Below are 57671 nucleotides of genomic sequence, written 5' to 3'. Positions count from 1 at the left end.
ATATGTAAAGAATAGCAAATTGGAAGTGAAATCATTACAGCAGATACAAAATGTTTAAATATCAAGACTATAATAAATTATTACTTATTTCAAAATGAGGATCGTGTAAGCTAAGGCGAGAGAAATTTAATTAAAGGATTTTTGTGTCAGTATCAATATATATAGCACTTCTCATAATAGTCCAAAAAAGGTAAGATATGGATTTATAGTAGTGATGGTAAGCATGCCAGCAGCATATAGTTATGACTTAAGGAAAAAGGTAATGGAAGCATTGGATGAAGGAGAGAGTGGAGAAACTGTTGCCAAGAGATTTAAGATTGGAGAAACAACTTTATATGAGTGGAAGAAAAGACGTGAGAAAACGGGAGATTTTCAATCAAAAAAGCTTGGAAGCGTGGCATAAAATTACCGACTGGAATGCATTTGCCGAATTTGCAAATGAGCAAGGTGGCAAAACTCAGTCAGAGATGCTGGGGCAATATTAGTAGACAAACAATTCATCGAGCACTTAAAAATATAGGATTCACAAGAAAAAAAAGACCTACGGATATAAAGAAAGAAATGAAGAAAAGCGAGCTCAATTTTCAAAGGTTATAGCAACAAAAGAACCTAAAGAATTAGTGTATATAGATGAGTCTGGCATTGATAACACTGAACCTATGGGTATTGCCAGAAAGGACAGCGGTTTTATGCCCTAAAATCTGGAAAGAAAACTCAACGAATTAGCATGGTTGCAGCCTTAAGTGGAAGAAAAATAATTGCTCCGTTAACCTTTAAAGGCCACTGCAATATGGATATCTTTAATAAATGGTTTGAGCAGTTTCTGACACCGATTTTGGAACCTGGACAAACTGTTATCCTTGATAATGCTACTTTTCATAAGTCTAATAACCTCAGTTATGGATTAGCCGATAAAGAAAGGCATAGAAATAGAAGGCTTTTTGGACTGCATGGAGTAGGAAATCAGAACAGAAAAAACATGAATTAGGAAATTTGTTGGCGATCTATGTCTTGTATGCTCAATCTCAAATTTGTTTTTCAAGGAATCAAAAACAGTCTCAATAATCGACCTTTTCCTTAATAAAATCTTCTCTTTAAGTGAAATTAGTGCGTTTTTCATACCTTTTTTTACTTTAGTGACTAACTTTAGGCCTCTATCGAAGAGTTTCTCAAAAAGCTCTTTCTTTATATAGCCCTTATCTCCAAACAAAAGTCCGGTCAGTCTTTTAGTGAGAGTTGGTAAAGGTTTTCTGTCATCAACGTTACCTTTGGTTAGGGTAAGTGCTTGAATTTCACCAATTTCGTTAATCACTAAGTGCAACTTGAAGCCAAAAAACCAACCATACGTACTCTTACTAATTTCTGCTAGATGATTAAAAACTTTATTCCTAGAGATCCTTTTTTTGTGGCAAACGGCAATCGTAGAGGTGTCGATGTAGGAAGTGCCGGTCATTTTCGCTTGTTCACAGAACCATTGCAAAAGTAATGCTAAATACCACAAAACTCGCGGCTTTAAGGCAATAAATCTGTGATATGAAGGCAGCTTTGAAAACTCTGATCTATAGAATAACTGAAGATAACAAAGATAAAAAGCCTTGAAGTTTTTACATGGTGATTTATGGTATAACAGGATTATGGTTAGAATTTCTGAGTGCGCTATTTCTGGTACTCTGGTTGGTTTTTTGCCGTTTGATAAGAACCTATTTGCAAAATTATCATCTACCGCACGACAAAAATCCTCGACGCAACAGTACAGTTCTGTAATATCTTTCTTCATGGGTAACCTCTTATTATTACTAAAATACTCGAGTTTACCCTGTTTCCCTCTTCTTAGTTATACTTTTATCTATTTTCTAATCCATAACTGAGGTTATAACTGCCTTGAGCGTTTGTTGAAAGGCTTTGTACTAATTTTCTTGATTCAAACAATATGCTAGACTTTAACTTAAAAATCTTTGTAAGTGATCACGACTGAAAGGTATTTTCATGCATTTTTTACCTGAGTGCAATAAGTGTAATTCATTGAGTTTCCAAAATTGATAATGAAGAAAAGCATTACTCGTCTAATAAAAGCAATTCAATACTCCTGTGAAGGAATAAAATCAGCTTTTGTATCAGAAGTTGCGTTTAGACAGGAGTTACTGCTTTTTATAATATGTGTTTCAACTTTGTTTGTTTTAGATGTAAGTAATTTAGAACGTGCAGTAATGGTAAGTAGCCTATTTTTGGTGTTAATTGTAGAAATTATTAACACTGCTTTTGAAACAACAATTGAGCGTATTTCCAGTGAACAACATATACTTTCAAAAAAAGTGAAAGATCTAGGTAGTGCAGCAGTTTTTCTCTCATTAATTAATTTCTTGATAACATGGATGATAATATTGATATGAATGTTGTTAAGATATATTTTCAAATTCACCGATTAAGACTTGCATGTCTTGTGGTAAATCAGAAACAAATTCTATATATTCTTTACTTTTTGGATGATATAAGCCTAGCGTGTGAGCATGTAGTGCCTGTCTATTGAAATTACGGATAAAGTCAGAGTTTTTAGCATGTTTTTCACTTTTACTACTATTTTTTCCGTAAACTTGATCACCAACTACAGAATGTCCTATGTGGCTCATGTGTACTCGAATTTGGTGTGTTCTGCCTGTCTCTAAAGTACATTTAACCAGGCTTGCTTGCCCTATAATTTTCTTCACTGAATAATGAGTGATTGCTAATTTACCTGCTGTTTTTGTGACACACATCATTTCTTTATTACTGCGTTTTGGAGCAATATGGGTTTTTACTGTTCCTTGCAGATTAGGTAATGCTCCCCAAATTACTGCTAAGTATTCCCGTTTTATTTTACGATTTGATAGCAGTTCAGACAAGAAGCTGTGGGATTGTTCATTTTTTGCAATTACCATGAGTCCACTAGTATCTTTATCAAGCCTGTGAACAATTCCTGGTCTTGTATTTGTATATGGAATTTTGCCAAGGTGAGCGATCACTGCATTCAGGAGTGTATCATTGTTTGTTCCAGCACCTGGGTGTACTGTTAATCTACTTTGTTTACTCAGAACTATAATGTCATCATCTTCATAGACGATATCAAGTTTTATGTCATAATTAGGCTCAATTGATGTGGATATGTCAGGTTGAATGAGATGCACCACATACTCTTCACCTGGTTTTACTATGTGATCATTATTAATTATCGGTATACCAAGTAATTTCACCTGCTCATTCTGTATCAATCTTTGCGCTTTACTGCGAGATATGTTGCATTTTTTAGCTACATAAGTATCTAATCTTAATTTTTTCTCTTCACTACTAATATTTAAAGTCCTGAACATGCTACTTCAAATGCTGCATGAACATCTGGATTCACAAAATCAACTTTTGTACTAGGTTGAATTTGAAGGCCGTCTTGTTTTTTAATGTGGCAAATTGTTTGAGAGCCATCTTTCCAGTAAATTATTATTTTATTATCAAAATTCCGTAGCGTTAACTCCCTCTTTTCTTCTTTTTTATCTTTTTCTTCTAGCTTAATAGACTCTAATAAATAATATAGAAAGCCACTTGCTTTACCGTTAACTTTTTTTCTCCATTCATCCATTTTTTCTTGTTCAGATAATTCTTTTTCCAATTTTGCATTTTCTTGCTCCAGCTCTTTCATCCTTTTTTTTGATTTTAATAATCTATTTTTTTCTATTGCTTTTTTCTCTTCATCTCGCTGTTTTTCAAGAGAAGTAGCAGTAATACTGCCTTCACTGCTATTAGGTTCGGTTGATTGAGTTTGTTTATTCTTTAATTCTTCTAGTTCATCTTTTACGTTTTTTAGCTCTTCCTCTAATTTCTTCCTTATCTTTTCCGCCTCTTTTTTTTGCTTTTCCAACATATCTATAAACAAAGGATCATCACTAACTGTGCTTTCCCCAGATTTAAAAAAGCCAACAAATCTGCTTGGTTCAAATCGCTCAACCTTATCTTCAGCGATTTTAATAGCATTATCTAAACTAGAAAAAATACTTTCAATGTTTAGTGAACTTGCTCTTTTTACCAGCCCTTTAGCTTCACTTAAAATGGGCGAGATTTCCTTGTGCAACTCATCCAAATCTTCTTTGATGTCTTCTCTGACTCTTCGTAGATGAACAAGTGTTTCTTTAATTTCATCATTTGCAGGCTTTAGAAGCTTATTATCGAGTAGACCTTTAACTTCATCTAACTGCTTATCAAGTGAGTCAACAATTTTATCTGTAAAATCAGTCAAGTGCTTATCAAGTAATTTTATCAATCGAGATGTAGAATCATTTTCTTCTTCATCTTTTGTCTTTTTTTCCATTACTGATACAACCCCACCTCTTCTGAATGGAAAGAGAATATCCAAATTGTTAAACTTTTTAACAATATTATGATTATTGTTTATCTCGTTGTTTTTTAGCTTGCTGAATGTTATACATATCCCAACAATAGCAATGATACTAGCCAGTGCAACTATGGCCCATTCCAAATCCTGAATATTGGCAAAGCTCAGTCTATTTTGTATTAACGCACCAACTATAATTACAGCACTAATTACATATGGTATGGTAAGAAAAATTGCCTTATTCTTATTCTCTTGTCTTTGATCATCTAATATTTTTTTTTGATTTTCAGAGATTGGCAAAATTATTGAAAAGCTTGCTTTTTTGTGACTTGTAAAACTTAAATTTGGTTTTATCTCTATTTTTAGAGCATTTTCAGCGATTTCACTCATCTCGTTGTCTTTGCCACCTCTAATTTTATTATTTATTAATTCCTCTATCAACTTTTCTCCTTCTTTTATCTCCTGCTTATGCATATATCTCATAGCAGAAGAGGCTACAAAAGTTGTTAAAAGAATAATAGAAACCAAAGTGTAAATTGGCATGAATGTTGGGTTAAAAATATCTGTAATAAACCTTAGATCATTATGGGTTATTATTATTGCAGCTACATAAGCCAAAGAAAATTGAAGCCAAATATTTACAGTCGCTATGGGTAGAGTGTTACTTACAGAATATTTCTTTGTTGCACGCCATAACCTAGGAAAAAAACCAATAGCATCATCTATTTTGGCAAAATTATGATCTACTTTAACATTGAAAGGATTTGTTGTATCTAAAGGCATAAATTTCCTCACATCCTAATTAAGTAATTATATATAAATGATACTTTAAAAACAAGTTTTTGGCTTATGCCAAGGACGATTAGAACGCACTTTACTAACCTTTATACCACTATCTGTTAGCCAAACAGAGTGTGTGCCATATGCCTCTAAGTCAGCGTATTTGATGATTTTAGTATTGCAAGCTGGATAGTTAAACTTGCTTAACTGAATTACTAGATCGACATTGTTACAATTTTCTAAAATATCTTCTCTTTTGTGAGCTAGCAACACTGACTTATTATTTCCTTTATTATATATACAGCCATAATCATTACATTTTAGCCTTTTGTTTGAATTACTGAATTTAGTATGATTCACAATTTGATTCTGCCCGTTTTGCTTTGCCCACGTTTTGACAACAAAATTTCTGTTTTTTCTAGTAAGGGAATATAGTAAATTGTCATCTTCTTTTACAGCAAGATTATCAGCACTGACTAGAATGTCAGGAGTTGTATACATAGCGCTAGAGAAAATACCTAGCACAATAAAGAAAATTCCAAAGAAACGCCAATTCCTTTCCCACAAGCATAGCCACAATAACCCAAGTGTTATTATAATAATTGATGAGCCAGGAAAAGTGCGAGTGGGAATAACCAAATACTGAAGACTAGCGATTGCATTTGTTATACACAAGATACTGTCAATTGGGCGCTCTATAAATGGCGCTATAATCCATTCAATACCTAAAGGAATCAATAAAACATAAATTATTCCAAGTGGAATAATAATGAGTGTAACTATTGGTATAGCAATCAAATTTGTGATAATGCCACTGATTGAAAAATAGTTAAAATTGTATATTGTGTACGGAACAGTTGCTAAACTTGCTATGACTGAGCTGATCATTATCGACACAAAATATTTTATTATTTTTATTTTGAATAACTTATTAGCATTGATCTGATAGCTGGCAACTAGTGCCAAAACAGCAGAAAATGACATTTGAAAACCTGGCTTTAAGATTGCTTCTGGCTCCACTATGAGTATCACCGAAGCAGCAAACGCAATTGCTATTAATCCTCGATATTTCCTTTCTATGATTATTGCAACAAGTACCAAGATCACCATGATGTAGGCACGCTGAGCAGAAATTTGCATACCGGTAATCAACAAATAAAAGGTAGTTGGCAAGATAGTAAAGAATGCAGATATTTTTTTAGTGTTATATTTAAGAGTCAAAGTTTCAGATATTGCAAATAAATTACGGAATACTATAAAAAATAGACCAGCAACAAACGATAAATGTAAACCAGATATAGCGAATAAATGTGCTATACCTGAATCTCGTATCGCATTCATAGTTTTTTGATCTATCCCGTCTTTTTTGCCAATTAATAATGCAGAGATTATGTCCGCGTGTGGCTTTTTGGTATTTTGCTGTAGGTTTTCATAGATATATTGACGGAAAGATTCTATATACTCTTGAAATTTTCTTGCTTCAGCCTTTTTGTACAGGACTATTTTGCTTGTTGCAAAGCCTGTTGCACTTATTTTCTGATAATATGCTATTCTTGCAAAATCATATGCATATTCCGAAGGCGCAATTTTTGGAGGAAAGAGTTTTGCTGATAATTTTACTTGATCCCCTATTTTAATGCCTTCTTCCGCTTTTGTTTTAACTGATATTCTGATGTTATCCAGCTTGAACTTCGTGTTTTTTATTTCATAAAGCAAAAATTGTTTATATGAGCCCCTATCGTTAATATCCTTCACTGTAGCAACAATATCTTTCACATACCTTTCCTTATCAAGAATATGAGTATTAACTGAATCTGTTCTGAATTTGCTGGCTGTAAATCCTATGAGCACTGCAATTAAAGAAATGCATAATATTGCGTATTTCCTGTATAATATTGCAATCAGAATTAGTATAGGTGAAAGCAAGAGAAAAATAGATATAGTGAAAGCACAGCTTGGTTCAAAATTTAATGAGAAATAGGTTAAAATTCCTGCACACTGAAAAATAGGGAACCACAATATCAAGTTACATTTTTCATTGCACAGATTGTTATGTATATAATTTACTATCATGTTAAGAAAGGTTAATAGATATATAAATATATGTAATAGTGTGATTTTATTCTTTTATTTATTATTATTACGCATATAATAATAAATAAGCAACGACGCGGGATGGAGCAGCTCGGTAGCTCGTCAGGCTCATAACCTGAAGGTCGTAGGTTCAAATCCTACTCCCGCAACCATCTTTCAATTGTACAAATATTGCGATTTCTTTTATTATAATAGCAATGTTATTTCTAACTCAAAGCTTGTTTTTGACCTGTAGGCTCAATCGTAACATTCAGTAAAAAACTCAGGGTATTTATTGACAAAATTATAGCGGCTGCATGCCTTTTTTCTTTTTTCTTATTACATCAATAATTTCACTATACACTTTATTGTTGTCTTTATCTGCAATTCCAGTAATAACATTACATCTATTAGATTCTTTTATAGCTATTTCTTGAAATCCTTTTCGAATTTTATGATAGAAATCAATGCTCATTTCTTCATACTTATTTTTATCCTTTGCTCTGCTGAGTCCAACTTGAACATCAATATCTAAAATAAATGTGATATCTGGATATTTAATTTCCACTAATTTGTGTAAGTCTCTTATTAGACTCAAGTCAACACCTAGTCCATACCCTTGATACGCAATAGTTGAATCGATAAATCGATCACAAATAACTGTCTTTCCCTCTTTAAGAGCTGGTAGTATTAATTCTTTCATATGTTCATATCTCATTGAGGTAAATAATAAAAGTTCAGAGATGGGATCAATATTATCCTTAAGTAGTGATCCTCTTATTTTTTCTGCAAAATCAGTACCACCTGGTTCTCTAGTCAATACGACATTATTTTCACCGTGAATTTGCTTGAAATAATTTGCAAGTAACTCAGACTGTGTTGTTTTACCAGAACCATCTATTCCTTCGAAGGTTATGAACATAAATTTTATAATTACAATGCTAAATGCAAATAGTGTACATAGAAACCATTTGACATTTAAGCAATAAGATCATAAATTATATACGGTATACAATTCTCTATGAGCTATGGTTACGCTAGACACTCCTAAGATAGATTTAGACTTTACTGCAAAGAATTTCAATCTCTTGGGAGTGGATAACAAATATTATACATTAAGTGACTGCTATGGGGAAAATGGTCTTATTGTAATGTTTATATGCAATCACTGTCCTTACGTTCAATCAATTATTAGCAATCTAGTAAGCGATGTTAATTTGTTGAAAAAAGATTATCAGGTAAACACCGTTGCAATCATGCCAAATGATGTGAATAAGTACCCAGAAGACTCCTTTGAAAACATGATTAATTTTGCAGAGAAAAATAAGTTTACATTTCCATATTTAATTGACAGTAACCAAGAAGTAGCTAAAGAGTATGGTGCTGTTTGTACCCCTGATTTCTTTGGGTTTAACGCTGATTTAAAACTTCGTTATCGTGGACGTTTTAACAATGCAAAAAAAGAGAAAGTTCAAAATTATGAAATAGGAAGTAGTGATTTATTTCAAGCGATGAAATTTATTGCAAAAACTAGCAATCTTCCAATTGACCAAAAATCAAGTATTGGTTGTTCAATAAAATGGTCTAATTCTACAGGTTAAATATTATGCACAGCGGCTCTCAGCATTTGTTTGATATTATAATCTTACTTTCCGCTGCTGTGTTTATAGTCATAGCGTTTTGGAAAATGAATATTAGTCCAGTGCTTGGTTACTTTGTTGCAGGTGCATTGATTGGTTCTCATGGATTTAATCTGATACATTCAGTTGAAGTAATGGATAACTTTGCAGAGTTTGGCGTAGTTTTCCTATTGTTCATTATAGGTCTTGAATTGACATTTGAACGACTTATCGCTATGCGTAGGCATGTGTTTGGGTTTGGTTCCCTTCAAGTTATAGTTACCATGATAGCAATATGGTGCATTGCTCTTGCCTTTGGAGTAAATACAAACATGGCAGCAGTTATTGGTGGTGGACTTGCACTATCCTCAACAGCAATAGTGTTGCAGGTTCTGCAAGAAAAGGGTTCTCAAGCAAGCCAAGTTGGTAGATTGTCAATAGCAGTGCTACTAATGCAGGACTTTGCAGTGGTACCTCTAATAGTACTAGTGCCCCTGCTTACTGGCAATTCTGAACACAGCTTAATAAGCTCGTTGGCAGGCTCATTAGTGCAAGCAGCTATTGCATTGGTGTTGATATTTGTAACTGGTAGGTTATTACTGAGGCCATTGTTTTCGGTTATTGCCAAAATGGAGAGTAATGAAATCTTTATATCAACAACACTTCTGATAATATTAGGATCAGCATTTATTACTGAACAATTTCATTTATCAATGGCATTAGGCGCATTTGTTGCTGGGTTACTAGTTGCAGAAACAGAACACAGGAATTCGGTAGAACATGCAGTATTGCCATTTAAAGACTTATTTCTTGGTTTATTCTTTATGACTGTTGGCATGTCTATTGATATTGACCTTTTACTCAATAAGTTACCACTCGTTACTTTATTATCAATTATCCTTATCGTTTTAAAGACGTCCATTATATATACATTGTGTAGATTTTTTGGATTTAGAAGTGCACCTGCAATACAAGCTGGATTACTGCTTGCACAAGGCGGTGAATTTGCATTTATTTTATTCCGTTTAGCAGATGAATTAGATGTACTATCAAGTGAAATCGCTCAAGTGCTTATGATGGTAACTACAGTAACTATGGCTTTTACTCCTCTTTTATCGGGAATTGGAGACTGGATAGCAAATTCATTTAGCACTGAAAAAATAATACTAGACGATGAAGCAATCGAAACAGACACACAAGATCTTTATAACCACGTAATAGTTGCCGGGTTTGGTAGAGTGGGATATATGATAACGAAAATGCTTACTGCAGAGCATTTAAGTTATGTTGTTGTAGATATTCAATCAAAAATAGTGAAAGAAGGAAAAAATGACAGTTTCCCTATATATCTTGGAGATGCTACAAGATATGAAATTTTAAAATCAGTAGGAATAGAAAGAGCTCAAGCTCTTGTGGTTTCAATAAAGAACGAAGTCACTATAAAGAAAATAGTTTCTCTAGTTGCAACAAACTTCCCACATGTAAATATTATAATACGTTTACCAGATTTGAATAATGTGGAGGTTTATAAAGATCTAGGGGCTAGTAAAATTATTCCCGAGACGTCTGAGATTGGATTGCAGCTAGGTGGAGCAGCATTAAGCTTAAGTGGAATTAGCGAAAGCGGAGTTACATCTTTAAAAGGTAAATTTAGAAAAGGCAACTACAGTATGTTAAAAGACCTTGGTAGTGATAAAGATGAATAATCCTCTATCACTTTAATTAGTGATCAGAAAAACACATTTAATTAAGCAACTATACTCTCTAGAAAGGTGAAATTGACCTTATTGTAACTATGAACAAAATAATAATAAAAAAATTTGGTGGTACTTCGCTAACTGACTTAAATCGAGTTGCAAATCTAATAAAAAACGATATTGAAAAAGGTTATAATGTAATTGCTGTTGTATCTGCTGCTGCAGGATTCACTGACCAAATGGCTTTTCAAGCCAGGCAAATTTCAAATTTAAATTGTAGACAAGAGTTATCAGAGTATGATGTCCTGCTTTCAGCAGGAGAACAAATCTCTTGCGGGTTATTAGCTATCACTCTTCTGTCTGTTGGAGTTAATGCTAAATCATGGCTCGCCTGGCAGTTACCAATTGTAACGGATAATTTTTATTCTGAGTCTAAAATAAAAAAGATAAAAATTGACCATGTAAAAAGATCTTTTGCTGAGGGTTATACTGCTGCAATCATTGCTGGTTTTCAGGGTATACACGATGATAGAATCACTACTTTTGGTAGAGGAGGATCTGATATCTCAGCAATTGCCTTTGCTGTAGTCTTTGGTATTAGGACTTGTGAAATTTTTACTGATATTGACGGAATATATACAGCAGACCCAAAAATTGTTCCAAGGGCACGCAAGCTTAAATCTATCTCTTACAATGAAATATTGGAGATGTCGTCATCTGGTGCTAAAATATTGCATAATCGTTCAGTACAACTTGCAATGAAGCATAATATTAAGGTGCAAGTGTTATCCACTTTTGAGGAAGTAGAAGGCACTACAGTACTACACGAAAAAGATGTACTGGAAAGATACTTAATTACTGGAATAACTTATAGCACTCACGAAGCTCTTGTAACTTTTACTAACTTTGCAAATACTCTGGATACTTTAAGAGATATAGCAGGAGCAAACGTTAAAGTTGACATGATACATGGGTCAAGCTTTTTGATTTCTAAATTTGATGTTGATTTAATGACAAAGTTATTGAACAAAAATGAAAATTATGTCGTAAACAATAATATAGCTAAAATTTCAATAATTGGTATTGGTGTTATGTCTAACACTGAAGTGATGTATCGCACACTCAAGGTTTTAAGCGAAAAAAAGATAGAAATACTTGCTGTCACAATGTCCGAAATCAAGATCAGTATAGTTGTTCAAAAAAAACACGCTGAGGCTTTAATTAGAGATTTACATACCGAATATGAGCTTGATGTATGACAGCACGCTTGAAATTTATTTACTTGATAATTCAAAAAACTTGAAAGAGCAAAGATAGTTATTGAAATTATCTTGATTTACATCGGTTATCCAAGTTTGACATTGAATGCTTAACACCTCCTCCATTAACACCTTTCTGTAATCTTTATCCAGATGCGACATTATATCGTCAAGCAGAAGAAGAGGTGCTTTATTGTAATGAATACACCTTGCTTTTACACTAGATAAGATGATAGAAAGCAGTAATAGCTTTTGCTCTCCAGTAGAACAAAGATTTATTGGCATGTCCCCTTTTTGGCAAAAAACCCAAAAATTATCATTATGTACAGAAAAGGTTACTCTACCAGTTAATGAGTCTTTTTCTCTGTTTTCCTTTAGACGATTCTGAAAATATTCTGCAGTATCGTTCAAAGTTAGCTGACTGCTAAATTTCAAACTTGCCTTTGGAAAAAACTCACAAGAATGGTTATCAATTGTGTCTTGTAATATCTTTAAAACAGATGATCGCATACGTAAAATATCAATTGCATTGGTAGCCATGACGTTTTCAAGACTAGAGAGCCAACTTTCGTCCAAAATATTCTCTCTAAGCAATTTACTTCGCTCATGCTTAGCTTTTCTATATTTCATGTAGCAATAGGTGTAATTTTCTTCAAATAGTGAAACTATACGGTCTAAAAATTTTAACCTGTCACTTGGAGAATTAAGAAGAATATAGTCCATTTGTGGAATTAGCCATATTACATTAGATATTCTATACAAAGATGAGTAGCTTGACTGCGTTTTCCCATCAATTTGTATTAATTTCTTATTAAGATTCTTTCCTATACCAATTGAGTTAAGCTCTGCTCCATTGAAAAAATCATAATACACTACCCAACTTTCATTACTGCGCCTATTTTGCATCTCATTGATTTTTGCTTTTTTCATTCCGTTGCTTTTAGCAAGCAATGAGATTGCTTCAAGTATATTAGTTTTTCCAATACCATTTTTGCCAGTTACTACAACTGGTCTATCATCTAAATCCAGTTCAAAGTTTGAATGACTACGAAAGTTATATAATTTCAGTTTTTTTATATAGCAATGGGTAGTCATTCTTTAATTTATATTCTCCTTACTTCTTCTAGAACCTCATCAACATGTCCACTAACTTTTACGTTTTTCCAGATCTTCACTACTTTACCTTTTTTATCTATTAAAAAAGTAGTGCGCTCTATTCCCATATACTTTTTGCCAAACATACTTTTCTCTACCCAAACACCATACTTTTCCAACATTTCAGCATTTTCATCAGAAACTAAAGAAAATGGCAGAGAATATTTTGCTTTGAAGTTAGCGTGGCACTTAACGCTATCTTTTGATACACCAATTATCACTGTGTCAAAAGAAGAGAAATTTTCTATATTGTCTCTAAAGCCTTTTGCCTCCATTGTGCAGCCCGGAGTATCGTCTTTAGGATAAAAATAAAGGACTACATTTTTTTTATCAAAAAATTCACTCAGCGATAAAATTTCGCCAGAATCTGTTGGCAAACTAAAATCAGGTGCATTATTTCCTACTGTTAATTCCATACTTTGCTCCATTATTAACACTTTTATGGTACTATAGTATATTGTAATAGGAAGGGAGGATAAATGAAAGTAGCTTTTCAAATGGATGAAAATATAAATTTTGAAACTGATACTACATTTGCATTAATAAAAGAAGCGCAGAGGAGAAAGCACGAAATTTTTGTCTATGTTCCTAATAATCTAGCACTCAAGTTAAATCAGTCAATTGCTCTTGCTCAGAAAGTCAGCGTTGATGATTTTGGTTTTACTTCTAAAGAAGATGTAACTATAGATTTGAATGAAATGGATATCATACTTATCAGGCAGGACCCACCTTTTGATATGCGGTACATTACAACAACCTATATCTTAGAAAAGACTACTGCGTTAGTAATAAATAATCCAACAGAAATAAGAAACTGTCCTGAAAAATTAATTACTTCACTATTTCTAGAGCTAATTCCTCCAACTTTGATCACTGAAAATATATCGATGATTAGAAATTTTTGTCACGACTATCAAGATATCATCTTGAAACCACTATATAGCTATGGAGGAAATGACGTAATAAGAATACAAGACCAAAATAGCATTCAAGTGGTAGTCGATCTCATGATTGCAAAATATGAATGTCCTGTAATTGCACAAGCATTTTGTAAAAAGATAAATACAGATAAAAGAATACTGCTACTGGATGGAAAGCCAATAGGAGTAATGAAGCGAGTTCCAAAGTCTAGCGGAGAAATCAGAACAAATATGAGGCTTGGAGCAAGTTTTGAATCTATTGAAATGAATGATAGAGACACTGAAATATGTAATAAAATCGGTCCTGAGCTAAAGAAAAGAGGGCTAATATTTGTTGGTATTGATATTATAGATGACTTCCTTCTTGAAATTAACACAACTTCGCCTACGGGAGTAGTTTATATCAATAAGTTGTATAGTAAATCACTAGAAAAAGAACTATGGGATGCATTTGAAGAAAAAGCAATTCGTCAACTAAGTTCTTGAGCTATTGCCTTAATAAATTCAGTAACTCCATTCCTTATTCTTGTTTTCTTAGTATTATTAGCCATATCACGCAATTTTTGACAATTTTGCAATAAATCAACTAGCAACTCTCCTAGATTCTTTTTCGCGTTACTATTTTGCTCAACCATTACAGCTGCTCCCGAATCTTCAATATGTTTTGCATTATAAAATTGATGGTTATCTTTTGAGTGAGGATAAGGAATATATACAGCAGGACGCTCAGCAAGAGTAATCTCTGCTATTGAAGTTGCCCCCGCTCTGCTAATTACCAAATGAGCATTGGCCAGTTTATTTTCCATATCATCGAAAAACTCACTTAACTCACAATCAATTCCTTCACTTTTGTATAGACTCTTGACCTTGTTTATATTTTTCTTCGTACATTGCTGCGTTACTCTAATCCTCTCTTTTACTTCAACAGGTAGATCACAAATTACGCTGCTCACTACATCATCAAAAAAATTTGCACCCTGACTGCCTGCTATTATTAACACGTTTAAAACTGTTTCAGCTCTAGAATAGCCTTGTGCTTCTATATCGACAAAATTTCCTGTAAAAACGCATTTACTACCTTCTGCATACTTAGTCTCCGGAAAGCTAGTTGCAATTAATTTTGCACTCTTGAAAAAGAATCTATTTACTCTCCCTAAAACTGTGTTTTGTTCATGTAAAACTATAGGTATAGAAAGAATCTTTGCTGCAAGAAGAGTTGGAAAAGAAGCGTAGCTACCAAAACCAATGATTAGCTTTGGTTTTAATTTTCTCGTTTGATACAGTGCTAATACACAACTATACATTAACAAAAAGAGAAACTTCAATTTGTTGCCACTTGGCTTGCACAATGGTAAAATATAACTTTCTATATTGATGGTTTTTTGATCAGTGAATAATATACAATTGTGCCCTTGTACCTTTAGTGCTTTTGCTAAGGTTATAGCTGGAAAAACATGCCCACCTGTACCGCCTGTTGCTAGAATAATAGTCATCTGTAAGTAGTAATTTGATAATAGATTGTTAATTATTTTTTAATACTTTGCATGTAAAATTTTATCAAGCTTTATGATAGTTGAGTTAAAAATGCCTAAAAGTAGTGACAGTAAAAAAGAATCTAACGTAAAAAATAAGCCTCAAGAGCAAAGCAGAAGCGGAGGTTTATTAAAAAACATAATAAAAGCTCTCTTCAATTCGGTTGTTGATCTACCTCAACAAGAACAACTCAATAAAAATATTGATAGACAACAAGGTTTAGATAGTAAAAGAAAAAGCCCAGAGGATCTTAATCGGGAAAAAAAGCTTGAAGTGAAAGAAGCAGCTGAAGGGTTAAAAGAAAAGTTAGAAAAATCTGATATTGGTAATCAATCTATTAGAATTGAATCGCCTAATCAGGATACTTGTAGCTCCAAAACGATAGAACGTTAGTTCAACTATTCAGCGATTCACCATCTGCAGCAAGTACTGACTCATGTATCATCTCTGAAATGGTTGGATGAGGAAAAATCGTAGATTTTATGTCGAAGTCTGTTCCTTCTAGTTGCTTTGCAAGAGCAAAATTGCTAATTAACTCTGTTACTTCCGCACCTATCATGTGGCTACCCAGAAGTTCGCCTGTTTTTTTGTCTATAATTGTTTTCACTAAACCTTCAGTTTCACTTAGTGCAATAGATTTACCATTAAAGTTGGAGTGAAATTTTCCTACTTTTATATCGTATCCACTTTTTATTGCCTGTTCCTCAGTAAGGCCAACGCTTGCTACTTGCGGATGAGAGTAAGTGCAATTTGGTATGCACTCTTTTTTTAACTTATGAGCATTTTTACCGGCAATTTTCTCAACACAGATTACAGCTTCATGACTTGCTTTATGCGCTAAACATGGGGGACCAGCTACATCACCTATTGCATACACACTTGATTCACTTGTTTCATACCACTCATTCGTTTCAATGAAACCAGAAGAACTCAACTTAATTTTTGTATTTTCTAAACCTATATTTTCAGTGTTTGCTTGAACGCCAACTGCAACAATCACCCTATCAAATTCTTTGCTCTCACCACTACTTAGTAACACTTGAGCAAAGTCTTTATTTTTAGTCAAAGCTTTTACGCTACTGTTTGTATATATTTTTATCCTTTGTTTTGTGAATATTTCTTGTGCTAAATTTGAAATATCTTTATCTTCCAGCGGCAAAATAGTGTCTTTTACTTCTATAATTGTTACATCAACTCCCAAAGTACTATAAAAACTTGCAAACTCTATTCCTATCGCACCAGAACCTATGATTAGTAGAGATTTTGGTAACTTCTTTGGAGTCATAGCGTGCTGCGCATTCCATATTAAATCTCCATCTACTTCGATTCCAGGAAGATTTCTTGCCCTTACACCTGTTGCTAAAATGATATGCTTGGAAGAAATTTCCTCCTCCTTTTTGTCATTAAGAATTTTTATAGTACGATTACCTGCAAGTTTACCGAAGCCTTGATGGACTTTGATGTTATTTTTTTTCATCAAATACTCAACACCACTTGATAGCTTGCCAACAACGTTCCTTGAATATTTCACCATTGATTGTATATTAAAACTTGCATCCTTTACTTTTATGCCAAATTCTTCTGATCTTCTTATTAATCTATAAACTTCAGACGCTCTAAGTAGCGATTTTGTTGGTATACATCCCCAATTTAAGCATATACCACCCAAATTTTCCTCCTTTTCAACAATTGCAGTTTTAAACCCAAGCTGCGCCGCCCTAATTGCTGCTATATAACCACCAGGACCGCTGCCTATAACTGTAATATCATACTCATTCATCAGTTTTCTTCGTATGCAAAAGACTATATATAACAGATGGAACCCGTATGATCAATGCTCAGGTGTATAGAAGCGACTTGACAAACCTTCCCACGTTCCTTATCATATCAATAGGAGTATTTATCCTTGTTTTTAATCTCTGCAGATTTAACAACAAAATTCAGTAAAAAACTCAGATATTTATTGGCAAATTACAAAAAATTATAGCGGCTGCATGTCTTTTTTTATTTTTTCTACATTCAGCCAAAACGCGCTTTAAATAAGCGTTAGCACATTATTACAACGCCAATTTACATTATTATAGGGTCAAAACTCACTACTGGGGGATTCTTTTGCCTTTTTTCTATTTGGTAAATTTCTTAATATTTGTAGCTAAAATTTCAGGATGTCATTCCAGCACTTCTTATTACCTGTTCTGGATCCCAGTATCTGGGCACTGGGATGACAAAAACATAAGATGACACCGAAGGGGCTACTCGCATCTTTTTAGCCCAAATCACAATGTTCGTACAGCTGTGACTAGTATGACACCTTCCTTATACAAAAAATTTTTTGATAAAAAAACTGGATTTCAATACTGAGATTACATCCTTTCTAGTGGAGATTGCTCTCAAATCACAATGTTCATACAAATATACTTTATGAATTGCGTTTATAATCTCTAAACACTTCATTAATAGTGTGCCAAGCTTCGACAGCGTTCGTGTTTGTGGTAATATCAGCAAGAGCCTTCCATAAAGCCCAGGCACGGCCACGAGTCCAAGTGCTAGCATCCAACGGAAGCATTGCACGGAAGATTTTTCGGCTTTCTCCTCTAAGCAGCGTCCAAGCAATCATTAGATCGCAAGCGGGATCGCCGATCCCCAATCCTCCAAAATCAATGACGGCACTCAATTTTCCTTCTTGCACCAATAGGTTGCCAGCGCTAACGTCACCATGGACCCACACTGGCAAACCTTTCCAAGCGCTTGCTAGCGCTGCTTCCCAGAGCTCGATTGCAGCATTGGCATCTATTCTATCTTTTAGAACGGCAATTGCTTGCTTTGTCTCAGCATTATAGGTTGTTAGTACCCCTCCACGATAGAAATTATGTGGTCCGGGAAGAGGCCCATCTGTAGTATCTATGCGTTGTAAAGCAGCGAGAAATTGAGCAAGGCTGGTTGCAAAGTTATTCAGATCTGCTATGTGCACAGATGCAGCGGTGTTGCCATCAATCCATTGGTAAATAGACCATTGCCATGGGTAACCCTCACACGACTCTCCCATTGCCAAAGGCTTTGGAATTGAAAGTGGCAGTAAAGGTGCCAACCTGGGTAACCACTTTTGTTCCTTTTCCACCTGCATTGCATACTTTGCAGCGCTTGGCATACGCACAAGCATGTGATCACCCAGACGAAATGTTCTATTGTCCCATCCACCGGGCACGATTTGGCAGATAGACAGATCTTTAAATTGCGGAAACTGGGTGACAACTAAGCGGTGTACAAATGCAGCATCTACTCTTGCTACTTTTTGCACCAATTGTGCCTTAAATTTCTTTCTTTACAATATATCCTACCTGATACAAACAGGGCTACTATAAGATAAATAAGATTCCATGTTGCTAATGAAACACCAAAAATATAATGAGGCCTGTCACAAGACGGAGAGTAATTGGGGTTTAATAGATTATTTCTCAACTCTTCTATGCTAACGTTACCACTTGCTTGCTCTGTACAGCCTAAAACATCATGAAATAAGTGGAGTTCAAGACCTACATGATAAAAAGATATTATTGCACCAATGAGATAGCTGCAAAACATCGCATAGATTAGGATTTTGTTGTCTTTGAACATGTACGCAACTGCAAGTAGCCCTGTAACATAGTAAACTACTCGCTCGTATATGCATAACTTGCATGGTAGCATATTGAAGAAATACTCTAGCACATATGCAAAAATCAGAGCAGCGGCACTTGACAGCAAAAAGATTGTAGAACTGTTATTTATATCTGACATAATTAACGAATTACCACAACAACCGAAAAAGTCAACTTTTGTTTAATAATGTTCTATATAATTATAAAGCGACACATATCACTCTATAACTTTTTTATCTAGCCTCTATGTATGTATTCATAGCTAGATACTGATTTAGTTTGCATACTAGTTACAACCCTAGTATCACTATCTATTTTTGCAATTTCTTCTTTGGTATACAATTCATCCTTGTTTTTCGTCCAGCTATTGTCATATTGAGTATCAACTTCTCCTCCATTGGTTTTAAACCCAAATGTTTCTTGCATAAGCAATCTTGCTTCTTCCAAACGTCTGTTGTAACGTTTGTTAGAATCTTGATAGCTAGATATAAGAAGAAGAACGTCATTAGAAAGAGTGAAATATACTATCTCTTCCATAATTTTGTAAATCTCATGTTCTGATAACTTAAACAAAGGATAATCTTTTTGAAACTTATTCTTTACTTCATTGTAAATTTCCATAATTTTTACTCTACCATCATAGCTTAGAGCAATGATAGCATTTTCAATACTTGCTATACCATCATAGTCATAACCTTTTCTGTCATTTTCAGCAACCAAAAAGCCATGCACAGCCTGAATCTCACCAACTTTCTTATCTTCTTTAGGTAAGATATCAAAATCAAAATAGATCATAGGAGATTTCAATACCAACAACATAAATATACGCATACTGTCTATCTCAACACCAAAATTTTACTTTCTGGAATAGAGTATAGATCTTTGAAATATTGAGATACAGTGTATAAAGGACATTTAGATAGTTCTGTTTTCTTATCTGTTTGTAAGTGAAAGCTAAATTCATACTCTCCTAAATCCAGCTCATTAAAGTCTATAAGCTCTATGTTTTTGTTTGGGTTAAACTCTCTGTTTGATATTTTATTCTCCAACTCTTTACGTTGCGTAGGAGTAAAACCAGATCCATTTATTACTAATTTCACTACACGCGTATCTTCCCTTTTTGCCCAATTGCTCAATCTTTCCAAATATTTTTCTGGAATCGGGTATCCATATCTTTTTGGAAGCTACTGAAATACTAAAGGTGTATCAACCGTGAAAGTATGTGGAGATCCAGGCCTTAAATCTTGTCCTTTATAATTCATAGCAAAAGTACTAAACAAGTTAATACTTTACTATATAATATTAATTTATCAACTACTTATTTAAGTAATATTATTTACTTATTAATAATATTACTAAGATAAAAAAGTATATTATTAGTAAAACAAGATTATCTACTTTACATAGGGGTTTTTATTCTTTTTCAAAAGCAATCTAACTGGTACACCTTCAACAAAGAAGTTTTTTCTAAGACCATTAGTCAAATAACGTTTATAACTCTCATCAACACTTTCCGGGACGTTGCATACCAAAGAAAAAGCTGGAGGTTTGGTGCCAATTTGAGCAATATACTTCATTTTAATCTCTCTACCTTTTATAAGTGGGTGAGAATGTTTTTCCACAGCATCTATTAGCCAATTATTCAGTTTTGCAGTGCTGATCTTCTTGTTTAAGGATTCACTCACTTCAAGACACTTATCTATCACATCACCACAGCGCATACCTTTCAATGCAGAAATTGTTACAGTTGGCACTTCCAAAAATAACCGAGTCACTTCCTGTTGTTTGACAAATTTTATTAACTTACTTCTGTCATCCTTACCTATTAAATCCCACTTATTTAAAACAATGATAATTCCCTTCCCCCCTTTAATTGCAGCTTCAGCAATTGATAAATCCTGCTGCTCAATGCCAAGCAAGGAATCTAACATTAAAATCACTACATGAGAGCGCTTTATTGACTCTATACTTTTTTCAACAAATCTTGATTCTAAGTTATCAACAACATTTGCCTTTCTGCGGATTCCCGCAGTGTCGATGAGAGTGATTAATTTCCCATTATGGTCGTATGAAATATCCACAGAGTCACGCGTGGTACCGGGTTCTGAGCTTACTATTAGTCTATTTTCTGCAAGTAAACTGTTTAAAAAAGTTGATTTTCCAACGTTTGGGCGACCGATGATTGCAATCCTCAGTCTAATGGACTCACTTTCAGGCAGCTCAGTGCCTTCGCTAAGACCTTCAATCACACCAGCTAATGCATCATAAAGATCAACCATGCCAAGATTATGTTCGGCTGAGATGTATACCGGACCTATGAAATTGAAAAACTGCAAATAATCAACATTTTCCGATTTATGACTTTCACATTTGTTTGCTATTAGTATTACAGGTTTATTTGTTTTTCTCTTCAGCCACTTTGCAAACTCTTTGTTCTGCTCGTTTTGCACTTTTGCATCAACAAGAAAGAAAACTACATCTGCACTCGACAAAGAAAACTCTATTTGTTCAATAACTTGTAGTGAAAAACTGGTTTGGTCATTCCATCCTCCTGTATCTATAACTTTAAACTCTAAATCACTAATTCTTCCAATTCCTTCACGCCTATCTCTCGTTACTCCTGGAATGTCACTAACTACCGCTGCTTTTCTTCCCACCAGCCTATTAAATAGAGTTGACTTGCCTGCATTTGGAAGGCCTATTATGACTATTTTCAGCATAGTTTAAGAGCGTATTTTATAAATAGTAAATTATAATCAAAATTTTTTAATTTAACTATTGACTTGATAGATTATATACCTATCCTAAAATTAGGATATTTTATCTTAAGTTTATTATGTAGAATTGGAGGCGCTATGCATAATGCAAATGAAACTTTAATAATGAATTGCGGTCAAGTTGCTCAATTAACTCCTCAAATTTATAAATTAGGGACACCTTATAACAAAAGGACACGTATATATAACTATATAACTTTAGCTAAAGCATTGGAGAATCTCAATGATCCATCCCGGTCACATGAAAATAAGGAGCTTTTTTTGAGTGACAATGATGAAGAAACTAAGAAATTTCTGAGTGTAATTCGAAAAGGAATTGCTGAATATACAGGTAATGATTCTATAGATGTGAGGTTGAGAGGAAAAGAAGATAAATCATTTACTGCATGGGTATCGTTAAAAGAAGGCAGAGGTGAGTTAAAATTTGATAACTCATTTCCTGGTAAAGCCTTAAAGGATAGTAATCCAAAAATTGGAGCTTTTAAATTGGTATCTCCAGAAGATAAAAGGTTGGTGCGTGTTTCACAAAGTGATGATGGTGTAAGGCTTTATCAAATACTAAATGAGTCTTGTATAATTAAATTTAACTGGAAAGTGGGTGATAGAGATTGCAGTATTGCTTTAAATATTAGTGGAAATGGTAACGTATTTTGTACTGATTTAAGTGATAATATAAGTCCTGAGGACTTCGAGGAAAACAAAGCTGTAAAAATAAAAATTGGCTATTATGAGAATAAGAAGATGGATAAATATAATGACATGACTCTAGCAAAATTGGTCTCATTGGCTTCAAACTTACAAGGAATTGAAAGAGAAGTTATAACAATTAATCCATCAACAGGTGTAACAAGTGCAAGTGCACAGAATGTTAGTGAGTCTCAGCATTCTCAAAATATTAAATAGAAATTGCTAGCGCATTAATTATCGTACACATACACCGTTGCATGCAGTAACGGTGTATGTGTATAATCAATAGGATTTGTAAGCTCAATAAAGTTTACAACCAATTTGAAAGTTATTTTACTACATGCAAGACTCTGAAATACTAGAAACTCTAAAGATCAAAACATTAGAAGCCGAAAAAGGAGGAGGTCCTGATAGAGTTAACAAGCAACATGAAAAAGGAAAGCTAACCGCTAGAGAAAGGCTGAGTATATTGCTCGATGAAAATTCATTTCAAGAGTATGATAAGTTTGTGAAGCATCACGCAACTGATTTTGGCATGCAAAATGCTGATTTTTTAGGTGATGGAGTTGTAATTGGCCATGGTACTATTCATGGCAGAAAAGTTTTTGTTTATTCTCAGGATTTCACTGTCTTTGGTGGATCACTTGGTGCATCACATGCAAAAAAAATATGCAAAATTATGGATATGGCAATTAATGCCAGGATTCCAATTATCGGACTAAACGACTCTGGTGGAGCTAGAATTCAAGAGGGAGTAAATTCCCTTGCTGGTTACGGAGAAATTTTTCAAAGGAATGTAAATGCATCAGGCGTTATACCACAAATCTCTCTAATCATGGGCCCATGTGCTGGCGGTGCAGTTTACTCTCCAGCGCTAACCGATTTTATTTTCATGGTAAAAAATAGCTCATACATGTTTATAACCGGACCAGATGTAGTGAAAAAAGTTACCTATGAAGATGTAAGCCACGAAGATCTTGGTGGAGCAAAAATTCATACAAGCAAAACAGGAGTAGCAGATTTTGCGTTCAATAACGATGTTGAAATGCTGCTGAGAATCCGTGAATTCCTTACCTTTTTACCAGTAAATAATCAAGAGTCAACGAAATCTGTACCAATCTGCAACTTAATTGATGATGTTGATGAATCTTTGAACACTCTAGTTCCTAGTAATCCTAATACTCCTTATGATATGTATGAACTTATTGAAAAGGTGTGTGATGAAAGGAAATTTTTTGCACTAAAACCCGATTTTGCCCGTAACATCATAATTGGCTTTGGCAGAATTGGAGGAAATACTATTGGTGTTGTTGCAAATCAACCTATGCACCTTGCAGGATGCTTGGATATTGACTCTTCAAGAAAAGCTGCGAGGTTTGTAAGATTTTGTGACGCATTTAACATTCCCATCATCACACTTATTGATGTTCCAGGTTTCCTGCCAGGTACAAATCAAGAATACAATAATATAATACAACACGGAGCGAAACTGCTTTACGCTTATGCTGAAGCGACCGTGCCGAAAATTAGCCTTATCACTAGAAAAGCGTATGGTGGTGCATATATTGTTATGAACTCAAAGCATTTAAAAGGTGATATAAATTATGCTTGGCCAACTGCTGAAATAGCTGTAATGGGCCCTGAAAGTGCAGTTGAAATTATATTTAGGCATGAAAAAGACCAGCAAACGTTAATCAAAGAATATAAAGAGAAATTTGCTAATCCATTTTTTGCTGCATCACATGGATACATTGATGACATTATAGTGCCAAGTAAAACAAGGCATCACTTTCACAAAGCACTAGAGCTACTTAAAAACAAGAAAGTAGAAAGAATATGGAAGAAGCATGATAATCTTCCTTTGTAACTTTCCTCTCAGTCTTTATTGTAAGGTCTACAGTGCCGTTACACCAAGTTGGATTACCAATAACGCTAACTTTTGGGTTCCTTTTTTCTATAATATATTCTTATAGCTAAAAAATTACTTCCGCATATTCTAAATCTGATTATAATGACAATTAGAGATACTTTTAGAGCTCAAAAATTTATCTTTGTCTGCAGACTTTTTTTTATTAAACAATCAAACTCATAAAAAAATGTAGTGTATCCTCTTCAGCGTATGTGGGTGCATACACACATACTTAATTTCTGTCGTATGTGCATTGCATTTTTTTCTAATCTTTTTTTTCAAAGGAGGATTTTATGTCCAGAATTCCAGATATTTGACGTTTACTTTAGCTAATAAAAACCAACTGGTACCTACGGTTTTTATAGCCTCAAAATTTCAATCAAAATTCAACTATCATTCAAAGAAACTTATAGTTATTCTTAGTGTTATTACTGTAGTAACAGCGCTATGATGATAAGAATATACAATCCTTTGTAACTTTCTTCTCAGTCTTTATTATAAGGTGTTCAATAATATGGGAAGAGTAAAGTTTTAAAGAGATAATTAAAATTATCCTTATCACCTACTTAGCAATAAATTATATTTGCTTAATCGTAATTACTTACACTTCTCAATGTCCTGTTTTATTTATGGCAAACATTAAGCTTAAAAATGTACACAGTCTATTAAATTATATTATTTGTTTTTTCCTTATATACATTCAGTATATGCATTCTGCTATTGCTTTAGATAACTCTTCATCACATTTAAAAAACTCACCTGATTTTTTACCTTTTAACCTCAGTTATGGATTAGAAAATAGATAAAAGTATAACTAAGAAGAGGGAAACAGGGTAAACTCGAGTATTTTAGTAATAATAAGAGGTTACCCATGAAGAAAGATATTACAGAACTGTACTGTTGCGTCGAGGATTTTTGTCGTGCGGTAGATGATAATTTTGCAAATAGGTTCTTATCAAACGGCAAAAAACCAACCAGAGTACCAGAAATAGCGCACTCAGAAATTCTAACCATAATCCTGTTATACCATAAATCACCATGTAAAAACTTCAAGGCTTTTTATCTTTGTTATCTTCAGTTATTCTATAGATCAGAGTTTTCAAAGCTGCCTTCATATCACAGATTTATTGCCTTAAAGCCGCGAGTTTTGTGGTATTTAGCATTACTTTTGCAATGGTTCTGTGAACAAGCGAAAATGACCGGCACTTCCTACATCGACACCTCTACGATTGCCGTTTGCCACAAAAAAAGGATCTCTAGGAATAAAGTTTTTAATCATCTAGCAGAAATTAGTAAGAGTACGTATGGTTGGTTTTTTGGCTTCAAGTTGCACTTAGTGATTAACGAAATTGGTGAAATTCAAGCACTTACCCTAACCAAAGGTAACGTTGATGACAGAAAACCTTTACCAACTCTCACTAAAAGACTGACCGGACTTTTGTTTGGAGATAAGGGCTATATAAAGAAAGAGCTTTTTGAGAAACTCTTCGATAGAGGCCTAAAGTTAGTCACTAAAGTAAAAAAAGGTATGAAAAACGCACTAATTTCACTTAAAGAGAAGATTTTATTAAGGAAAAGGTCGATTATTGAGACTGTTTTTGATTCCTTGAAAAACAAATTTGAGATTGAGCATACAAGACATAGATCGCCAACAAATTTCCTAATTCATGTTTTTTCTGTTCTGATTTCCTACTCCATGCAGTCCAAAAAGCCTTCTATTTCTATGCCTTTCTTTATCGGCTAATCCATAACTGAGGTTTTTAGAAAACCTTTTGATAATATAGAAAAAATTATTAGAACTGACAATTTTAGAAGTTTTGATCTTGATAAAAGAAATAAGCTTTATACCAATGCTCATAATAGTATCAGTCTTGTAAATATTATTAATAAAATTATCTTAGCTCAAGATAACTTATTCATACTAGAAAGTAAGCCGTATAATATAGTACTTGTTGATAATCCCAATCTTAGTAGAACTACAGGTGCTGCAGGAAAGGACTATGTAATTATTGAGGGAAGCTTAAAAAAAAATATCAAAGATTATACTAGAGTGATATCACATGAATTAATTCACAGATATATAGGACATATAATAGAGCAAGACAACGATAAGAAAAATGAAATAAAATATAAGTGGTTTTTTGAAGGATTTACGGAATTTTATGGAGTGAAAACCTTACTTGACACGAAACTTATTGATAAAGATGAGTACTTAAAAATAATTAATATTACTTTAAAAGAGTATTTTAATTCTTTAATACCTAATATTGATTTCGAAAAAACAAATCAAAAGCATTTACTTGATCAAAACATAAGCATGTTGAGTTATAACAAAGGTTTTATTCTTGCAATGATAATAGATGAGAAATTAAATGAGGTTAGTAATGGAAGGTATAACTTATTGACTACTATAAATAATATAATAAGTGAAATAACTTCAAAGAAAGTTAATTTTAATGTTGACTTATTTGCAAGTCATTTAAAACATTACTTATCAGAGTCCTTTATAAAAGATATCATAGCCTCTATAAGAGATTCTAGCATACTTCTCAGTTTGTTACCTAGTAGATTACTCAATAAAAATTTAACTTTCCAAGATACTGATAAGTATAGTGATATATGCTTTAACTTAACCAGAAGTCTAGAGCTACAAAAGATACGTGGGGTTAAATTAGGTAGTGATTGCCATAATATGGGACTCAAGGATGGTCAAGAACTAAAGTGTTATAGTATTGACTTTAATAGTGGTAATATTAAGTTAAAAGTCCTTGAAAACAAGATACCGAAAGTTATACATTTGAAAGCAAATAAAATGACGAGTAGCATTCCAATATATAAATAGCTCAGATAAATGCTTGACAAAAGCTATAGTAAACCTAGACTTTGCTATTTTAAGGCAAAATAATTATGGTAAACAATAAAGAAAAACAAGTGGATTTATTATTAACCTCAGTTATGGATTAGCCGATAAAGAAAGGCATAGAAATAGAAGGCTTTTTGGACTGCATGGAGTAGGAAATCAGAACAGAAAAAGGGAGTGTTAAATAAACTGTGTCAAACCGCATTTTTAGTTCAACTCAATTTTCAATCTGCCAGGAAAGAAAACATCAAGTTGAGAGATAGTTAATGCCCAATCATGTACAGGCATCGTCGACTTTTCCTCTACCTTCTTTATAGCACAATATACCTGCTTATACAAGGCATTTATGCTGGTAAATGAGCCTTTGGTCTTAGTGAATTTCCTAATTTGCCTATGTAGCCCCTCTATGGGATTGGTGGTGTAGATTATCCTCCTAACTGGACCAGAATACTTAAAATAACCAGACAAGTTTTCCCAATTATTCTGCCAAGATTTTATAACCATAGGGTACTTTGTGCCCCATTTTTCATCCAATTCCAACAGATAATTCTCGGCAATTTCCTTGCTTGAAGCTTGATATACCTTCTTTAAATCGCTCAAAAAACTCTTCGCATCTTTACTGGCCACATACTTCAGTGAGTTGCGTATCTGATGCACTATACACATCTGCACTTCCGCATTAGGAAAGACACTGTTTATAGCTGCAGGAAAGCTTTTCAGCCCATCAACGCAGGCAATAAGGATATCTTCTACTCCTCTTTCTTTGAGGTCATTTAGCACTCCCAACCAGAAGTTAGCTCCTTCACTTTCAGCCAAATAAAAACCTAATACTTCTTTTTTGCCATTTTGATCTATGCCTAATATGTTATACATGCATTTACTTACGCAATGCCCGTCCTCTTTGACTTTAAAAAACATGCCATCCATGAAAACTATCGGATATACAGACTGCAGCGGGCGACTACGCCATTCGTTGATTACTGGTAGCAATTTGTCAGTAATACTTGATATCTCTGCCGCCGATATTTTGTGATCATAAATTTCCTCAACATGTGACACTATATCTCTATAGCCCATACCACTGGCAAATGTGCTCAAAATCTTCGTTTCAAGCTCTGGATGTAAGTTTGTTTGCCTTTTTTTGACTATTTGTGGTTCGAAACTTCCTTCCCTATCTCTTGGCGTCAAAAGCTCAAATTACCCTGCGCTTGTACGTAAAGTCTTTGCATTCCTCCCATTTCTTCGATTATTCTCTTCGCTTTCGGCCGACAAGTGGTTTTCTATTTCACCTTCCAGGCTTACCTCCAGCAACTTTTTTATAAACGGTGTTAATGCTCCATCTCTTCCTGTCAACGGTCTTCCTTCTCGTATAGACGACAGGATATTTGTTTCTAATTCTTTATAATCTACCAAACCGGTAGTTCTGTTTACTACTTTCTGACTCATTGTCAAACCTCCATTTTTTTATATCAATTTATTACTTTTTTTTCGGTTTGACACAGTTTATTTAACACTCCCTATGTCTTGTATGCTCAATCTCAAATTTGTTTTTCAAGGAATCAAAAACAGTCTCAATAATCGACCTTTTCCTTAATAAAATCTTCTCTTTAAGTGAAATTAGTGCGTTTTTCATACCTTTTTTTACTTTAGTGACTAACTTTAGGCCTCTATCGAAGAGTTTCTCAAAAAGCTCTTTCTTTATATAGCCCTTATCTCCAAACAAAAGTCCGGTCAGTCTTTTAGTGAGAGTTGGTAAAGGTTTTCTGTCATCAACGTTACCTTTGGTTAGGGTAAGTGCTTGAATTTCACCAATTTCGTTAATCACTAAGTGCAACTTGAAGCCAAAAAACCAACCATACGTACTCTTACTAATTTCTGCTAGATGATTAAAAACTTTATTCCTAGAGATCCTTTTTTTGTGGCAAACGGCAATCGTAGAGGTGTCGATGTAGGAAGTGCCGGTCATTTTCGCTTGTTCACAGAACCATTGCAAAAGTAATGCTAAATACCACAAAACTCGCGGCTTTAAGGCAATAAATCTGTGATATGAAGGCAGCTTTGAAAACTCTGATCTATAGAATAACTGAAGATAACAAAGATAAAAAGCCTTGAAGTTTTTACATGGTGATTTATGGTATAACAGGATTATGGTTAGAATTTCTGAGTGCGCTATTTCTGGTACTCTGGTTGGTTTTTTGCCGTTTGATAAGAACCTATTTGCAAAATTATCATCTACCGCACGACAAAAATCCTCGACGCAACAGTACAGTTCTGTAATATCTTTCTTCATGGGTAACCTCTTATTATTACTAAAATACTCGAGTTTACCCTGTTTCCCTCTTCTTAGTTATACTTTTATCTATTTTCTAATCCATAACTGAGGTTATTAGAGCTTCTTAGCGCTAATATCGGTCAAGTTAGTAGTAGTGTCATACTTAAAAGAATAGAAAAGCTTTCAGATAATTTTCATGGTAGAAATAATCACAATAGCCATTGTCAGTTTGATAGAGATGGTGGAGGGCATGGTAATATATGCTGGGCAGATAAGATAAAAGAAGACCTGACTGAGAACTATCATAAAAAGGATAGAGAAATTTCTATATAACTTTTCATTAGAGCTATTTTACGGTAATTATTCAAGAGTTGAAGGATTTGGCAAAAGAAGTCCTTTTGTATTACCGTTAATATGTGTTTCCAATAATGGTGATCTCGGTCCACTAGATGATTTGAGAACATGTGTCCCTCATAAGTTTGTTGAATATAACATAAGCAATACTAGTTGGGCTAAGTTCTTATCAGATAAATTTTTTAATAACTTTTTGAGTGATATGGAAAACAGGCCTGATGATTGTAAGCAGTGTTGTTATGAAAATATTTGTGGTGGGGGAAGTTATGGTAACAGGTTTAACCCTGCCAACGTAAATTTTAATAATCCTTCAGTATATTGTGAGGGATTTTTGGCAAAGGATTATACAATTTCTTTTAATGCATGGATTTTCTAAAGAAAAATTACGGCAGGTATTATTGAATAGTAATACTGAAAAAGCAGCTTAATGGTAGTGTATAAAAGGTATTTACTAGACGTTTTTCTATAATCTAATTAGCATCTAGAGGATTGACTTTATGAATATCGTCCTCTAAACTGCCGTTACCAAGATTCGAACTTGGGACCTCGTCATTACCAATGACGTACTCTACCACCTGAGCTACAACGGCAAGTTCACGTATTATGATAATGAATAACATGAAAAAAAATAAGGAAAAAGAAGAAGAGAGAAAAAGATTGGCAAAAGCTTTAAAGCAAAATATTCTAAAAAGAAAAAAACAGCAACAGAGTAGACAAGATGCCAGAACTCCCAGAAGTGGAAGTCATTTCTAACTTCTTATTTGATAAAATCAAAAATAAGAAAATAAGCAATGTTACAGTCAATAATTGGAATTTGCGTGTACCAATAACAAAAAATATTGATGATTTGCTAAAGGGCAAAGTTATAAATGATATCAAGCGTAGAGGTAAATATATAATCTCGAATATAGATGCTAGTATGGCTGTAATCATACACCTTGGCATGAGCGGAAAGCTTATATATGTTGAAGACAATCAAGCACAGAACAAACATGATCATGTGATATTCTTATTTTCTGACAACACTTCACTAATCTTTAATGACCCAAGAAGGTTTGGATTAGTGATTGTTTTAAACAGAGAGCAAGAACTAAATTTTTTTAATAACCTAGGAATAGAACCCCTCACAGATGAATTTGACGGACATTATTTACAGAAGTTGCTAAAGAACAGAAAAGCAAATATCAAATCAGTATTAATGAATAATAAGCTAATAGTTGGCGTAGGTAACATATATGCTTCTGAGAGCTTATTTAGAGCTCGCATATCACCACTTAGGCTAGCACAAGATTTAACATATATAGAGTGCGAAAAACTTGCTATCGAAATAAAAAATACTCTGAGTGATGCAATTGCTGCTGGTGGTTCAACACTGAAAGATTATGCACAACCATCTGGATCTGCTGGATACTTTCAAAATAACTTTTACGTATATGGTAAAGTGCAAAAACCTTGCAGAATCTGCAACAATATCATAACACTTATACGACAAAATGGTCGTAGCACTTATTTTTGCAATGCATGTCAGAATTAAATTTTATTTTTGCATATGACACTCTTACCTGAAAAAGATCCTTTTGATTTGTTCTCAAAGTGGTATCAAGAAGTACTTAATTTTCCGTGTAAAGAGTCAACTGCAATGACGCTAGCAACGTGTAGCAAAGACTGCATTCCATCTGCAAGAGTGGTATTACTAAAGGAGTATAGTAAAGAAGGTTTTGTGTTCTTTACTAACGTAAACAGTAGAAAAGGAAAAGAATTGACTGAGAACCCCAAAGCTGCACTCGTATTTCATTGGACAGAATTTTCTAGACAAGTACGAATTGAAGGAGAAGTTAGGCTTCTAAGCGGCAAAAAGGCTGACGAATATTTCTCTTCTCGAGCACGTGATAGTCAAATTAGCGCGTGGTGCTCAAAACAATCAAGAGTTCTGAAAAATTGGCAAGATTTTGAGCAGGCTATAGAATTGAAAGAGAAAGAATTTCACAATACACAAGTTTCTCGTCCTGACTTTTGGGTGGGATTTTGCGTAATCCCAAAGGTAATTGAATTTTGGCAAGAAGGTGAATATAGGAGACACACTAGATTTAGATATACTCTTGTTGAGAAAAGCAATTGGAAAGTGGAACAATTATATCCCTAACGTTAGAGAAAGCTACTCTGCAGATCAAAGATAAGGATTTATTGTCATAACAAGGAAAGTAACTTTTTATGGCTTGTTGTATGTAACGTTACGCAAAATATTTTAGTGCATTCTCAAATATGAGCATTCCATCACCATATTTTGGCATAGCCACTCCTGAACGTTTACATTTTTCTTTTTCAAGAGGCCAGTTGTCCTGCTGAGTAAAAAATATTCCTCTCTCTGGGTGAGGCATTAAAGCTAAAACTCTACCACTTTTGTCTGACAAAGCTGCCAGGTCGTATATAGATCCGTTTGGATTGTAAGGAAATTGTAAATTTGCATAGTCACCATTTTTATCAACGTAACGCAGTGCAACGGAATTATTTTCAATCAATTGATTTAAAATATCTTGATCCATAAAAAACCTGCCTTCTCCATGAGCAACAGGAAGATATAGCTCACTCAGGCCCCGTAGCCAAACAGAACTACTCTGCGGATTAACTCTCACTCTAATCCAACGACATTGGTAATTACCTATATCATTAGAGGTTAAAGCTAGATTAGAGAATTCTGGAACTAATTTTACTAATATCTGGCAACCATTACATATCCCTATAATAAGCTTATCCTGAGATAAGAAATTTTGAAATTCGTCTAACAAGTTGTTTTTTATACGTAAAGCAAATGCATTACCAGCACCAGTATCATCACCATAGGAAAAACCTCCTGGAATTGCAAGTATATTGCTTAATTTCAGTTCACTTGGATTATCTATAATATCATTAATGTGAACGATTTTTACTTCAATATTATTAATACCAAGCTTTCTGCTGCATTCCATAAATGCAAATGCAGTTTCTTTTTCGCAATTTAAGCCATAACCAGATAGGATTGTAATTTTCATGAATCAAAAAACTCGAACTTTCTTTTTACAAAATTTGCTATTAAATTCAAAGCAAATAGCATTAACAATAAAGCTATAATTGCAATGGCAGCAAGCTCAATAAATGCAATTTCAGGACTACTTGACCATATGTATATTTGTACAGGTAAAACAGTTGCCGGATCGAAGAAGGATGTAGGTGTATCAGCAATAAATGCTACCATGCCTATCATAAGTAAAGGGGAAGATTCGCCTAAAATCCTTGCAATTGCAAGCACTGCACCATGTATTATCCGTGGCAACGCAATCGGTAAAGAGTGATCCAATATCACCTTGATGTGAGGTGCACCTAGCGCAAACGCTGCATCTTTTATTGCAATAGGAACGTTTGTAAAGGCATTTTTTGTTGCAATAATAATATTAGGCAGCATCATAAATGAAAGAGTCATCCCGCCAACAAGCGGTGAAGAACGGGGTAAACCAAATATGCCCAAGTAGAGAGTCAGTCCTACCACACCAAATATTATCGAAGGCACTGCAGCAAGGTTATTCATGCTAATTTCTACAATACTGGTTATTAGCCTATTTCTAGGCATAAATTCATAAAGACAGATACCTGACATAATTCCTATTGGCAATGCCAACGCTAAGCATACTATAATTGTCATTAATGAACCGATAAATGCCCCTAAAATCCCTGCATTCTCAGGCTCACAAGAATCAGACTTAAGAAACAGAGACTTATTAAAAAATTTTCTTACTCTTCCCTTCTCTTTTAACCAATCAAGTAATTTAGCATAATGATCATTCAAATGTTTATATTTATTTATTGAATTAATTATACTTGACGCGGTAAACCAGATCTCATATTCACCACTATCTTTTACTTTCTTATGAAAAAATTTCTCTAGTTCTTTGTAAGAATTACGACTTAAAATTTCGTCACCGTCTTTAAAATCAGTTCCTTCAAACACCTTACGTAAAGAATTGTTGAGTAAGCCAATGGACTTATATCGTAAATCACCAGGATTATTAGTTAAAATAAGATCAGCATTTATTTCAACTGGTAATAAAATTTTCGTTACTGTTAAAGCACTGTAAGAGTTAACTAATATACTTAGTAATATACATATAGGACACCCAATTGAGACAATCAGTGCTGTAAAAGAGCAAAAGCATAAAATGTTGTTCTTTTTATTTTTTCTTTTTACACGAGCATGTACGCGCTTAGATTGAAGTAACTTAAGAAAGTTTTTCTTTATTATACCCATTTACTTTTCTTTACATGAGGATTTGAAAAGACTTTCCCCTTTTTCCAGTGCTTGAACTGAGATCTAACAGGCTTTGCCTGCAAATAATTTTTATATTTTCCATGAAAGCACAAACCAAAAGGAGAATCTGGATCCCAGTGTCAAACATTGGGATGACACCACAGCAGGAGGGAAAGTACAGTTGTGCGCCACACACTGGGATAATAAGAGAGAGTTTTGAGATGATACAATTGACATCACTCCCTATTGTATCTACTTAGATTTTTTTTTAACATAAGTAGTACGTTCTTTGATCCTTGCAGCTTTCCCAAATAGCTTGCACAGATAATATAATTTTGCTCTACGGACCTTTCCCTTTCTCATCACTTGTACTGAAATTAATGCAGGAGAGTAAACAAAAAATTGTGATACTATACTTTCTCCATGACTTACCTTTCTAACTGAAAAAGAAGAGTGTAATCCACGATTTCTTTTTGATATACATACGCCCTCAAATATCTGTATACGCTCACCCGTACTATCAACTACCTTAAAAGTGACCTTCAAATCATCGCCAGGACAAAAAGCTGGCATCTCTTTGGCTAACCTTTGTATTTGTTGTTCGTTAAATTTTTCAAGTAAGTTTGTCATTTATCATCTCCATTCAACAATTCAGGTCGACGTTCCTTTGTTCTAACATATGACTGTTCCCTTCTCCAATCACTTATTTTTCTGTGATTGCCAGACAACAGAACCTCAGGAACTTTGTACCTACTCCACTGCTCAGGTCTAGTATATTGAGGATATTCAAGTATACCACCACTATAACTAAAACTTTCTTCAGCAACGCTATCGAAATTATTTACTACACCTGGAAGAAGCCTAATACATGCATCAAGAACCACCATCGCAGCTGGCTCACCTCCCGAAAGTATATAATCTCCAATACTTAACTCATAAGGAGTATACACATCAATTACTCTTTGGTCAACACCTTCAAATCGACCACACAATATTGTTACATGAGGAATTTCTGTTAACTCCTTCGCAATTCTCTGATTAAATTTTGTACCAGATGGAGTCATATAAATAAATCTAGTATTTTTATGAGCAGAAAGCACATTATCAACTGCATTACCAATCACATCTGGGCGCATAACCATCCCTGCTCCACCTCCATATGGAACATCATCCACAGTTGAATGTTTATCTTTAGCAAAAGAACGAATATTTACTATTTCAAGATTCCATATTTTTTTTTCCAACGCTTTTCCGGCAAGAGAATAGTTCAAAAACCCGGGGAACATTTCTGGAAATATGGTTAATATTGTAACACTAAACGTCATTAGCAAATTTGTAGTAAACTAAGCAGCAATTTGATATTATCTTATAGTATACAGCTAAATTAATCATGTCACTGAATAAAACAATATACGAAGGTAAAGCCAAAGTCATTATTGAAACTGAAGACTCATCAACTGTTATACAGTACTTTAAAGATGATGTTACAGCGTTCAACAAGGAAAAATATGAAATTATTGAGGGCAAAGGAATAATTAATAATCATGTTAGTGCTTTTATCATGGAAAAGCTTGAAGAAGCAGGAATTAGCACGCACTTTATAAACACTCTAAACGAAAGAGAACAGCTAGTCAAAAAGCTCAAGATAATACCTCTTGAGGTAGTGGTTAGAAACATTGCAGCTGGCAGCTTTTGCAAACGTTTTAATATCAAAGAAGGTGAGGCACTTACATCTCCTATAATCGAGTTTTTTTACAAAAATGATGACCTAGCCGACCCAATGGTGAATGAAAATCACATATTATATTTTGGTTGGTTATCCCATAAAGAAATGGAAGAAGTTAAAACTACAACTTTAAAGATCAACAAAATCTTAGTCGACCTATTTTCAAATGCAAATATATATTTAGTTGATCTCAAGTTAGAATTTGGCAAATTGATAAACAACAGCACTAAAATCATTTTAGCCGATGAAATCAGCCCTGATAATTGTAGGCTATGGGATAAAAATACTCATAAAAAGCTAGACAAAGATGTTTTCCGTTTAAATCTAGGAAACTTAAAGGAAGCATACTCAGAAGTTGCAAAAAGACTGTCGGTAAAGTTAGACTAACTAAATACTACTCTATCAAGTGGAGGCTGACATGCTTCATCAAGTTTTCCAATAATCTCAATTTTTTCTCCACGCTTTTGGAAATGGCTTTCCACATCCTTCATATTATCGGGATCTACAATCAGTACTATACCTATGCCGCAATTAAATGTTTTTAACATTTCTCTCTTTTCTATTTTGCCTTCTTCTTTCAGCCATAAAAATATATCTGGCCATTTCCAAGAATTAATATTTATGTCTACAAATAAATTTCCTGAGAGAATTCTTGGAATATTGTCTATTAACCCGCCACCTGTTATATGCGCAATGCCTTTTACCTTTGGCATAATAGGCAACAAAGAATCAACATATATCTTTGTTGGCTTAAGTAATATTTCACCCCAAGATTTATTATTCCATGGAGATATATCATTATAATTTATATCTAAGCTTTTAAAAATATGGCGCACCAAAGAAAATCCATTTGAGTGAATTCCATTTGATTCTAAACCAACTACACAGTCACCTGCTTTCATTATACTACAATTTGGGAGAATTTGCTTTCGATCAACAACACCAACCACAAACCCTGCAAGGTCATAGTGATTGTTACCATACATTCCAGGCATTTCTGCAGTTTCTCCACCAACTAATGCTATTTTAGATTCCTTGCACCCTTCTGCAATGCCCTGGATTACAGACAATAAAACGTTTTTGTTTAAAACGCCTGTTGCAAAGTAATCAAGGAAAAATAAAGGTGTTGCTCCTTGTGCAAGTAGATCATTTACACACATTGCAACTAAGTCTATACCTATAGTATCATGCTTATTCACCTCTTGAGCTATTAATAGTTTTGTGCCCACTCCATCAGTTGAGGAAACAAGTACTGGATGGTCGTATTTCTTACTCAGCGAAGAAAAGTCAAACAATGCAGAAAATGATCCTACTTCACTAATTACTTCTTCTCCTTTAGTCTTTTCAATAATAGGTTTAACTTTTTTTATTAGTTCATTATATAGTTTAAGGTCTATTCCAGATTTAGCATAAGTATTCATAACGCCTTCACAAATCTTATAATTATTAATACTACATTAATGCTTTGACACAAAAAGCGCAACGAAACTTTCTCTTAAATTGACTACTACATGCCTACCAATATAGGGTTAACTTAAATCATTTATACTTTTATCCGATGAATAAAAACATAATGTTAATAACAGAGTGCCTATCAGGACGAATTCTTCATGATTTTGCTAGTTCTATGCAAGGAATAGTGGGTGGATTGGAAGAGCTTGAAGAAAACAACCCTAATATGCAAAACGAAGCATTGTCATTGCTTAAAGAAAGCTCCGATGATTTAATATATAAATATAAAGTTATGAAGCAAGCGTATTCTCATTCATCAGATAATTGCAGCTTTGTTAAGACTAAGTCCAATATAGAAAATTATTTATTAAAAAAAAAGTAAAGCTTCAGTGGAGAGTAAGTGAATGTCCTACAGAAAACTTAATTGAAAAAATAAATAAGATAATTTCCAATATGGTGATAACTATAATCAGTGCAGTGGCACAAATTGAATTAGTGTCTATTTTACTGACTAAAACAGAAGATAAAACACTACTCACTATAAAAGTAGTAAATGAACATAAATCAATAAGTACATTATTAGTGAGCAAATTAACAAAAAAAAATGATATTCGTTTGGATACAAAAGACATTATTATCTATATGACTTCTTTACTGTTAGAACAGTATAACACTAAAATCAATTGCACTTGTGAAAGTAATTCACTGAATATAGGCTTAACTATAACTTGAGATGGCTTCATATTTCATAAAAGGGAATCGATACTATAAATTTGAATCTTGGATAAGGAAAGGAAAAATTTTGTGGAGTAACTTAAACATAAAATCTGTAGTTAATTTCTTTGCAGGGAGTGTTAAATAAACTGTGTCAAACCGAGAAGTAAAAATAAAATAGAAACAAAAAATGGAGGTTTGACACAGTTTATTTAACACTCCCCTTTTTCCTGCAGTAATGAATTATTATGAAGCTTGCATTTTCTGTCGCTTACTACTGGGATAGCTTAACAGTTGCAGTACATGTCTATCAATGATAAAATGAAGATCAGTTTATTTTGATACTATGATTAGGGTACTCTTTGTTGCACTATTATTTTTTTGTGGTGGTTATGCACTTGCAAAACAGGAACCAAGACCAATAGCTGGTGATAACCACATAAAGGTAATGAATTATAATCCACAGGCTATACATAAGTACACGGGCTTTTATGGTTATCAATCCAGCATATTGTTTGAGCCAGGGGAGGTAATAGAGAGTCTTTCAATGGGTGATGCAACCGGTTGGCAACTCCTTCCTCAAGGTAATAGATTATTTATTAAGCCTATAGATGATATTGCCGATACTAATGCAACTATAATTACCAACAAAAGAGTTTATTATTTCGAGTTTCATGCTGAAGAAGCAAACGGGCTAGATGATCCAAGGTTAGCATATGAAGTAAGGTTTCTTTATCCACTGTTCAACAGTGATGAAATTTATTCAACGAGTAACGGTGATATTCTAGAGCAAGCTAGTCATACCACTATCCCTGATATAAGTGATATTGAGGTTATAAAGAAAGGCTTGAATTTTAACTATTCCATCTCGCACGTTAAAGGCAGTCAATCAATAATACCAATTAAGGTTTTTGATGACGGAAAATTTACATATCTACAATTTAATAAAATAAACTCTGATTTCCCGGCAGTTTTTATGGTTGATTCTGCAGGATATGAATCCTTGATAAATTTTCGTACAGTTGATGACTACCTGATAATTGAAAGAGTAAGCTCGGTATTTACCTTAAGAAACGGATCAAGCACAGTCTGCCTGTTTAATGAAAACATACCTTTCAAAAAAGGTAAGTGATTAAAGGCTATAGTATTCTTATAGGTGCAAAATTCTTTCTATGGTGCTTCGTAATTCCATGAAGGCCAATAGCGCTGAGGTGTTCTTTTGTTCCATATCCCTTATTTTTATACCAATTATATTGAGGATGTTTATTATGCAATTCTTCCATAAGCCGATCTCTTGTAACTTTTGCAACGATTGAAGCAGCTGCGATTGATATACTTAAGCTATCACCATTCACTATAGATTTTACTTGCCATTTTACTTCAGGTGGTTGATTACCATCAACTAGCACATAATCTAGTTCTAGATTCAAGTTTGCCAACGCACGTTTCATTGAAAGCTTTGTTGCTTGCAAAATATTGTATGAGTTTATTTCTTCTACGCTTGCCATTCCTATACCAAATTTTGCAACAGACGTTATTTTTTCGTATAGAACTTGCCTACACTTAGGGGTTAGCTTTTTTGAGTCGTTTATTCCATCAATAACCGTATCTCTATCAGTAAATATTACAGCTGCAGATATCACTGGACCGGCAAGCGGACCTCTTCCAACTTCATCTACTCCTGCTATAATTCCTGATAATGTATTTTCTAATGAAAAGTCTGGATATTTCATAATTCCTATAATAAGAAAGTTAAAGCAAAAATCGAACAAGCAATAGAAATTATCCAAAATTTTATAACTATTGTATTTTCTGACCACCCTTTCTTTTCAAAGTGATGATGTATTGGTGTCATAAGGAAAATTCTTCTTCCTGCTCCATATCTAAATTTTGTATATTTAAAATATGATACCTGAATAATCACAGATAAAGTCTCTATTACAAAGATTATTCCAATAACGGCAAAAAGCATTTCTTTTTTAATTAGAACACTAGTGAGTCCTAAAGCTGCACCGATTGATAGGCTTCCAACATCACCCATAAATATTTTTGCTGGATGTGTGTTAAACCACAAGAAACTTAAAATAGCTCCTATAAATGCAATGCAGAATAAAGTAATGTTTACATCTGTCTGAGTGATGTATGCAATTAGCCCCAAAAAAGCAAAGGAAGTAATGGCTTGAGTTGCAGCAAGGCCATCTAGGCCATCTGTAAGATTCACAGCATTAGAAGAGCCAACAATAACAAATGCAGCAAACGGAAGATATAGATAGCCAAGGTCGATTGCTACTTCTCTAAATAGAGAAATTTTTGTAAAACCTTCAGCAGATTGTAGCTTAAGTATAAACATACAGACCAGAGTAACGACAAACTGAATAAGTATTTTGGTTTTTGCACTTAAACCTCGGTGGTGATTTGTCTTCAATTTTAAATAGTCATCAATAAATCCAAGTAGAGCAAAAAATAGAGTTATAAATACCAGCAATGAAATTTCTGGTGTTAATTGAGTCCAAAGCAGGATTGGTAATAAAGCAGAAGTTAGTATTATTATTCCACCCATAGGTGGTATATTCTTTTTTGTTATTAAATGACTTTCTGGTCCATATGATCTGATTGGTTGTCCATCTTTACTTATCTTTTTTAGAAGTTTTATAAAATAGGGAAAGAGAATAAACCCAAAAATAAATGAGATAAAAAACGTCTTTGTAGCTGAGATCACCTGCCTATTCAAAATTAACTAGATATTATACCAAAAGCTTTACCTAATCTCAATTTATACCTTTTTATCAGCTTATTTTATTTGGAGTAAATTTAGTTATTGATTAGTTATAGCAAAGTTTGCATACTGATATTTAGTTAATGGTAAGAGGTGGCATATGTTAGATTATATTAAAAAGCTTTTGTGGGCTAATACAGTACCTGATAATGAGAGTCGAGTTAAAAGTTCTTACACGCATATAGTAGAGAAACCTTCTTTTGGTGATGCAGCTTCAAAGTTGAGTAAGGAAGAAAGGTCAGAAGAGCATCTTGTTCTTCTAAAAGGTAAAGGCAATAGCTCTGGTACAACTGTAACAGAAGGATCGTCTAGTATTCAGAATGCAGTATCAGGCAAGGACAAGCGTGGATATATCAAATTAGACAGTGATGAAGAATGGGATAAATTCTTTGAGTTACAGAATGATTCTGACACTAATATTACGAACAAAGAACCTTTTTCTCCGAAGAAAGGAGAATCTCACTATCATGGTAAAGAGATTGTAGGCAAGATTGCTGACCAAATTAAGGCAGAGATATCGAAGGTATATACCATAGAGTCCATAATGATAAAAGAAGGCAAAAGGGAAGGTAATATTGTTTATCCTACCGTAAGAGTTGTGCTACATGCCAATAAAGAAGGAGTAGATATAGCTAAACTTCTAGGCGGTAGTATATGTAAAGAGTATGGTGTAAGAACAATTACATTTTGTCATCCTAATCAAGAAAAAAAGAGAGGGGCATGTTGCTATATTAATAATGATAGTGATAATGAGGAAAGAGTTTATGAAATAATTAGTGGGTTATATGAAATGACTTTAAAGTGGTATGTTGATGGAAGAGAATGCAAAATTAAAGTTAACATTGATGGTAATAATGGTGTAACTCTCCTTGAAGGCAACGGTGTTACTGCAGAGCAGTTGCGTGCAAATAAAGAAGTCAAAATAGGTAAGAGACGTGAACCAAAATCTTTATATGAAGCGTTAGTACCGCAATTGCAACAAAAGAGCTCTGAATCAGTCAAGGTTTTACAGCAGCCTTCAACAGATGTAACAAATGTGACAACAACACCAACTTCTACTTCTCAGAGATGTAGGTATCCTCTTATCTAAATAAGGAAAAGCGAAAATAGTATGAGTTGCTTGCAAATGTAAGTAACTTGTACTTCTATGATGAATAACACAATATTACCAAGAAATTTCTATGAACGGCCAACTTTAACCGTAGCTGGGGAGCTGCTAGGCAAGATGCTGAAATTTTCTAATTTTAGTGGAATAATAACTGAAGTTGAAGCGTATATAGGAATGGATGACCCAGCTTGTCATGCAGCAAGAGGCTATACTAATCGAACCTCAGTAATGTTTGGTACGCCAGGGTTTTCGTACGTATATTTTATATATGGAATGTACTATTGTCTAAATATTGTAACAGAAGCAGAAGGATTCCCAGCAGCAGTGTTAATACGAGGATTAAAGCTCACTGAACCGCTTGAAGCAAATTTAGGCGGGCCAGGCATACTGTGCAAAAAATTAAACATTACAAAAGAACATAATAAACAAGACCTTACTATAAGTCATGAATTTTGTCTCTATGAATATCACCTCAAACCAGATTATGTGTGCACTCCAAGAATCGGAATTAGTAAAGGCAAGGAGAAATTTTGGCGATTTAAAAGTTGCGTTTTAGCAGACATGCCTAAAATCACACTCAACAATAAATATTAGACCTCCTGCATAAACTAGATAAAAAGGCAAATAGCCTTTTATGTTTACCAACAATAGACTTCTTGGATAACCTAAGGATATTTTTTGATCTTCTGTGGGGGAGTTGAACATTCCCTTTTTATAAAACTTTTGCATACTCCTATTTAACTTTAATAGCTCTTTATCTTCCTGAAATCTGGATGTTTTATCAATGCATCTTCTATTCAGCCGTTAGCAAGAACTTTCACTTATTCCATAGCTTTGCACTATATGGAAATATGTACGGTATTTACACAAATATTCGAGTGCTATTAATAAATATATTTGGTTTTCCTCCTCTTGCCTTTTTCTTGGCCTCTTCCTCTATTAAAATTTCTATTATTTTTCCAATGTTTTTCTTTTTACTCCTCTTAGTCTTCGAAGCTTCTCTTCATCAAGTTTACTTATCTGCTCAAAATTTATACCTTCCCTAATATTGCTTCTACTACTTGTTTCTTAAGTTATCCAAGAAGTCTATTGTCTGTTCAGATACGAGGTAGCTGCTGCCATTTGAAATATTTTATTCACCTAAAATTACATTCTACCTATTTTAAAGTAGTTTAAAAAAACTTTATAGACTGCATACAAAAGACCTAACATCTTTAGCAATGCCTTCATAAATCCTTACTAAATCCTCACTTAGTATTGAAGGATTTCCACAATCAGAAGCACTACATATTTGCGGATCTAGAGGAACTCTGCTCAAGAGTTTGACTCCCAGCTCTTCAGACATTTTTTTTGCACCACCTTTTCCAAATATGTGTATTTTTGAATTATCTTGAACAAAATAGCTCATATTTTCCACAATGCCGATAATTGGCACGCTGAGCTTTGTGAACATATCATAAATTTTTTGTGCATCGATTAAAGCAAGCTCCTGTGGAGTTGAAACTATTATTGCTCCAGTTAAACTAAAATTCTCCATCAGACTTAAATGTACATCGCCAGTGCCAGGCGGTGTATCAATGATTAAATATTCTATATCAGACCACCTTGTTCCCATTAGCAAATTGTAAAGTGCTTTTGTGATCATAGGTCCACGCCATATTACTGCGCGGTCCTTATCAATAAAATAGCCAATTGAAATAGTATAGAGACCATGTTTCTCTATAGGCATTGCTTTACCACTCTGTATTTCTGGTTTTAATTTCTCAGTGCCCAACATTTTAGGAATCGAAGGACCATATATATCTGCATCAACTAGCGCAACTTTATGTTTTAATTCTGCTAACGAAAGAGCTAGATTTAGTGCAACTGTCGACTTACCCACACCTCCTTTACCAGAAGCAACGACAATTATATTTTTCACTCCTTCGATATGAAGTTTAGCTTTTTGTTGCCTAGCTTGTTTTTGACCAGTAGCAACTACAGTAACCTTTTCTACTCCCGGTATCGCCTTAACAGCTTGCTCACAATTTTTTCTTAATTCTTCATTTGGCTCAGTAACTTCAAGAGCAAAAGCAACATCTTTACCCTTAATAACAATTGAGGATACTACACCAACATTCTTACCACTTTTCTTCTCTATAACCTTTTTTAGGCTCTCTCTTACGATTTCCTCATTAACCTGTGTAAAATTTTTCCAGAACATATGATGAAATTTTTTCTATTGGTGTATACTAACATAGAATAATTAAACTGCACTGACTTTAAAACGAGGTTACAAGAATATGCTAAATCATCAAAATTTAACACGAAAACAAAAAGATTTGTATTTTTAGCTAAAAAGATCTATATGGAATGGAAGGAGCATCAGCGATATCTTGGAAGCAGTTTCAGGAAATGATTTACTAAAGTTCTTATCACTTGATATACTACACAATTTCCAAGAGGTGGGGAACGCACTTTAACACTACTTAGCCTAGCTATACATAGAGACAATAATGAATGTGTTAATTCTATTTAGAACAAGCTCAAAACAATGGTATACTACAAGATATTCTTACTGCTCCAAATATTATAAACTATCAAAATGGTTTGATGTACACCTTAACATCGCTTGGCTTTGCCATACATCATAATAAGGGAAGGTATATTAATGTTATTTTAACAACAGCCCAAGAAAATGGTATATTACAAGATATTCTTTCTTCTAGAAATATTGTACAGTATTTAAGTATTATAGCGTGTACTTTAACGCCACTTAACTTTGCTATATATAAAGGCAATAACGAATGTATCAATTCTATTTTAATACGAGTTCAAAACAGTGATACACTACGAAATATCCTTACTTCTAAAGATATTGTGCAGTTTCCAGGCGTGACGTATGTCATTAAACCATTTGCCTTTGCTATATATAAAGGTAATAATGAATGTGTCAATTCTACTTTAATACGAGCTAAAAATAGTAGCATGCTACAAGATGCATTTACTGAAGTAAGTACTGTATTGTTTCCATATGGTAGATATACTTTGAATGCTTGTGAGCTAGCTGTAGTTGTTAATGAGAACAATGCTAGTATTAGGACTGCATTAGATAATGTATCTATTTCTTCTAGGTATGTTAGAGAAAATAGCAAAGTTAATTAATTTCTTAAGTAACTCTTTCTTGCAAGTACTACTTTTTTATGTATCTGTTCAGGCAATGGCGTTAACTTAAGAGAATGAATTAGCAAGCTCTCCTAAAGACATTATGGCGTTTAGGCTTATCTACTTTATTGCGGCTATACAATCTTCAAGTTAACTTTAGTGCGTATTTTAAAAAGGGCTTGAAAGTTTTTTGGTGCTAATAAGCACCTGATAAAGTTTCTGTCTCATTACACCAAATAAAACTGAAAAATTTAAACGATACTCAGCAATTTGATCTGGGTTCCAAGGCTCTTGTGCATTACACATATGAAGTATTGCACATGACCAAGTTTGCACAAAATTCTTGTTTCTAAATTTATCCCAGAAAAATTCTCTAATTCTGCTTCTACTTTGAGTCGTTTATAGCACTCCTCTATGTGACACTTAATAGATAAGCTTTACTGATATCTTCTTTATTGAAATAAAATAGAAACCAAAGGTCCTATTTTTTACAGTATTTTATTCCTTAACATCTTTTCTTAAGTTGACGCTATTGGGCTTTGTTGCATCGCTATCTACGATGAATAAAAGATAAAATGTAGAATATCAGTAGCTTATTATTCTAGCATTTATAGTAAGGACAATCAGTAAATATCTAAATTTAAGTAAAAGAAGTTTTACTATCATTCACTAATCTAGCTAGAATTCAAGAATTTCAATGCTTTAGCTATTTTAAGTAGAATTAAATTTACTAGTACAAACAATAAATTACTATTCTTAAATTTAATCAGATAGATTGCAAAAAATAAGATTTTCAATAAGCTGCTTGTATAGTTAGCCTTTCATAGATAGTGATGCAACAAAGCCCGCTGGAATCTAGTTCATATTATATATTTATCTGATAAGTTCCATGTATGTGTAATTTATTTAAATTGACTTCTTATCATATAATTAAATACATTATTGAAAATTAAAGGTAAGGTTATAGCAATGGAAATTTCAAATTGGCACGAATTATTGAGTTTAGTTAATGTTGACAAAGATTTAAGCAAAGATAACGTAATTGAAAAAATACAAAATGAGCTGAAAAGATATTCAAAGGAATATGAAGAGTGGGAAAAGTCTGGCTTTGATATAAATTATGTGTTTAAAGATGGTGAAAAAGCGACTCTTTTGCACTTGGTGGCTTCCTTTAACCTAGAAAATATAGCGAAGGCTCTCATGGAAAAAAGGGCAAATGTTAATGAAAAAGATGTAAAAGGAGATACTCCTTTACATAATACTACTTATCTTGATAGTATAAACATAGCAAACGCTCTCATAGAAAAAGGTGCAGATGTTAATGCAATAAATATATGGAGAAGGACTCCTTTACACTATGCTGCTTTATTTCGCAGTATGGCCATAATAGATGCTCTTGTAGAAAGAGGTGTCAATGTTAATGCAGTAGATATGTGGGGAGAGACTCCTTTATACTATCTTAATTGTCCAGCAATTAAGAAAGGGTGGATTGCCGGTGGAGTAACTGCATTATTAGGTACTGCTATATCTATAGCACTTTTTACAGCCGGAGCAATTACAGCTGAGTTAATACCTATAGTTATAGCAGTAGTTGCAATTACAGCAACAGCATTAATAGTTGGCAATGCTATATATAAATTGTCAAAGCCTGACACTCAAGTTGATAAACCAATCTCAGCAAATCGACAGCAAGAAACTGCTAGCGATAGTAGGGTTGCCTAGCGATTCTGCCACAGTGTCAGCTGCTTTAATGATATCCATTTGTTCCTATAATTGTCTTTTCTTGGCTACCTTATTTTGCTATTCTGCTGAACAGAGACAAATTTACTTTCTTACTTCACTCACTAAAATTTTAATATGTCGTTTCTTTCCTGCAGATAATTTTATAAATGGCTGACCTTTAAAGCTTTCAGAGTTTATTGTATAGTTAACATCGTTTATAGTATTATCATTAACTTTGCATCCATTGCCTTGTATTAAACGCTTTGCTGCACCTTTTGAAGGTTCAAAACCGGTGTCATACAGCAGGTCTATCAAGGGTATACCATTTGCAATTTGTTCTTTTGTAATAGTGTAACCAGAAAGCAATGAACTGTCTTCATTTTCAAAAGCAGAGATTGCAGCAGATCGTGCAAGTTCGGCTTCTTTGCAACCGTGACATATTTTCGTCACTTCTGTTGCCAAAACCTTTTTTGCTTCGTTTGTTTCTTGATCCTTCAAGGACTCTAGTTTTTTAATTTCATCAATTGGTAAATCAGTGAAAAGCCTCAAAAAACGACCAACATCTTGATCATCAACATTGCGAAAATATTGCCAGTAATCATAAGAATTTAGCATGCTGCCATCAAGCCATACTGCCCCACTTTCAGTTTTGCCCATCTTTTTTCCTTGTGCGTTTAATAAAAGAGGTGTGGTAAGACCAAACAGCTCAGGTAAATTTAACTTTTTGCTAAGTTCAATTCCGTTTACTATATTTCCCCATTGGTCTGACCCTCCAATCTGGAAACGACAGCCATACTTTTTATTCAACTCGACAAAATCATAGGCTTGTAACAACATGTAATTAAACTCGAGAAAGCTTAGATTTTGCTCCCTATCTAGCCTAATTTTCACACTATCAAAGCCTAACATGCGATTTACAGAAAAATGTGTCCCTATATCACGCAAAAAGTCTATATATTTTATGTTATCTAACCAATCTGCGTTGTTTACTATGATTGCACCAGTTTTTCCATAATCGAAAGATATCATCTTCTCGAGGGTTTTCTTTATACCAAGTATATTTTGATTGATATCTTCTATCGGCAAGACGCTTCTTGCTTTGTCTTTACCAGATGGGTCACCAATTTTTGTTGTGCCACCTCCAAGTAGAACTATTGGCTTATAACCGAATTTTTGTAGGTGACGGAGCATCATGATTTGAATGAGACTGCCAATATGCAAACTTGGTGCCGTACAATCAAACCCAATGTATGCAATTATATAATTATCTTGTGATAATAGCTGGTCTAACCTATCAATGTTTGTACATTGATATAGGTATCCTCTTTCTTGAATGAAGTTTAAAAACTCGGATTTATGTTTCATAATATGTTATTTTGTGTGTAAACGGTGTTGTTAACGATGGTGTCATTCCAGTGCTTGACGCTGGAATCCAGTTTATTATGAAATTTCATCAAAAATGTTGTATAGTGTGCTCGTTTATGATTAAGTTTTCTAGATTCCAGCGTCAAGCACTGGAATGACACCACCAACTTCATAAGGGTTGCCTTCAAAATTACAACATTTGAAAGTGTATACCAGCTACCTGGATAATCAATTCCATAACTCTTCTATCTTATAATATTCTCTTACTTCTGGCCTGAATAGGTGAACCATTATACCTTGAAAATTCACAATCACCCAGTTACCTTCATCCATACCTTCTACATCTATTTTATCATATTGCTTGAGATTTTTCATCACGTGCTCAGCTAATGCTTTTACATGGCGGCTCGAATCACCGGATGCAATGATCATATATTTTGCAATGACAGTTTTATTCTGTACATCAAAAGTAACTATATCTTGACCTTTGTTTTGATCTATTACATCTACAATTGTATTTTTTATTGATTCTGTATCACCATTCATTATTCTAAATTATATAATTTATCTGTAATGATACACTCAAAATTTCTGAATATGAACTATTTTTGATATGTTTCTAGTGTAACGTTTATAATACATATATTTGTAATATATGATAGTTTTCTGATGGTATGATCATTTACTTAATCGGATTTCCGGGTAGTGGCAAACTTACGATTGCAAAAGAGCTGTGTAATATTATTGATGGGGTGATAGTAGACAATAACCTGTTTAATAATATTATATTTGATATGATTGACTTCAGAAATGCTGAGGTTACAAGTGAAATATGGGAAAAAATTTTTGTGATTAGAGAGAATATGTTAGCAATATTGGAAAAATACCATATAGAATCAAAGCATTATATATTTACAAACGAATTGATAAAAGGTGATTCCTATGATCAAAAAGTATACAACTCAGTGGTGAATTTAAGTAAAAAAATGAACGTGGAGATTCTCCCTGTGGTGTTATATTGTAATAGTGGAGAACTAGTAAAGCGCGTTCAATTAAAGGAAAGAGAGCAGGAGAGAAAAATTACTGATTCAGATTTTGCTATGAGAAGAATTAAAGGAAAGAAACTATTTGTCCCTCAAGGTTCACTTGAAATTGATAGCTCAAACTTAAGCGCAAAAGAAGTTGCAAAAAAAAATTGTTGAAAAAATGAATAGTAAAAAAGTAGTTGGAACTTCTATGATAGATAATTTAGCAACAGAGAGTATTTGTGATTAGTGAGGAGAAAGAGTATCGCCCTTGTGTTGGCATAATGTTATTTAACAAACAGGGAAATATTTTTATTGGAAAACGTTTTGATAGTGACTCTTATTGGCAGATGCCACAAGGAGGAGTTGATGAAGGTGAAGAGCTAGAGCAGGCAGCGCTACGTGAGCTATTGGAGGAAGTTGGTACTGATGAAGCAGAAGTTGTGGCTCAAAATAAAGAGTGGATATATTACAACTTACCCGAGGAAGTTATACCGATATGCTGGAATGGGAGATATTCTGGCCAAAAGCAAAGGTGGTTCTTAATGAAATTTTGTGGGAAGGATAAGGATATTAATATTAACTATACTGATCATCCAGAGTTCAAAGAGTGGCGTTGGCAAAATGTGGATGATTTGGTAGCCAGTGCTATACCGTTCAAAAAAGAAGTTTATAAAAAAGTGATAGAAGAGTTTTCTTCTATCATAAAAGGATCTATTTATGATAGTTGATTCTCATTGTCATCTAATTTATTTTTCTGATGATGAAATACCAAAGGTAATTTCAAGAGCAGAGCAAAATGGTGTGAGAATTTTGCATAACATATGTATAAGCATTAATGATATCCCTAAATTATTAAAAATCTCTTCATCCTATGATCAAGTCTACTGCTCCGTTGGTATACATCCGCTTGATACTACTGTGGAAAAAGGTGAGTGTATAAATGCTGATGAATTGATTGAATTTACTAAGGGCAAAAAGGTAATTAGTATCGGTGAAACCGGATTAGATTTTTATAAATCTGATAACAAAAGCAATCAAAAAAAAAGTTTTGCATCACACATAGAAGCGGCAAAAGTAACAGGATTACCTTTAGTTATTCACACTAGAAGTGCTGATAGTGAGATGATTGATATGTTAAATTCAGAAATGAAGAAGGACGCTTTTAGTGGAGTAATGCATTGCTTTGCTTCTTCTAAAGAGCTTGCTTATAAGGCTATGGACTTGGGATTATACATTTCATTTTCTGGAATTATTACTTTTAAAAATGCGAACTTACTAAGAGAAATTGCACAAAATGTGCCACGTGAGCGTGTTTTAGTTGAAACTGATGCACCTTACCTGTCACCTGAGCCTTACAGAGGAAAAAAAAATGAACCAGCAATGGTGAAATACGTTGTGAATTGTTTAGCGAAATTATGGAATGAATCGCCAGAAGAAGTAGCAAAAATAACTACAAATAATTTTTTTAGACTGTTTTCGAAGCTTGAGCTCAAAGAAATTCTATAGGGCAATTAATTTAGCTGACAGAGCTCTTTTACTGCACTTACAGATTTATAAAACATCTCTTGTTCACTATCGTTCATTTTAACTTCTAGAACTTTCTCAACTCCATTTTTGCCAATAATAGTAGGAACACCAATGAATAAGTCTTTCACACCATATTCACCATTAAGATAAGCAGCGCATGGTAATATACGCCTTTTATCTTTTAAGTATGATTCTAGCATGCTTATGGCTGAAGATGCAGGAGCATAGTATGCAGATCCAGATTTAAGTAGATCAACTATTTCTTTTCCACCATTACGAGTGCGCTCAACTATTTCATCAACTTTTCCTCGCGTAATCACACCCATCTCAATGATTTGGGTAAGTGGAATGCCAGCAATTGAAGCATAATTGATTAGTGGTACCATAGTGTCACCATGTCCTCCAAGCACAAAAGCAGATACATCTTCGACAGAAATATTTAACTCACTTGCAAGAAAATAACGAAAACGAGCAGAGTCAAGCACTCCTGCCATACCAACAATCATATTAGTTGGCAGGCTTGAAGATTTGTATACTACTGAAACCATAGCATCTAAAGGATTGGTAACCACTATTACAAATGCGTTTGGAGAATGTTTTTTAATATTTTCCCCAACCTCTTTCATTACTGCAGCATTAGTTTGCAGAAGGTCATCTCTGCTCATTCCAGGTTTTCTGGCAATGCCAGCAGTTATTATAATTGCGTCAGAGTTTTTTATATCTTCATACCTATTTGTACCAGTAATATTGACATTAGATCGATCAATAGGAGATGATTCTGTAATGTCAAGTGCTTTACCTTGTGGTATTCCATCGCTTACATCAAGCAAAATAACATCTCCTAGCTCTCTTAGTGCAATCATATGGGCAAGAGTCCCACCGATATTTCCTGCACCAATCAAAGATATTTTTTTTCTTTGTGCTGTCATTTTCTACTCCTTTATATTTACTTTTGTGGCTTTACTAACTTCCCAAGGGGATAAGCTGTCAAACATACGAAAATCTTGTGGTAAGTCTATAGGATTATATACAACCTTTTTTGCCTCTATATCGTATCTTACTTCCTCGTAGCCAGTGAGAGGAAAATCTTTTAACATTGGATGACCTTTGAATCCATAATCCGTTAAAATCCTACGTAAATCTGGGTGATCAGAAAACTCTATTCCATACATATCAAATACTTCACGCTCAAACCACGAAGCTGCGTTAAATATCTTTGCTACACTTAGAGGTATATCACCTTCACATAACTGAAGCTTTATGTGCACTCTGATATTGTGTACAACGCTGAGCAAATTGTATATTAGCTCGAAACGTTTTTCTCTATCTGGGTAATCAACTCCAAAAACGTCAACTAATAATTCAAGCCTACACTTTTCATCATCACGTAGAAAGAGTAAGTGATTTTCAATGTCATTCAAAGCTGAATATATTACAATAGTGCCATCATTTTTCTGAATACATTCACATTTAGTCTTTTTTTGTATGTATTTTGCAGTTTTATCCATGCTATATATTTTTAGTTCGTTTTATTTTATTTTGTAGACATAGCATTCCATATAGCAACGCCTCAGCAGTTGGAGGGCATCCAGGAACATACACATCAACTGGCACAATTCTATCGCAACCACGGACTACTGAGTAAGAATAATGATAATAGCCACCGCCATTTGCACAACTTCCCATAGAGACGACGTATTTGGGATCTGCCATTTGATCATAAACTTTACGCAATGCTGCTGCCATTTTATTAGTTAACGTGCCAGCAACAATCATAACATCTGCTTGCCTTGGGCTTGCACGAAAGATTATGCCATATCTATCAAGATCATAACGACTGGATGCAGTGTGCATCATCTCTACTGCGCAACATGCAAGACCAAATGTCATTGGCCACAATGAACCAGACCTTGCCCAGTTCATTATATAATCTATTAAATCGCCAAATTTAGTGATAAGAAAACCTTCTTTTTTGTAACGATTCCAGTCGCCATTAGATAAATTTATTCCCATTCCAACGCACCTTTACACCACTCATAAAGAAAGCCTATAGTAAGTATTGCAAGGAATATCATCATAGACCAAAATCCGCAATAGCTTATTTTAGATAAAGAAACGGCCCAAGGGAAAAGAAAAGCAATTTCTAAATCGAATATTATGAACAATATTGCAACTAAGTAAAATTTTATGTCGAAACTTTTTCTGGCTCTTGATAAAGGATTAAAGCCACACTCATATGTAGAAAGCTTTTCACCATCTGGGTTACTGACTGCAAGAAACATAGGTAATACACCTAAAGTAAAGGATACTACAATTGATACACAGATAAAAATTAATATGGTTAAATATTCACTCATTTAAAAAACATATAACACTATGAATTTACATGCTTTCCTAATCTTTTACCACCTAAAATATGTATGTGAAAGTGCGGTATAACTTGCTCTCCATCTTTACCGTGATTAGTAACTAATCTATATCCTGTTTTTTCTAAGTTATATTTATGTGCTATTTCTCTAACAGTTTTAAAAAAACTTACTATTTCCTCTTCGGAAGCTTTCAGAACAAAATCATCGTATGAAACGTATTGAGCTTTTGGTATAACTAGAATATGAACTGGTGCATCAGGATACTTATCACGAAAAGCCAGCACATTTTCATTTTTATGTATTTCCTCATAAGACAACTCACCTCTTAATATCTTAGCAAAGATATTATTGTCATCATAAGCTGTACTACCCATACTTTATTAAATTCCTGGTCCTCTTCTATTTTGCTTATGATTTGGTGTAGAAGGTGGGCTTATTGCTGCTTCGCTAGAAGCATCTTCAAGACTTGAAACGTCGTCTTTTAGCTGTATATCTTGTCCACGCAAAATTGACCCATAGTCCATTTGGTGTCTTTTTGAAAAAGTTTCTATTCTATTTGCCCTTCTTGCAGCAATAACTTCTGGTTTTAAATGATACATATCTCCAGGAACAGTTAGGCTATGATACCTTTCCTCTATTTGAACTTCTTTCATAACACTCTCCATAATTTATTTCCCCCTACCTCTTATGCTTTCGCAACTTTCAAAATCTTGTTTAATAGCTTTTTGCCAATTATTTAAAATTTTCTCTGATGACTTTTCTTTATCCATAGGCCTTACAACTTCCTGTGACTTCTGCTTTTTACTATCATATCCACTATACAACTTTTCTGCAATACCATACAGCAATTTCCGATCTGTGTGAACTTTAAACTCTCCACCAGTAATTTTTGCCAAATTTTTAAGATCACAATCAATCTTATTATAAATTCCTTCAAGAGCGTACTTTTTCATTACTTTTTCATCCATACCTAGATTTTTATCTTTTATTTCTTGGATAATTTTTTCAACATCAACTTCAATTACAATTTTGTTTTCTTCTCTAAAAATAGTTATATTGGGCAGATCTTCCCTTATTTCATCTAATTTCTCTGGACTCAAGTAAGGTATATCCCCCGTTAAAGTTCTTGACGCTAAAAAACTTACCTTACCTTTTTCTTGTTTTGTTATTTGTATGCCGAGGTACTTACTAGCTTCTGTGGTTTTTATAGGTGGGTCATATTTCTCTTCTTCTTTAGGCAAATCACTCACAGCGTTTTTTAATGAAACTTTAGCATCATGCTTCATTTCATCAATTGAAGCAAACGGTTTCTTCATAGGATAAATAAGTGCTTTAGGCACAAGAAAAAACACGCCTTTTATCTTAGCCAAAATAGACTTTTTATTTGACTCATCTTTTGCCATACATACCTCCAAGTCACTTTCTACAATCAGATAGTAAAACACACTCAATTATAGACGAAAATATTTAAGCTTGTATATCTATTATAAGATGAAATTATAGAAATAGCAATCATTATTTGTACATTACCAAAGTATGTAGTATTTTTGCTGCTTTTCTTGTTCAAATTACCTTTAAAGATAAATTATGTTAAAATGGAACGCAAATAATATTATAGATGCTACTGGCGGAAGAGGGGAGGGTGTTTGTAATTCGGTGTATAGCTCAAATATTTCAACGGATACAAGAAGCATAAAAAAAGGTGATTTATTTATTGCTCTCAAGGGAAAGAAATTTGATGGGCATGATTTTCTACATGAAGCATTTTTAAAAGGAGCTGTTGCTGCGGTAGTAAGCGAAGATAAATATAGAAATTTTCCTCTAATTATTGTGCAAGATACTCTAAAAGCTTTGCATAATATGGCATCATATTACATTAGAAATATTCTTGTTAATGCTAAAGTTATCACAATTACAGGTAGTGTTGGGAAAACCACTACAAAAGATATGCTTAACACTGTTTTGTTGCATTATGGAGTATCTCATGTAAATGAAGGTAACTTGAATAATAATATAGGATTGCCTTTTACGATTCTAAAAGCGCCAGAAGACTGCCAGTATTTAATCCTTGAAATAGGAATGAGTAGAGCTGGTGAAATAAAAGAGTTATCGAAGATTAGCAATCCGGATATTGCAGTTATTACCAACATTGAACCTGCGCATGTTGAAAACTTTTCATCTCTACTTGATATTGCGCAAGCGAAATTAGAAATTCTACATGGTATGAAAAATAATGGTACTTTGGTTTTGAATAAGGATAATGAACATTATGATTATCTCTTATCAAATGCTAACAGAAATGTAGTAAGCTTTGGTAAGAATGAAAGTGCTACTGTTTGTTTGTTAGAACTAATAAGAGACGATAACGGTCTAAATTTAAAAATCAAACTGAACAGTGGTCAAATTATGAACTGTAATTTACCTGTAAAAGGCGAACATTTTGCATACTCTGCATTAGTTGTTACAGCAGTTTTGCAAAGTCTCGAACTTGATTTATCTAAATTACCACTAGCACTTGAGAATTTTACTGTAACAGAAGGTAGAGGTAATGTTCATCAAGCTAAATACAATGGAAAATTAGTACATTTGATTAACGACTCCTATAATGCTAACCCTACTTCAATGAAGGCTGCAATAAGAACTTTAGGTACATATTCTAATTTAAGAAAAGTGGCACTACTTGGCGATATGTTAGGACTTGGTAATGAAAGCATAGTATTTCATACAGAATTGCTTGACTCTATAGTAGAACAAAATGTGAATAAAGTTCATACAGTTGGTAAATTTATGTTAGAATTGAATAAACTTTTACCGGAGAATATAAAAGGCATGCATTTCGATGATTCTAACCAATTGAAAAGTAATTTAGCTAATATTGTTCAAGGTAATGATGTAATTTTAGTTAAAGGTTCTCATGGAATGAGAATGGACCTTGTAGTGCAGGAATTCACAATAGAATATTAAATAAAACTATTGTATTAATTTAAAGTTAAGTTATTGGAAGTTTTAACTGTGATAAAACGTATAATTATTTTTGGTGGAACGGGATTTATAGGAAAACACATCGTAAGACGCTTGGCAGCGGCGGGGTATTTAATAAGAATATTTACTCGTGATCAGGAAAAAGCTGCTTGTCTGAAGTTATGTGGAAATTTAGGACAAATATCAATAATTGAAGGAGATTTTTTTAATGAAAGATCAATTTTAGAAAGTATGGAGGGGTGTGATGTTGTTATAAATTTAGTAGGAATATTATATGAAAAAAGAAAATACGATTTCTATGACGTTCATGTTAGAGTAGCTGAAAGAGTAGCAAAAGCTGCGCAAATAAAAAGTGTATACATGATGATACATTTTTCTGCCATGGGAATAGAAAATAGTAAGCTGTCAAGATACGCCCACAGTAAATTAGAAGGTGAAAAAGCTGTAACTTCAGCATTTCAGGGAGCAATAATAATTAAGCCAAGTCTTGTATTCGGTAAAGAAGATAGTTTCTTCAATAAATTTGCAAGATTAGCAACAATTCTTCCTTTTTTGCCGTTAATCGGTAGTGGAATAACGAAGTTTCAGCCGATATGTGTAACAAACTTAGCTGAAGTGGTATACCGTATTATCAGCTTTAATAAGCAAGATAAAAAAATTTATAATATAGGTGGACCAAAAGTTTACTCTTTTAAAAGCTTATTAAAGTTTATTCTGAATGTGACTAACAGAAAGTGTCTACTGATCAATGTACCTTTTCCAATGGCAAGATTGATAGCCTTTTTCTTAGAAAGTAAAGTTGTTTCTGTACTGTTAAAACCTATAACCGGAGATGCAAGCCCTATACTTACTCGAGATCAGGTGAAAGTTATGATGAGTAGTTCAATCGAAAAGTCAGATGATCTCGGAACAATGAAAATTAGACCACTAGCAATTGAAAATGTGGTACCAGAATACTTGAAAATTTATAGAAAGCATTGATAGAAGAATGTGCCCGGTAGGATTCGAACCTACGACCCACAGCTTAGAAGGCTGTTGCTCTATCCAACTGAGCTACGGGCACACATCATATATAAAATGCTTCTTAGTACACGTGAAGTCAAGTATTTCTTGTGAATATAATGTTTGTGATAATATCTCAAAACTTTGTCAGTACAGCATGTAACGATAAAACTGAGAAAAAAGAAGCGTGGGTAATAGGAAGTCTAATAACCTCAGTTATGGATTAGCCGATAAAGAAAGGCATAGAAATAGAAGGCTTTTTGGACTGCATGGAGTAGGAAATCAGAACAGAAAAAACATGAATTAGGAAATTTGTTGGCGATCTATGTCTTGTATGCTCAATCTCAAATTTGTTTTTCAAGGAATCAAAAACAGTCTCAATAATCGACCTTTTCCTTAATAAAATCTTCTCTTTAAGTGAAATTAGTGCGTTTTTCATACCTTTTTTTACTTTAGTGACTAACTTTAGGCCTCTATCGAAGAGTTTCTCAAAAAGCTCTTTCTTTATATAGCCCTTATCTCCAAACAAAAGTCCGGTCAGTCTTTTAGTGAGAGTTGGTAAAGGTTTTCTGTCATCAACGTTACCT

58 protein-coding genes, 3 tRNA genes and 5 pseudogenes (2 of these 66 only partly in view) are annotated in these 57671 nt (G+C 33.8%); 28 read left to right on the top strand and 38 right to left on the bottom strand.

Annotation, left to right across the window (positions count from 1 at the left end):
* Positions 1-58 carry the final stretch of a carbamoyl-phosphate synthase large subunit gene (gene carB, locus WP_RS04530; RefSeq protein ID WP_007302307.1) on the top strand. The gene continues 3161 nt to the left of window position 1, outside the view, so only the last 58 of its 3219 coding nucleotides appear in the window; its start codon lies beyond the left edge, outside the window; its stop codon occupies positions 56-58.
* Positions 59-223: 165 nt separating this feature from the next.
* Positions 224-898, top strand: a pseudogene (locus tag WP_RS07180) (IS630 family transposase); the annotation flags it as partial.
* A gap of 6 nt (positions 899-904) precedes the next feature.
* Here the strand turns inward: WP_RS07180 and WP_RS04515 are convergent.
* Positions 905-1777 carry an IS982-like element ISWpi16 family transposase gene (locus WP_RS04515; RefSeq protein WP_007301954.1) on the bottom strand — a complete coding sequence of 291 codons (873 nt, stop codon included), beginning with the start codon at positions 1775-1777 and terminating at the stop codon, positions 905-907.
* Positions 1778-2042: 265 nt separating this feature from the next.
* On the opposite strand from WP_RS04515, the gene WP_RS04510 reads away from it, so the two are divergent.
* Positions 2043-2390 (top strand): diacylglycerol kinase, encoded by a 348-nt coding sequence (locus tag WP_RS04510; RefSeq protein WP_007302306.1) that lies wholly within the window; start codon positions 2043-2045, stop codon positions 2388-2390.
* A gap of 6 nt (positions 2391-2396) precedes the next feature.
* Here the strand turns inward: WP_RS04510 and WP_RS04505 are convergent, their stop codons facing one another.
* From WP_RS04505 to WP_RS04495, 3 genes are read right to left on the bottom strand one after another with little or no spacing between them, the layout of a single operon-like run.
* Complete coding sequence (locus WP_RS04505) at positions 2397-3344, bottom strand: RluA family pseudouridine synthase (protein WP_007302305.1); 948 nt, start codon at positions 3342-3344, stop codon at positions 2397-2399.
* Positions 3329-5140, bottom strand: a complete 1812-nt coding sequence (locus tag WP_RS04500) for a coiled-coil domain-containing protein (RefSeq protein WP_007302304.1) — start codon at positions 5138-5140, stop codon at positions 3329-3331. Before WP_RS04500 ends, WP_RS04505 begins: the two co-directional genes overlap by 16 nt.
* 45 nt (positions 5141-5185) lie before the next feature.
* Positions 5186-7210, bottom strand: a complete 2025-nt coding sequence (locus WP_RS04495; RefSeq protein ID WP_012481947.1) for a ComEC/Rec2 family competence protein — start codon at positions 7208-7210, stop codon at positions 5186-5188.
* 96 nt (positions 7211-7306) lie between these two features.
* Between WP_RS04495 and WP_RS04490 the strand changes: the two genes are divergently transcribed.
* Positions 7307-7383 (top strand) — tRNA-Met (locus WP_RS04490).
* Between the two features lie 131 nt (positions 7384-7514).
* Here the strand turns inward: WP_RS04490 and tmk are convergent.
* Positions 7515-8132 (bottom strand): dTMP kinase, encoded by a 618-nt coding sequence (gene tmk / locus WP_RS04485; protein ID WP_007302302.1) that lies wholly within the window; start codon positions 8130-8132, stop codon positions 7515-7517.
* A 106-nt stretch (positions 8133-8238) separates the two neighbouring features.
* Here tmk and WP_RS04480 point away from each other — a divergent pair, with 106 nt between their 5' ends.
* From WP_RS04480 to WP_RS04470, 3 genes are all read left to right on the top strand, one after another.
* The gene (locus WP_RS04480) at positions 8239-8811 is read left to right on the top strand and encodes a thioredoxin family protein (protein WP_012481946.1); all 573 of its coding nucleotides are present in this window, start codon (positions 8239-8241) and stop codon (positions 8809-8811) included.
* Between the two features lie 5 nt (positions 8812-8816).
* Positions 8817-10535 carry a monovalent cation:proton antiporter-2 (CPA2) family protein gene (locus WP_RS04475; RefSeq protein ID WP_012481945.1) on the top strand — a complete coding sequence of 573 codons (1719 nt, stop codon included), beginning with the start codon at positions 8817-8819 and terminating at the stop codon, positions 10533-10535.
* A gap of 89 nt (positions 10536-10624) precedes the next feature.
* On the top strand, positions 10625-11785 hold the full coding sequence (locus tag WP_RS04470) for an aspartate kinase (protein WP_007302299.1): 1161 nt from the start codon (positions 10625-10627) through the stop codon (positions 11783-11785).
* A 15-nt stretch (positions 11786-11800) separates the two neighbouring features.
* Here the strand turns inward: WP_RS04470 and recF are convergent, their stop codons facing one another.
* Together recF and bcp are read right to left on the bottom strand one after the other, a co-directional pair.
* Positions 11801-12880 (bottom strand): DNA replication/repair protein RecF, encoded by a 1080-nt coding sequence (recF, locus tag WP_RS04465; protein ID WP_007302298.1) that lies wholly within the window; start codon positions 12878-12880, stop codon positions 11801-11803.
* Between the two features lie 8 nt (positions 12881-12888).
* Positions 12889-13356 carry a thioredoxin-dependent thiol peroxidase gene (gene bcp / locus WP_RS04460; RefSeq protein ID WP_007302297.1) on the bottom strand — a complete coding sequence of 156 codons (468 nt, stop codon included), beginning with the start codon at positions 13354-13356 and terminating at the stop codon, positions 12889-12891.
* Positions 13357-13419: 63 nt separating this feature from the next.
* Between bcp and gshB the strand changes: the two genes are divergently transcribed.
* Positions 13420-14346 (top strand): glutathione synthase, encoded by a 927-nt coding sequence (gene gshB / locus WP_RS04455; protein ID WP_007302296.1) that lies wholly within the window; start codon positions 13420-13422, stop codon positions 14344-14346.
* Here gshB and WP_RS04450 read toward each other — a convergent pair.
* Positions 14331-15353, bottom strand: coding sequence for a UDP-N-acetylglucosamine--N-acetylmuramyl-(pentapeptide) pyrophosphoryl-undecaprenol N-acetylglucosamine transferase (locus tag WP_RS04450; RefSeq protein WP_007302295.1), 1023 nt, complete (start codon positions 15351-15353; stop codon positions 14331-14333). The genes gshB and WP_RS04450 overlap by 16 nt on opposite strands.
* A 73-nt stretch (positions 15354-15426) precedes the next feature.
* Here WP_RS04450 and WP_RS04445 point away from each other — a divergent pair, with 73 nt between their 5' ends.
* Positions 15427-15786 carry a hypothetical protein gene (locus WP_RS04445; RefSeq protein WP_012481944.1) on the top strand — a complete coding sequence of 120 codons (360 nt, stop codon included), beginning with the start codon at positions 15427-15429 and terminating at the stop codon, positions 15784-15786.
* A 1-nt stretch (position 15787) separates the two neighbouring features.
* Here the strand turns inward: WP_RS04445 and lpdA are convergent, their stop codons facing one another.
* The 6 genes from lpdA to der form a co-directional block, all read right to left on the bottom strand.
* Entirely contained in the window at positions 15788-17173 is a 1386-nt protein-coding gene (gene lpdA / locus WP_RS04440) for a dihydrolipoyl dehydrogenase (protein WP_007302293.1), read from the bottom strand.
* Between the two features lie 639 nt (positions 17174-17812).
* Entirely contained in the window at positions 17813-18691 is an 879-nt protein-coding gene (locus WP_RS04435) for an aminoglycoside phosphotransferase family protein (protein ID WP_019078632.1), read from the bottom strand.
* Positions 18679-19170, bottom strand: a complete 492-nt coding sequence (locus WP_RS04430) for a disulfide bond formation protein B (RefSeq protein WP_012481943.1) — start codon at positions 19168-19170, stop codon at positions 18679-18681. The genes WP_RS04435 and WP_RS04430 overlap by 13 nt, the downstream gene beginning before the upstream one ends.
* 98 nt (positions 19171-19268) lie before the next feature.
* Positions 19269-19862: a hypothetical protein gene (locus tag WP_RS04425; protein WP_012481942.1), complete on the bottom strand. Its 594-nt coding sequence runs from the start codon at positions 19860-19862 to the stop codon at positions 19269-19271.
* Positions 19863-19867: 5 nt separating this feature from the next.
* The gene (locus tag WP_RS04420) at positions 19868-20176 is read right to left on the bottom strand and encodes a hypothetical protein (protein ID WP_012481941.1); all 309 of its coding nucleotides are present in this window, start codon (positions 20174-20176) and stop codon (positions 19868-19870) included.
* Positions 20177-20425: 249 nt separating this feature from the next.
* On the bottom strand, positions 20426-21751 hold the full coding sequence (der, locus tag WP_RS04415) for a ribosome biogenesis GTPase Der (RefSeq protein WP_007302288.1): 1326 nt from the start codon (positions 21749-21751) through the stop codon (positions 20426-20428).
* 135 nt (positions 21752-21886) lie between these two features.
* Here der and WP_RS04410 point away from each other — a divergent pair, with 135 nt between their 5' ends.
* The 4 genes from WP_RS04410 to WP_RS04395 all read left to right on the top strand — a co-directional run bounded on the left by WP_RS04410 (position 21887) and on the right by WP_RS04395 (position 27246).
* Complete coding sequence (locus tag WP_RS04410) at positions 21887-22711, top strand: hypothetical protein (protein ID WP_012481940.1); 825 nt, start codon at positions 21887-21889, stop codon at positions 22709-22711.
* A gap of 124 nt (positions 22712-22835) precedes the next feature.
* Entirely contained in the window at positions 22836-24362 is a 1527-nt protein-coding gene (locus WP_RS04405) for an acyl-CoA carboxylase subunit beta (protein WP_007302285.1), read from the top strand.
* Between the two features lie 913 nt (positions 24363-25275).
* Positions 25276-26148 (top strand): IS982-like element ISWpi16 family transposase, encoded by an 873-nt coding sequence (locus tag WP_RS04400; protein WP_007301954.1) that lies wholly within the window; start codon positions 25276-25278, stop codon positions 26146-26148.
* A gap of 306 nt (positions 26149-26454) precedes the next feature.
* Positions 26455-27246 (top strand): M61 family metallopeptidase, encoded by a 792-nt coding sequence (locus WP_RS04395; RefSeq protein WP_007302284.1) that lies wholly within the window; start codon positions 26455-26457, stop codon positions 27244-27246.
* Positions 27247-27471: 225 nt separating this feature from the next.
* On the opposite strand, the pseudogene WP_RS04390 reads toward WP_RS04395, so the two are convergent.
* From WP_RS04390 to WP_RS04375, 3 genes and pseudogenes are all read right to left on the bottom strand, one after another.
* A pseudogene (locus WP_RS04390) lies at positions 27472-28710 on the bottom strand (IS256-like element ISWpi15 family transposase).
* A gap of 70 nt (positions 28711-28780) precedes the next feature.
* A pseudogene (locus WP_RS04385) lies at positions 28781-29554 on the bottom strand (IS982-like element ISWpi16 family transposase); the annotation flags it as partial.
* Between the two features lie 853 nt (positions 29555-30407).
* Positions 30408-30480: transfer RNA gene (locus WP_RS04375), tRNA-Thr, on the bottom strand.
* Positions 30481-30608: 128 nt separating this feature from the next.
* On the opposite strand from WP_RS04375, the gene mutM reads away from it, so the two are divergent.
* Both mutM and pdxH read left to right on the top strand, forming a co-directional pair.
* Positions 30609-31424 carry a bifunctional DNA-formamidopyrimidine glycosylase/DNA-(apurinic or apyrimidinic site) lyase gene (mutM, locus tag WP_RS04370; protein ID WP_007302281.1) on the top strand — a complete coding sequence of 272 codons (816 nt, stop codon included), beginning with the start codon at positions 30609-30611 and terminating at the stop codon, positions 31422-31424.
* A gap of 15 nt (positions 31425-31439) precedes the next feature.
* A complete protein-coding gene (pdxH, locus tag WP_RS04365) occupies positions 31440-32033 on the top strand; it encodes a pyridoxamine 5'-phosphate oxidase (RefSeq protein WP_006014087.1) in 594 nt (197 codons plus the stop codon).
* An 88-nt stretch (positions 32034-32121) separates the two neighbouring features.
* Here pdxH and WP_RS04360 read toward each other — a convergent pair whose 3' ends face one another.
* From WP_RS04360 to trmD, 4 genes are all read right to left on the bottom strand, one after another.
* Positions 32122-32919: a phosphoribosylformylglycinamidine synthase subunit PurQ gene (locus WP_RS04360; protein ID WP_007302280.1), complete on the bottom strand. Its 798-nt coding sequence runs from the start codon at positions 32917-32919 to the stop codon at positions 32122-32124.
* Positions 32916-34169 carry a PstA family ABC transporter permease gene (locus WP_RS04355; protein WP_007302279.1) on the bottom strand — a complete coding sequence of 418 codons (1254 nt, stop codon included), beginning with the start codon at positions 34167-34169 and terminating at the stop codon, positions 32916-32918. The genes WP_RS04360 and WP_RS04355 overlap by 4 nt, the downstream gene beginning before the upstream one ends.
* A gap of 252 nt (positions 34170-34421) precedes the next feature.
* Positions 34422-34799, bottom strand: coding sequence for a 50S ribosomal protein L19 (gene rplS, locus WP_RS04350; protein ID WP_007302278.1), 378 nt, complete (start codon positions 34797-34799; stop codon positions 34422-34424).
* Entirely contained in the window at positions 34796-35494 is a 699-nt protein-coding gene (gene trmD / locus WP_RS04345; RefSeq protein ID WP_012481936.1) for a tRNA (guanosine(37)-N1)-methyltransferase TrmD, read from the bottom strand. The genes rplS and trmD overlap by 4 nt, the downstream gene beginning before the upstream one ends.
* Before the next feature lie 65 nt (positions 35495-35559).
* Here trmD and purC point away from each other — a divergent pair, with 65 nt between their 5' ends.
* Positions 35560-36282: a phosphoribosylaminoimidazolesuccinocarboxamide synthase gene (gene purC / locus WP_RS04340; RefSeq protein ID WP_007302276.1), complete on the top strand. Its 723-nt coding sequence runs from the start codon at positions 35560-35562 to the stop codon at positions 36280-36282.
* Here purC and purM read toward each other — a convergent pair.
* Positions 36279-37316 (bottom strand): phosphoribosylformylglycinamidine cyclo-ligase, encoded by a 1038-nt coding sequence (purM, locus tag WP_RS04335; RefSeq protein ID WP_007302275.1) that lies wholly within the window; start codon positions 37314-37316, stop codon positions 36279-36281. The two genes, purC and purM, sit on opposite strands and share 4 nt — an antisense overlap.
* Positions 37317-37453: 137 nt before the next feature.
* On the opposite strand from purM, the gene WP_RS04330 reads away from it, so the two are divergent.
* The 3 genes from WP_RS04330 to virB9 all read left to right on the top strand — a co-directional run bounded on the left by WP_RS04330 (position 37454) and on the right by virB9 (position 39193).
* Positions 37454-37729 carry a hypothetical protein gene (locus WP_RS04330; RefSeq protein ID WP_012481935.1) on the top strand — a complete coding sequence of 92 codons (276 nt, stop codon included), beginning with the start codon at positions 37454-37456 and terminating at the stop codon, positions 37727-37729.
* Positions 37714-38079, top strand: coding sequence for a histidine phosphotransferase family protein (locus tag WP_RS04325; protein ID WP_125855783.1), 366 nt, complete (start codon positions 37714-37716; stop codon positions 38077-38079). The genes WP_RS04330 and WP_RS04325 overlap by 16 nt, the downstream gene beginning before the upstream one ends.
* Positions 38080-38407: 328 nt before the next feature.
* Positions 38408-39193, top strand: coding sequence for a P-type conjugative transfer protein VirB9 (gene virB9, locus WP_RS04320; protein ID WP_007302273.1), 786 nt, complete (start codon positions 38408-38410; stop codon positions 39191-39193).
* Between the two features lie 7 nt (positions 39194-39200).
* On the opposite strand, the gene WP_RS04315 is transcribed toward virB9, so the two are convergent.
* Both WP_RS04315 and mraY read right to left on the bottom strand, forming a co-directional pair.
* Positions 39201-39794, bottom strand: a complete 594-nt coding sequence (locus WP_RS04315) for a ribonuclease HII (RefSeq protein WP_007302272.1) — start codon at positions 39792-39794, stop codon at positions 39201-39203.
* A gap of 5 nt (positions 39795-39799) precedes the next feature.
* On the bottom strand, positions 39800-40780 hold the full coding sequence (mraY, locus tag WP_RS04310; RefSeq protein WP_007302271.1) for a phospho-N-acetylmuramoyl-pentapeptide-transferase: 981 nt from the start codon (positions 40778-40780) through the stop codon (positions 39800-39802).
* 157 nt (positions 40781-40937) lie between these two features.
* Between mraY and WP_RS04305 the strand changes: the two genes are divergently transcribed.
* Together WP_RS04305 and WP_RS04300 are read left to right on the top strand one after the other, a co-directional pair.
* Positions 40938-41927: a hypothetical protein gene (locus WP_RS04305; protein ID WP_007302270.1), complete on the top strand. Its 990-nt coding sequence runs from the start codon at positions 40938-40940 to the stop codon at positions 41925-41927.
* Between the two features lie 60 nt (positions 41928-41987).
* A complete protein-coding gene (locus WP_RS04300; RefSeq protein WP_012481934.1) occupies positions 41988-42539 on the top strand; it encodes a DNA-3-methyladenine glycosylase in 552 nt (183 codons plus the stop codon).
* Between the two features lie 213 nt (positions 42540-42752).
* Here WP_RS04300 and WP_RS07725 read toward each other — a convergent pair.
* Both WP_RS07725 and WP_RS04295 read right to left on the bottom strand, forming a co-directional pair.
* Positions 42753-42980, bottom strand: a pseudogene (locus WP_RS07725) (helix-turn-helix domain-containing protein); the annotation flags it as partial.
* Positions 42981-43128: 148 nt separating this feature from the next.
* Positions 43129-44148: an Mrp/NBP35 family ATP-binding protein gene (locus tag WP_RS04295; protein ID WP_007302268.1), complete on the bottom strand. Its 1020-nt coding sequence runs from the start codon at positions 44146-44148 to the stop codon at positions 43129-43131.
* A 389-nt stretch (positions 44149-44537) separates the two neighbouring features.
* On the opposite strand from WP_RS04295, the gene WP_RS04290 reads away from it, so the two are divergent.
* Entirely contained in the window at positions 44538-45089 is a 552-nt protein-coding gene (locus WP_RS04290) for a WD_0033/WD_0034 family tandem repeat-containing protein (protein ID WP_007302267.1), read from the top strand.
* A gap of 79 nt (positions 45090-45168) precedes the next feature.
* On the opposite strand, the pseudogene WP_RS07170 reads toward WP_RS04290, so the two are convergent.
* Positions 45169-45549 (bottom strand): annotated as a pseudogene (locus WP_RS07170) (IS4-like element ISWosp8 family transposase); the annotation flags it as partial.
* A gap of 509 nt (positions 45550-46058) precedes the next feature.
* Between WP_RS07170 and WP_RS04285 the strand changes: the two are divergent.
* Positions 46059-46811 (top strand): ankyrin repeat domain-containing protein, encoded by a 753-nt coding sequence (locus WP_RS04285; protein ID WP_007302265.1) that lies wholly within the window; start codon positions 46059-46061, stop codon positions 46809-46811.
* A gap of 102 nt (positions 46812-46913) precedes the next feature.
* Here WP_RS04285 and tyrS read toward each other — a convergent pair whose 3' ends face one another.
* Positions 46914-48176, bottom strand: a complete 1263-nt coding sequence (gene tyrS, locus WP_RS04280; RefSeq protein ID WP_012481931.1) for a tyrosine--tRNA ligase — start codon at positions 48174-48176, stop codon at positions 46914-46916.
* A gap of 228 nt (positions 48177-48404) precedes the next feature.
* Positions 48405-48722, bottom strand: coding sequence for a ribosome silencing factor (gene rsfS, locus WP_RS04275; RefSeq protein WP_007302263.1), 318 nt, complete (start codon positions 48720-48722; stop codon positions 48405-48407).
* A gap of 128 nt (positions 48723-48850) precedes the next feature.
* On the opposite strand from rsfS, the gene WP_RS04270 reads away from it, so the two are divergent.
* The 3 genes from WP_RS04270 (at position 48851) to WP_RS04260 (ending at position 50710) form a co-directional block, all read left to right on the top strand.
* Entirely contained in the window at positions 48851-49378 is a 528-nt protein-coding gene (locus WP_RS04270; RefSeq protein WP_007302262.1) for an AAA family ATPase, read from the top strand.
* 65 nt (positions 49379-49443) lie between these two features.
* Positions 49444-49932 carry an RNA pyrophosphohydrolase gene (locus WP_RS04265; protein WP_007302261.1) on the top strand — a complete coding sequence of 163 codons (489 nt, stop codon included), beginning with the start codon at positions 49444-49446 and terminating at the stop codon, positions 49930-49932.
* Positions 49922-50710 (top strand): TatD family hydrolase, encoded by a 789-nt coding sequence (locus WP_RS04260; RefSeq protein WP_007302260.1) that lies wholly within the window; start codon positions 49922-49924, stop codon positions 50708-50710. The genes WP_RS04265 and WP_RS04260 overlap by 11 nt, the downstream gene beginning before the upstream one ends.
* A 5-nt stretch (positions 50711-50715) precedes the next feature.
* Here the strand turns inward: WP_RS04260 and mdh are convergent, their stop codons facing one another.
* Genes mdh through WP_RS04225 form a run of 7 tightly spaced genes read right to left on the bottom strand, consistent with a single transcriptional unit; the run spans position 50716 to position 54503 of the window.
* On the bottom strand, positions 50716-51660 hold the full coding sequence (gene mdh, locus WP_RS04255; RefSeq protein ID WP_007302259.1) for a malate dehydrogenase: 945 nt from the start codon (positions 51658-51660) through the stop codon (positions 50716-50718).
* Between the two features lie 3 nt (positions 51661-51663).
* Positions 51664-52239, bottom strand: a complete 576-nt coding sequence (locus WP_RS04250; RefSeq protein WP_007302258.1) for an NADH-quinone oxidoreductase subunit C — start codon at positions 52237-52239, stop codon at positions 51664-51666.
* 1 nt (position 52240) lies between these two features.
* Positions 52241-52744 carry a NuoB/complex I 20 kDa subunit family protein gene (locus tag WP_RS04245; protein WP_007302257.1) on the bottom strand — a complete coding sequence of 168 codons (504 nt, stop codon included), beginning with the start codon at positions 52742-52744 and terminating at the stop codon, positions 52241-52243.
* On the bottom strand, positions 52735-53088 hold the full coding sequence (locus WP_RS04240) for an NADH-quinone oxidoreductase subunit A (RefSeq protein WP_012481929.1): 354 nt from the start codon (positions 53086-53088) through the stop codon (positions 52735-52737). The genes WP_RS04245 and WP_RS04240 overlap by 10 nt, the downstream gene beginning before the upstream one ends.
* 17 nt (positions 53089-53105) lie before the next feature.
* Positions 53106-53474, bottom strand: coding sequence for an HIT domain-containing protein (locus tag WP_RS04235; protein WP_007302255.1), 369 nt, complete (start codon positions 53472-53474; stop codon positions 53106-53108).
* A 6-nt stretch (positions 53475-53480) separates the two neighbouring features.
* Positions 53481-53765, bottom strand: coding sequence for a hypothetical protein (locus tag WP_RS04230; protein WP_007302254.1), 285 nt, complete (start codon positions 53763-53765; stop codon positions 53481-53483).
* A 3-nt stretch (positions 53766-53768) separates the two neighbouring features.
* Positions 53769-54503, bottom strand: a complete 735-nt coding sequence (locus WP_RS04225; RefSeq protein WP_007302253.1) for a hypothetical protein — start codon at positions 54501-54503, stop codon at positions 53769-53771.
* A gap of 184 nt (positions 54504-54687) precedes the next feature.
* On the opposite strand from WP_RS04225, the gene WP_RS04220 reads away from it, so the two are divergent.
* Together WP_RS04220 and WP_RS04215 are read left to right on the top strand one after the other, a co-directional pair.
* On the top strand, positions 54688-56064 hold the full coding sequence (locus tag WP_RS04220) for a UDP-N-acetylmuramoyl-tripeptide--D-alanyl-D-alanine ligase (RefSeq protein WP_007302252.1): 1377 nt from the start codon (positions 54688-54690) through the stop codon (positions 56062-56064).
* Between the two features lie 48 nt (positions 56065-56112).
* A complete protein-coding gene (locus tag WP_RS04215; protein WP_012481928.1) occupies positions 56113-57063 on the top strand; it encodes a complex I NDUFA9 subunit family protein in 951 nt (316 codons plus the stop codon).
* Positions 57064-57071: 8 nt separating this feature from the next.
* On the opposite strand, the gene WP_RS04210 is transcribed toward WP_RS04215, so the two are convergent.
* Positions 57072-57145: transfer RNA gene (locus WP_RS04210), tRNA-Arg, on the bottom strand.
* Between the two features lie 162 nt (positions 57146-57307).
* Positions 57308-57671: the end of an IS982-like element ISWpi16 family transposase gene (locus WP_RS04205; protein ID WP_007301954.1), read on the bottom strand. Its footprint extends 509 nt past the window's final position; only the last 364 of its 873 coding nucleotides appear in the window; its start codon lies off the right edge, out of view; the stop codon is at positions 57308-57310.

Source organism: Wolbachia endosymbiont of Culex quinquefasciatus Pel (genome assembly GCF_000073005.1).
In the GTDB taxonomy this organism is placed as follows: domain Bacteria; phylum Pseudomonadota; class Alphaproteobacteria; order Rickettsiales; family Anaplasmataceae; genus Wolbachia.
This window is presented reverse-complemented; position numbering and strand designations above follow the sequence as displayed.

Bases quoted from the DNA above. Each gene is read 5' to 3' on its own strand.
- virB9 (WP_007302273.1), top strand. From the start codon at position 38,408: ATGATTAGGGTACTCTTTGTTGCACTATTATTTTTTTGTGGTGGTTAT.
- WP_RS04230 (WP_007302254.1), bottom strand. From the start codon at position 53,765: ATGGAGAGTGTTATGAAAGAAGTTCAAATAGAGGAAAGGTATCATAGC.
- recF (WP_007302298.1), bottom strand. From the start codon at position 12,880: ATGACTACCCATTGCTATATAAAAAAACTGAAATTATATAACTTTCGT.
- WP_RS04495 (WP_012481947.1), bottom strand. From the start codon at position 7,210: ATGATAGTAAATTATATACATAACAATCTGTGCAATGAAAAATGTAAC.
- WP_RS04245 (WP_007302257.1), bottom strand. From the start codon at position 52,744: ATGGGAATAAATTTATCTAATGGCGACTGGAATCGTTACAAAAAAGAA.
- WP_RS04315 (WP_007302272.1), bottom strand. From the start codon at position 39,794: ATGAAATATCCAGACTTTTCATTAGAAAATACATTATCAGGAATTATA.
- mdh (WP_007302259.1), bottom strand. From the start codon at position 51,660: ATGACAGCACAAAGAAAAAAAATATCTTTGATTGGTGCAGGAAATATC.
- WP_RS04270 (WP_007302262.1), top strand. From the start codon at position 48,851: ATGATCATTTACTTAATCGGATTTCCGGGTAGTGGCAAACTTACGATT.
- WP_RS04225 (WP_007302253.1), bottom strand. From the start codon at position 54,503: ATGGCAAAAGATGAGTCAAATAAAAAGTCTATTTTGGCTAAGATAAAA.
- WP_RS04425 (WP_012481942.1), bottom strand. From the start codon at position 19,862: ATGCGTATATTTATGTTGTTGGTATTGAAATCTCCTATGATCTATTTT.
- tyrS (WP_012481931.1), bottom strand. From the start codon at position 48,176: ATGAAACATAAATCCGAGTTTTTAAACTTCATTCAAGAAAGAGGATAC.
- WP_RS04260 (WP_007302260.1), top strand. From the start codon at position 49,922: ATGATAGTTGATTCTCATTGTCATCTAATTTATTTTTCTGATGATGAA.
- WP_RS04220 (WP_007302252.1), top strand. From the start codon at position 54,688: ATGTTAAAATGGAACGCAAATAATATTATAGATGCTACTGGCGGAAGA.
- WP_RS04355 (WP_007302279.1), bottom strand. From the start codon at position 34,169: ATGGGTATAATAAAGAAAAACTTTCTTAAGTTACTTCAATCTAAGCGC.
- WP_RS04505 (WP_007302305.1), bottom strand. From the start codon at position 3,344: ATGTTCAGGACTTTAAATATTAGTAGTGAAGAGAAAAAATTAAGATTA.
- mutM (WP_007302281.1), top strand. From the start codon at position 30,609: ATGCCAGAACTCCCAGAAGTGGAAGTCATTTCTAACTTCTTATTTGAT.
- WP_RS04410 (WP_012481940.1), top strand. From the start codon at position 21,887: ATGCATAATGCAAATGAAACTTTAATAATGAATTGCGGTCAAGTTGCT.
- WP_RS04330 (WP_012481935.1), top strand. From the start codon at position 37,454: ATGAATAAAAACATAATGTTAATAACAGAGTGCCTATCAGGACGAATT.
- WP_RS04235 (WP_007302255.1), bottom strand. From the start codon at position 53,474: ATGGGTAGTACAGCTTATGATGACAATAATATCTTTGCTAAGATATTA.
- WP_RS04285 (WP_007302265.1), top strand. From the start codon at position 46,059: ATGGAAATTTCAAATTGGCACGAATTATTGAGTTTAGTTAATGTTGAC.
- WP_RS04400 (WP_007301954.1), top strand. From the start codon at position 25,276: ATGAAGAAAGATATTACAGAACTGTACTGTTGCGTCGAGGATTTTTGT.
- WP_RS04290 (WP_007302267.1), top strand. From the start codon at position 44,538: ATGTACACCTTAACATCGCTTGGCTTTGCCATACATCATAATAAGGGA.
- WP_RS04515 (WP_007301954.1), bottom strand. From the start codon at position 1,777: ATGAAGAAAGATATTACAGAACTGTACTGTTGCGTCGAGGATTTTTGT.
- WP_RS04430 (WP_012481943.1), bottom strand. From the start codon at position 19,170: ATGTCAGATATAAATAACAGTTCTACAATCTTTTTGCTGTCAAGTGCC.
- tmk (WP_007302302.1), bottom strand. From the start codon at position 8,132: ATGTTCATAACCTTCGAAGGAATAGATGGTTCTGGTAAAACAACACAG.
- WP_RS04500 (WP_007302304.1), bottom strand. From the start codon at position 5,140: ATGCCTTTAGATACAACAAATCCTTTCAATGTTAAAGTAGATCATAAT.
- rplS (WP_007302278.1), bottom strand. From the start codon at position 34,799: ATGACAAACTTACTTGAAAAATTTAACGAACAACAAATACAAAGGTTA.
- WP_RS04305 (WP_007302270.1), top strand. From the start codon at position 40,938: ATGTTAGATTATATTAAAAAGCTTTTGTGGGCTAATACAGTACCTGAT.
- WP_RS04480 (WP_012481946.1), top strand. From the start codon at position 8,239: ATGGTTACGCTAGACACTCCTAAGATAGATTTAGACTTTACTGCAAAG.
- der (WP_007302288.1), bottom strand. From the start codon at position 21,751: ATGCTGAAAATAGTCATAATAGGCCTTCCAAATGCAGGCAAGTCAACT.
- trmD (WP_012481936.1), bottom strand. From the start codon at position 35,494: ATGACGTTTAGTGTTACAATATTAACCATATTTCCAGAAATGTTCCCC.
- WP_RS04250 (WP_007302258.1), bottom strand. From the start codon at position 52,239: ATGGATAAAACTGCAAAATACATACAAAAAAAGACTAAATGTGAATGT.
- WP_RS04295 (WP_007302268.1), bottom strand. From the start codon at position 44,148: ATGTTCTGGAAAAATTTTACACAGGTTAATGAGGAAATCGTAAGAGAG.
- WP_RS04450 (WP_007302295.1), bottom strand. From the start codon at position 15,353: ATGACTATTATTCTAGCAACAGGCGGTACAGGTGGGCATGTTTTTCCA.
- WP_RS04510 (WP_007302306.1), top strand. From the start codon at position 2,043: ATGAAGAAAAGCATTACTCGTCTAATAAAAGCAATTCAATACTCCTGT.
- purM (WP_007302275.1), bottom strand. From the start codon at position 37,316: ATGAATACTTATGCTAAATCTGGAATAGACCTTAAACTATATAATGAA.
- lpdA (WP_007302293.1), bottom strand. From the start codon at position 17,173: ATGAATGAGTATGATATTACAGTTATAGGCAGCGGTCCTGGTGGTTAT.
- pdxH (WP_006014087.1), top strand. From the start codon at position 31,440: ATGACACTCTTACCTGAAAAAGATCCTTTTGATTTGTTCTCAAAGTGG.
- bcp (WP_007302297.1), bottom strand. From the start codon at position 13,356: ATGGAATTAACAGTAGGAAATAATGCACCTGATTTTAGTTTGCCAACA.
- rsfS (WP_007302263.1), bottom strand. From the start codon at position 48,722: ATGAATGGTGATACAGAATCAATAAAAAATACAATTGTAGATGTAATA.
- WP_RS04405 (WP_007302285.1), top strand. From the start codon at position 22,836: ATGCAAGACTCTGAAATACTAGAAACTCTAAAGATCAAAACATTAGAA.
- WP_RS04445 (WP_012481944.1), top strand. From the start codon at position 15,427: ATGATAGTTGAGTTAAAAATGCCTAAAAGTAGTGACAGTAAAAAAGAA.
- WP_RS04240 (WP_012481929.1), bottom strand. From the start codon at position 53,088: ATGAGTGAATATTTAACCATATTAATTTTTATCTGTGTATCAATTGTA.
- WP_RS04300 (WP_012481934.1), top strand. From the start codon at position 41,988: ATGAATAACACAATATTACCAAGAAATTTCTATGAACGGCCAACTTTA.
- WP_RS04475 (WP_012481945.1), top strand. From the start codon at position 8,817: ATGCACAGCGGCTCTCAGCATTTGTTTGATATTATAATCTTACTTTCC.
- purC (WP_007302276.1), top strand. From the start codon at position 35,560: ATGTCACTGAATAAAACAATATACGAAGGTAAAGCCAAAGTCATTATT.
- WP_RS04470 (WP_007302299.1), top strand. From the start codon at position 10,625: ATGAACAAAATAATAATAAAAAAATTTGGTGGTACTTCGCTAACTGAC.
- gshB (WP_007302296.1), top strand. From the start codon at position 13,420: ATGAAAGTAGCTTTTCAAATGGATGAAAATATAAATTTTGAAACTGAT.
- WP_RS04360 (WP_007302280.1), bottom strand. From the start codon at position 32,919: ATGAAAATTACAATCCTATCTGGTTATGGCTTAAATTGCGAAAAAGAA.